Here is a 57,671-nt window from a genome sequence, read left to right on the forward strand (position 1 = left end):
CGTGACGGTGAGGACGACGGGCTACCGGACGTCGAGCGGTTCGGGGTGGCCGAGCTGGTCGGGGGTGGGGCCGTGCCGGCCTCGGTGCTGGCGCGCCTGGCGTGCGACAGCGTGGTCTCGCGCATCGTGTTCGGGCCGCGCTCGGAGGTCGTGGACGTGGGTCGCTCCCAGCGGACGTTCACCGGGCCGCGTCGCCGGGCGGTCGTGGCTCGTGACGGGCGGTGCCGGTTCCCCGGGTGCGACGCCCCACCCGCGCTGTGCGAGGTGCACCACGTGCGGCACTGGGCCCGCGACGGCGGCGACACCGACGCCGGCAAGGGGGTCCTGCTGTGCTGGCACCACCACGCCCGCGTGCACGCCCTCGGGATCGAGATCACCCGCCGCGGCAGCCGGTGGCACTTCACCGACCGACACGGCCGACCCCTGCCCGGCGCGGACGTCGCTGGCGTGCAGGACGTGATGGACGACGACGGCGACGACCTCTGCCCGACCGGGACGGACGGCTCGCCATGAGGAGCACGCCGCCGACTCGGACGGCAACCGATGAGGCGCAGGCCGCCGACTCGGAGGGCTTTCGAGGAGTCGCAGGTTGCCGACCTGGGGGCTTCTCGAGCAGGCGCACTCCGCGGACTCCGTCGGCTCTCCCGGAGGCACGCGTCGCCGACTCGGACGGCTGGCCGTGCTCGTGCTCAGTGCGCCTGGCGCGCCTCCCAGGCGCTGCGGACCATGTCGTCGAGCGAGTGGCGCATCGTCCAGCCGAGGTCCCGGGCCGCGGCCTCCCCGGAGGCGACGATCCGGGCGGGGTCGCCCGGCCGTCGGGGAGCCTCGTCGGGCGTGAAGTCGATGCCGGTGACCCGGGCCATCGCGTCCATGATCTGCCGCACCGAGACACCGTCGCCGGAGCCGAGGTTGTAGACGCGCTGCAGGGTGCCGCCGTCGGCGAGGGTGCGGGCCGCGGCGACGTGGGCGTCGGCCAGGTCGGCGACGTGGATGTAGTCGCGCACGCATGTGCCGTCCGGCGTGGCGTAGTCCGTGCCGTTGATGCGCGGGGTGCGTCCCGCGGCCAGCGCCTCGAGCACCAGCGGGAAGAGGTTGTGGGGGCTCGTGTCGTACAGGTCGGTGGTCGCCGACCCCACGACGTTGAAGTAGCGCAGCGAGGTGTGGCGCAGACCGGCCGCGCGGCCCTGGTCGCGGAGCAGCCACTCCCCGATGAGCTTGGACTCGCCGTAGGGGGACTCCGGGGCCGTCGGCGTCTCCTCCGTCACGAGGTCGACGTCCGGCGTCCCGTACGTCGCCGCCGAGGACGAGAACACGATGTTCTGCACCCCCTGCGCGGCCATGGCCTCGAGGAGGTGCGCCGTCCCGGTGACGTTCTGCTCGTAGGTGTGCAGCGGTCGGTCGACGGAGACGCCGGCGTACTTGAACCCCGCCAGGTGCACCACGCCGACCACGTCGTGCTCGGCCAGCGTCCGCGCGACGAGGTCGGTGTCGAGGATCGAGCCCTCCACGAGCGGCACCTCGTCGGGCACGAAGCCGCGGTGCCCGCTCGACAGGTCGTCGAGCACGACCGTCGGGAGGCCCACCAGCCCGAACGCCCCGACCACGTGCGACCCGATGTACCCCGCCCCGCCCGTCACCATCCACGTCACGGGCCGTGAGTCTAGGTGCGACGGGCCGCCCAGCGGGCGGCTTCGCGCGCGGAGGGGCGGACGTCGCCGCGCGGATACGGACGGCGCCCGAGCGGGTGGTCGCTGGGGATGCGTGCGCGGACGGGCGCCGGGGCGGGCGCGAGCGAGGCGGGTGGTGTCGAGGGCCGCGGTCGCGGTCGCGAAGAGCAGCACAGCGCTGAGAGCGCGCTGATGCCGTCGTCCACACCAGCAGGTCGGAATGCGCGCGCACGGACCTCGGGTACGCCAGGGTCGGGAGGGGCACCCGGTTCCGGCCAAGGGACGGGTCGCGCGATCAGTAGGGTGGTGGACCGACCCGGAGGTGGACATGGAGCCGCACCGCACCGACGAGGACGTCAGCGTGCGCTCCGAGGCGAGCCGTCCCGGGCGTGGGCGAGCGGGTGGACCTGCGCGTCACGACCTGCTCTTCCCCGACGAGGGAGCGGTCCGAGGGCCCGCGCACGCGCCCTCGCCGCAGGACCCGGACGTCGTGGCGCTCGCGCAGGACGTCGGTGCGGCGATGCGCGCGGTCGAGGAGGTGCTGCGGGACGTCACGCACCGCCGGACGACGGAGGCCGCAGGCACGGCCGCCGAGTACACCGCCCTGTGGCAGGACCTGAGCCGGCAGGTCGGCGGCAAGATGCTGCGCCCGCACCTGACGGTGGCGGCGTACCTCGGGCTCGGCGGCACGGACGTCGCCGCCGTCGCGCACGTGGCCGCGGCGCAGGAGGTCCTCCACACGGCGATGCTCGTGCACGACGACCTCCTCGACCACGACGAGGTCCGTCGCGGCGTGCCCAACGTCGCCGGGTCGGCCCGGGCGCGGCTCGTGGCCGATGGCGCCGCGGGGCGCCGCCTCGAGGACCAGGTGGTCGCCTCGGGGCTGCTGGGCGGGGACCTGGCCATCGCGCAGGCGTTCGCGCTCGTCGCGGCCGCGCCGGTCGACCCGGCCGTGCGGCTGGTGCTCGTGCAGCAGCTCGCGGACGGCATCGCCACGACCGTCGCCGGCGAGCTGCTCGACGTGCGCTCCGCGCTGCACGCGCCCGCCGACGTCGACACCCTCGCGGTCGCCCACCTGAAGACTGCCGTGTACACCTTCGGTGTCCCGCTCGGTGCCGGTGCGGTCCTGGCGGGTGCGGACGACGCCACCGTCGCGTCCCTGCGGCAGGTGGGCGAGGCGCTCGGGGTCGCCTTCCAGCTCGTGGACGACGACCTCGGCGTCTTCGGCGACCCCGCCACGACGGGCAAGTCGGTGCTGTCGGACCTCCGCGAGGGCAAGCGCACGCAGCTCCTCCGGGCGGCCTACGCGGCCGCGAGCCCCCAGCAGCGCGACGTGCTGGACGCGCTCGTCGGGCACGCCGACCTCGACGAGTCCGGGGCCGCCGCCGTGCGCGCCGTGCTCGAGCAGACGGGTGCCCGCGCCGCGACCCTCGACCTGGCGCGCACGCTCGCCACGCGGGCGCACGACCTGGCCGTCACCACCGTGCCGCCGCCCCTGGCCGGCTACCTCGGCGGGCTGGTGGAGGACCTCGTCGGGCGGGGGGCGGAGACGGACGGGCGCAGCGTCCCCGGACGGGCCGCGGAGGGGCGTGGTGCTGGTGCCTGACGGGCTCGCGCTCTACGACGCCACCGCCGCGCGCGCCAGCCGCGACGTGCTGGCGGCCTACTCGACGTCCTTCGGCCTCGGGACGCGGTTGCTGGGCGCCCGCGCCCGGCGGGACATCGAGGCGGTGTACGCCCTGGTCCGGCTCGCCGACGAGGTCGTCGACACGTACCGCGGTCCGGTGGCGGCGGCCGAGCTCGACGAGCTCGAGGAGCAGACGCGCCGCGCGCTGGGCACGGGCTTCTCGACGAACCTCGTCGTGCACGCGTTCGCCCGCACGGCCCGGCGCACCGGGATCGACCGGGGCGAGATCGACCCGTTCTTCGCGTCCATGCGGGCGGACCTCTCCGTGCACGAGCACGACCGGTCCAGCTACGAGCAGTACGTCTACGGCTCCGCCGAGGTCGTCGGTGTCATGTGCCTCAAGGTCTTCCTGGCCGCGGACCGTCCCGACGGGGCGGGCAGGCCGCCCGCGCCGGACGCGGCCACCGTCGACGGCGCCCGGGCGCTGGGTGCGGCGTTCCAGAAGATCAACTTCCTGCGCGACCTGGGTGCCGACTCGGGCGACCTCGGTCGTGCGTACTTCCCCGGCCTGGACCCCCGCGCGCTGACGCCTGCGCAGGTGCGCGACGTGCTGGCCGAGATCGGCGACGACGTGGCGCGGGCGCGCGCGGCGATGCCCCGCCTGCCCCTCCGGGCGCGCTGCGCGGTCGCGGCGACGCTGGCCCTGTACGACGGCCTGCTCGTCCGGCTCGCTCGCACCGACCCCGCGGAGCTGGCCCGGCGGCGGGTGCGCGTGCCCGACCCGCAGAAGCTGCTGCTCGTGGGGCGGGCGGTGGCCACGACCCTGGCGGAGGACCGCCGACGCGGTGGTCGCGGCCAGGCGGCGGCGGGATCGTCGCGGCGGCCGTCGTCGTCGCCGCCGTCCACGACGAGGGCGCGCAGCCCGCGCGGCGATGCCGCGGCCCCGACGCCCACCGCCGACATGACCAGCACGCGTGGCGCCGTGACGACCAGCGCGACCAGCACGAGCGGCACCGGCACCGCGACCAGCGCGAGCGGTACCGGCAGCGCGACCAGCACGACCAGCACGAGCACGACGGAGGCGGGACGAGGGTGAGCGGCGCAGGACGGGTGGTCGTCGTCGGCGGGGGGATCGGCGGCCTGACGACCGCCGCGCTGCTCGCGCGCGGCGGGGCGCGGGTGACGCTCCTCGAGCGGTCGGCACGCGTGGGCGGACGCGCCGGCACGCTGGAGCAGGACGGGTTCCGGTTCGACACGGGCCCCTCCTGGTACCTCATGCCCGAGGCGTTCGATCACGCGTTCGCGCTGCTCGGGGAGCGCGTCGAGGACCACCTCGACCTCGTCGAGCTCGACCCGGCGTACCGCGTGTTCCCGGAGCCGGAGCTGCCGGGGGAGGTGTCGCAGCCGCTCGACGTCTCCGCCGAGCCGGAGAAGAACTGGGCGACCTTCGAGGCGCTGGAGCCGGGCGCGGGGGAGGCGGTCCGCCGCTACGTCGAGGGCTCCACGCTCGCGTACCGGACGGCCCTCGACCACTTCCTCTACACGACCTTCGAGCGTCCCGATCGCGCGCTCGGGCGGGACGTGCTGGCCCGCCTCGGGACGCTGGGCGGCCTGCTCACCGAGACGATGGCCGACCGCATCGCCGGGACCGTCCAGCACCCCGTGCTCCGGCAGGTGCTGGGCTACCACGGCGTCTTCCTCGGCTCGTCGCCGTACCGGCTGCCCGCGCTGTACTCGCTCATGAGCCACCTCGACCTGGCGGACAAGGTCCGCTACGCCCAGGGCGGCATGTACACGCTCATCGAGGCCCTCGAGCGGCTCGCCCGCCGGGAGGGCGTCGACCTCCGCACGGGCGTTGAGGTGACGACGATCGAGGTCGACGACGCGCTGCCCTCGCTGCGCCGCCCCCGCCGGACGGGCCGGGTGCGGGGCGTACGCCTCGCCGACGGCTCCGTGCTGCCGGCCGACGTCGTCGTCTCCGCCGCCGACCGGCACCACACGGAGACCGAGCTCCTCGAGGAGCGCCACGCCGACCTGCCGCCCGCGGCCTGGGACCAGCATGGCCCCGGCATCTCCGCGCTGCTCGTCATGGTCGGCGTCCGTGGCGAGCTGCCGCAGCTGCCCCACCACTCCCTGTTCTTCACCGCCGACTGGCCCGCCAACTTCGCCGCGATCCTCGGTGACGACGCCGTCTCCGATCCGGCGACCCTGCACGTGCCCGAGACCGCCTCGCTCTACGTCTCCCGCACCACCGCCACCGACCCGTCCGCCGCTCCGCCCGGCCACGAGAACCTCTTCGTCCTCGTGCCGTTCCCGGCCGACCCGTCCCTGGGCGCCGATCCGGCGTCGCGGGAGCGGATGGAGGCGGCCGCGGACCGGGCGCTGGACCAGGTGGCGGCCTGGGCCGGGATCAGCGACCTGCGGCAGCGCGTGGTGACGCGGCGGGTCGTCACGCCCGCCGACTTCGCCCGCGACCTGCACGCGTGGCGCGGGACCGCCCTCGGCATGGAGCACACCCTGCGGCAGAGCGCGCTCTTCCGTCCCGGCAACGCCTCCCGGCACGTCGACGGCCTGCTGCACGTCGGTGGCGGGACCGTCCCGGGGGTCGGGCTGCCGATGTGCCTCATCAGCGCCGAGCTGGTCGTCAAGCGGCTGCTGGGCGAGACCTCGGCCGCGCCGCTGCCCGCGCCGCTGCGGCCGGGCTACCTCGCGGCCTCGCTGCCCCGGGGCCTGTGGCAGCGGCTGACGGTGGCGTCTTGAGGGCGGTGCGGTGCGTGGTGCCGGTCGTCCGCGTGCTGCGTGCGGGATGAGCGCCCGGTGACCGCGCGACGCGCTGCCATCAGTCCCGACGAGCCGGGTCGCCGCCGGAGGCTGTCCTCGTGGGGCCGCGGTGAGCTCAGCGACGGGGCAGCGGTGAGCGCCGGCGTGACGGCCCGCGCGACGGGGCAGCGGTGAGCGCCGGCGTGACGGCCCGGGCGACGGGGCAGCGGTGAGCGCCGGCGTGACGGCCCGGGCGACGGGGCAGCGGTGAGCGCCGGCGTGACGGCCCGGGCGACGAAGGACGGCACGAGGGCGCTCGTGCGGGAGGTGCTGGTCGCCTCGCGGCCGTTCTCGTGGGTGAACACGGCCTACCCGTTCGCGGCCGGGTACCTGCTGGCGACCGACGGACGCGTCGACGCGACCTTCGTCGTCGGGACGCTGTTCTTCCTCGTGCCCTACAACCTGCTCATGTACGGCATCAACGACGTCTTCGACTACGCCAGCGACCTTGCGAACCCGCGCAAGGGCGGGATCGAGGGCGGCCTCGTCGACCCGGCACGCGCCGCAGCGGTGCACCGGCGGATCCTGTGGTCCTGCGCCGCCGCGGTGCTGCCCTTCGTCGCCTACCTGCTCGCCGTCGGATCGGCGGCCGCCGGTGCGACGCTCGCGCTTGTCCTCTTCCTCGTCGTCGCCTACTCGGCGCCGGTCCTCCGCTTCAAGGAGCGGCCGGTCCTGGACTCGCTGACGTCGGCGATGCACTTCGTCGGGCCGCTGCTGTACGCGCTGGTGCTGGTAGGGGCCGACCTGACGGCGCGCACGACCTGGCCCGCGCTCGTCGCCTTCGTCCTGTGGGGCATGGCGTCGCACGCCTTCGGGGCCGTGCAGGACGTCCGGGCCGACCGGGAGGGCGGGATCGCCTCGGTGGCGACCGTGCTGGGCGCGCACCCGACGGTCGTCGGAGCGACGCTCGCGTACGTCGCCTCGGCCGCCGTCCTGCTGGTGCTGCCCTGGCCGGGGGTCCTGGCCGCCGGGCTGCCGCTCCTCTACGCGGCCAGCACCGCCCGGTTCTGGTCCGTCCGCGACGACGACTGCGAGCGTGCCAACCACGGCTGGCGGACGTTCCTGTGGCTGAACCTCGTCGCGGGTGCCCTGGTGACCATGCTGCTCCTCGCCGCAGCGGTCGAGAGGCCGGGCACGGACGTCGCGGGAGCCGGGACGGATGCGCCCACGACCGGCCCGGTCTCCACAGCCTGACGCGGACGCCCGGGCAGGCCGCACGGCACGCGCGCACGGCACGCGCGCACGGCCACGCGGCGGGCTGCCCTGCCGTGCGGTCGCGCTGCCGGGGCCTCCGGGCCCGGTCGTCAGCCCGCAGCGGGCTCCGGCACCGCTGCGAGGACGCCGCGCTCGTGGGCCAGCAGCACGAGCTTGCGCTCGGCACCGCCGGCGTACCCGCGCGGTGCGCCGTCGGCACCGACCACCCGGTGGCACGGCACGACGATGCTCAAGGGGTTGCGGCCGTTGGCGAGCCCGACGGCGCGCATCGCGGTCGGCCGCCCGATCTCCGCCGCCAGGCGCGTGTAGGACCACGTCTCGCCGTAGGGGATGCGCGTCAGCGCCGCCCACACCGCCTCCTGGAAGGGCGTGCCCGTGGCGGCGGTGGGCAGGTCGAACGTGCGGCGCGTCCCGGCGAAGAACGCGGCCAGCTGCTCCGCGGCGGCGACGAGCACCGCCGGCGCGTCCTCGTCGTCGGCCGTGACGAGAGGGCCGAACCAGGAGGCGTCCGGGGCGTGCCGGTGGTCGCCCATGTACACGCCGGTGAGGTGATCGGCGGCCGGACCCTCGTCGCCGGAGACGAGCGTGATCGGTCCGAGCGGGGAGTCGACGACGAGGTGGCTCATGCCGCGGGGTCCTCCTTCGTGAGCGGTGCTGCGGTCGGTGGCAAGGGTGGGGCCGCGATCGGTGCCACGTGCGGTGCCGCGATCGGTGCCGTGGTCGGTGCGTAGTCGGTGCCGCGATCGGCGGCGCGTTCGGTGGCGTGGTCGGTTCGGTGGTCGGCGCTGCGGTGGGTGCCGTGCTCGGTGCCGTGCTCGGTGCCGTGCTCGGTGCCGTGCTCGGTGCCGTGCTCGGTGCCGTGCTCGGTGCCGTGCTCGGTGTCGTGGTGGGCCGCGGGGACGGGCGGGACGTCGGCCGCCTGCACGGGGGCTCGGCCGTGAGCGCGTGCCGGCCGGGCGTCCCAGGGCGCGGTGCGGCGTCCCCCGGCAGGGCGTTGACGGCGTGGGGCGCCAGCGCCCACAGGTGCTGCACGGCGTAGGACCGCCACGGCGACCAGGCCCGCGACCAGATCTCGAGCGCGCGCGGCGTGTCCGGGACGCCCATCGACCGCCCGGCCGCGCGGACGCCGAGGTCGCCGACGAGGAACGCGTCGGGGTCGCCGAGGGCCCGCATGGCGATCGTGCCGATCGTCCACGGGCCGATGCCGGGCAGCGCCGCGAGCGACGCCTCGGCCGCGTGCGCGTCGGCGCCGGCGTCCAGCACGACCGCGCCCTCGGCGAGCGCGCCCGCGAGGGCCAGCACGGTCCGTCGTCGGCTCGCGGGGACGCGGAGGGCGTCGTCGAGCACCTCGGCGGGCGCCGCGAGGACCTGCTCGGCGGTGGGGAAGAGGTGGGTCAGCCCGCCGTCGGGGTCCGGCACGGGGGTGCCGAGCGCGGCGACGAGCCGGGCCGCGTGGGTGCGCGCGGCGGCGGTCGAGACCTGCTGCCCCAGGACCGCCCGCAGCGCCATCTGCTCGGGGTCGAGGTGGTGCGGCACCCGGCGGCCCGGCACGGCGGCGACGAGCGGTGCGAGCGCCGGGTCGCGGGAGAGCGCCGCGTCGACGGCCTCCGGGTCCGCGTCGAGGTCCAGCAGGCGACGCGTCCGGGCGACGACGGCCGCCAGGTCCCGCAGGTCCGCGAGCCGGACGGTCACCGGGAAGGCACCGTCGACCGGCCGGCGCACGGCCACGACGCCCCACGCGTGCGGCAGACGGACGGTCGAGCGGTAGGCGCCGTCACGCCACTCCTCCACCCCGGGCACACCGGTGGCGACGAGGTGGCCGAGCAGGTTCGACGGCTCGAGCGGGGCGCGGAACGGCAGCCGCAGCGACAGGGTCGTCGTGCCGCCGTCCGCGAGCCCTCCGACCCCGCTGCCGACCCCGCTGCCGACCCCGCTGCCGCTCGCAGGCCCCACGGCCGACCCGCCGACGCGGGCCGCCGCGCGCAGGGCGGACGGGGTCGCCCCGTAGGTGCGCGCGACGACGTCGTTGAAGCTGCGCACCGACGCGAACCCGGCGGCGAAGGCGACCTCCGTCAGCGGCAGGTCCGTCCCCTCGACGAGGGCCCGCGCGGTCCGCGCCCGCCGTGCCCGGGCGAGCGCGTGCGGCCCGGCGCCCAGCTCGGCCAGCAGCAGCCGCTCGAGCTGCCGAACGCTGTAGCCCACGGCCGCGGCCAGCGCCGGCACGCCGGCCCGGTCGACCAGTCCGTCCTCGACGAGCCGCACCGCCCGAGCCGCCGTGTCCGTGCGCACGTCCCACTCCGGCGACCCGGGCGCCGCGTCCGGCCGGCAGCGCCTGCACGCCCGGAAGCCCGCCGCCTGGGCGGCGGCCGCGGTCGGCAGGAACCGCGAGTGCTCCGGACGCGGGGTGCGCGCCGGGCACGACGGCCGGCAGTAGATGCCCGTCGACGTCACGGCGTGCACGAACCGCCCGTCGAACCGCGGGTCGCGGCTCCGGACGGCCTCCCGCCGCGCTGCGTCGTCCATCTGCACCCCGCGATCCTCCCCCGCCCGCCCGCGCGGGGGCCAGCAGGATCACGACACGGCGGTGGGGAGCTGCCTCAGCCCCCGACGACCGTCCCCGCGGCGACGGTCCCCGGCGCACCCTCGGCCGGGACCGACGCCGCCCCGCGCGCGACGACGCCGTCCTCGAAGGTCCAGTCGCCCCGCACCGTGAACGACGACGCCTCCCGCAGCGACGGCGCCCCCGCCGGGAAACGCGCCTCGAACGCCCCGACCGTCTTGTAGACCTTGCTGTCCAGGTCGACGAGCGGCGCCTTCTCCACGGCGAGCCGCAGGGTCCGGTCCTCGCCGAGGTCGTACGCGTCGGAGCGGACGAGGAGCAGGTCGTTCGTCGTCTTCACCGGCAGGAAGCGCTCGCGGCCGACCGCGATCGCCGTCGCACCCTCGAACACCTCGATGGCGGCCCCCATCGCCGTCTCGATCTGGAACACCGCCGGCGACGAGGCGTCCGTCGGGTCGACCGTCTTCGTGTTCCGGATGAGCGGCAGGCCGAGCACGGCGCCCCGCTCCCCGAGGGCCGCCGCGATCTGCTCGAGGTCGAACCAGAGGTTGTTCGTGTGGAAGTACGGGTGGCGGTGCTCGTCGGTGAAGAAGTCCATCTCCTCGTCGGCGGTCTGCGCCGTGTCCCGCAGGATGAGGCGGCCGTCGGTCTTGCGCACGGCGAGGTGGCCGCCCTTGCGGTCCGCCGCCGTCCGACGGCACACCTCCGCGGCGTAGGGCGCGCCCGAGGCGGCGAACCACCCGGCGATGCGCGGGTCCGGTGCGGCGCCGAGGTTGTCGGAGTTGGACACCGACGCGTAGCGGAAGCCCGCGTCGAGGAGCTGCGGCAGCACGCCGGACGCGAGGAGCGCCGTGTACAGGTCGCCGTGGCCGGGAGGGCACCACTCGAGCGTGGGGTCGGCCGGCCAGGAGACGGGCGTGAGGTCGTCGACGCGGAGCTTGGGCTCCTGGTTCTGCAGGAAGTCCAGCGGCAGCCCGTCCACCTCGAGGCCCTCGTGCCGGGCCAGCGCGGCGAGGGTGTCCTCGCGCGTCCGGAACGAGTTCATGAGCACCAGCGGCAGGCGGACGCCGTGCGCGGCGCGGGCCTGCTGCACCTGCTCGACGATGAGGTCGAGGAAGGACCGGCCGTCGCGGACGCCCAGCAGCGACTTGGCGCGGTCCATGCCCATCGAGGTGCCCAGGCCGCCGTTGAGCTTGATGACGGCCGTGCGGGACAGGGCCTCGCGGGCGGCGTCCGCCGGGACGTCGAGGTCGGCGAGCTGCGGGGGGTCGAGCAGCGGCTCGATGGTGTCCTCGCGGATGAGGCCCGTCGCCCCGGCCTCGAGCTCGCGGTAGTAGTGGGTGAAGACGTCGATCGCGGTGGGCGCGACCCCCGCCGCCGTCATCTTCTCCTGCGCCTGCCTCAGTCCCTCGTCGCTCATGGCGCCGATCGTAGGGGGGAGCACCGACGCGGGTGAGGCGTCAGGACACGCGGCGTGCGGGACCGGATGCGACGGCGACGAGGAACTCCGGCGCGGCGAACCGCTGCTCGGCGAACGCCGCGGCGACGGCCTCCGCCACGGCCGGCGACGAGCCGGCCTCCACCAGTGCGATCGCCGACCCGCCGAACCCGCCGCCCGTCATGCGCGCACCGAGGGCGCCGGCCGCCCGGGCGGCCGCGACGGCGACGTCGAGCTCGGGGCACGTGACCTCGTAGTCCACGCGCAGCGACTCGTGGGAGGCGTCCATGAGGTGGCCCACCTGGCGCACCTGGCCCGCGCGGACCTCCGCGGCGAAGTCCTCGACGCGCGCGATCTCCGTCACGACGTGCCGCACGCGCCTGCGCTGCTCCTCGTCGCCCAGGGCGGCGAGCGCCGCAGGCAGGTCCGTCACCTCCCGGAGCGTGCCGACGCCGAGGACGCGGGCCGCCGCCTCGCAGGTCGCCCGGCGGGCGGCGTACTGCCCGTCGTTGAGGCTGTGCGGGGCCTTCGTGTCGATGACGAGCAGCTCCAGCCCGGCACCGGCCAGGTCGAACGGCACCTGCGTCACGGAGTCGTCGCGCGTGTCGAGCAGGAGCGCGTGGCCCTGCTGGCTGCGCAGGCTGGCGGCCTGGTCCATGCCGCCGGTGGCGGCTCCGGCCACCTCGTTCTCGGTGCGGATGCACGCGGTGACGAGGCGGCTGCGGCCGGCGTCGTCGCCGCCCTGCCCGAGCCCGTACGCCTCGTCCAGCGCCACCGCGACGGAGCACTCGAGGGCCGCGGACGACGACAGCCCGGCGCCCAGCGGCACGCAGGAGGCGACGGCCGCGTCGAACCCGCCGACGGCGAGGCCGTCCTCCGCCAGCGCCCACGCCACCCCGGCGGCGTACGTCACCCAGCCCTCCACCGTCCCGGGCGCCACGTCCGCCACGCGCCCGCGCCAGGGGCGCTCGGGCGCGAGGTCCGACACGAGCCCGGCACCGCCGTCGTCCCGCCGCGCGAGCGCGACGAACGTCCGGTGCGGCAGGGCGATCGGCAGGCAGAGCCCGCCGTTGTAGTCCGTGTGCTCACCGATGAGGTTGACCCGCCCCGGCGCGGCCCACACGCCCTCGGGCTCGCGGCCGTAGGTGCGGCGGAAGAGCTCGGCCGCGCGCGCGGCGCCCTCCTCGTCCGACCATGCCTCGGCCCAGCGGACGGGGCGGTCGGGATGCGCGACGGTGCTCACGGTCCCGCAGCCTATCGGCGCGCGGATGGGCCCACGCCCGCGCTACCGCCCCTTGCGTAGCCGGCGACCTGGCCCGTGCGGAGGCTGCCGGATGCGGAGTGTGGGCGATCGGCGGCATCCTCGTCGGCCGGTCCGCCCAGCGGATGTGCCCGGTCCCGCTGCGTGGGAGGACCCGCCCGGGAGGTTGCGGCGCCGCGCGACCGCCCCGCACGGTGGAGGGGCCCGAGGGGATCCGGCGGCACGTCAGCGCGCGTCGGACCCGCACCTCGACACCGAGAGGAGCACGCCCGTGCTCACCCTGACCGACAACGCCCGCACCGCCGTCCGCGACCTCACGCAGAGCGCGGGGCTGCCGTCCTCCGGCGGCCTGCGGATCGCGGAGTCCGACGCCGGCACCGGCGCCTTCGAGCTCGCGCTCGTCCCGGAGGCCGTTCCCGGCGACGACGTCGTCGGCGACGCGGAGGCCACCGTCTTCCTGTCGCCCGTCTCGTCGGAGACGCTGGCCGACCTGCAGCTCGACACCGACCCGGCCGCCGGTGGCGCCGGGTTCGTGCTGGCGCCGCAGGCCTGACGCCGCGCGCCCGAGGAACGCCACCGCCCCCCCCGGGGCACGACGAGGGCCGGTACCCGCTCGGGGTGCCGGCCCTCGTCGCGTCCGCCGTCGCGTCCGCAGTCGCCTCCGGCAGTCGCGTCGGGGCAGTTGCCTCGGGGCAGGTGCCTCGGGCCGGGCGCGGAGGGGTGGGCGTGGAGGGGTGGGAATGCGCCGGTCCTCCACAGCCTTGGCGCGGACGGGTCCCGTAGCGGGCGGTGCTCCGGCATCCTGGGGCCGCGGCGTCGTCCGGCGCCGTTCCCAGCATCGCCCGCCCGCGGGCCCGACGAGGGAGGCGACCCTGACCGCCCAGCCCACCACCGCCCTCCCGGCGCGGCCGGGCCCGCAGGCGCGGGTGACCGTCCCCGTGCCGTACGTCGCCCAGCCGCTGCGACGGTTCCTCGCCACGGAGTCGGGGAGCGCCTCGCTCCTGCTCGCCGCCACCGTGCTCGCGCTGGTCTGGGCCAACCTGCCCGGCGGCAGCTACGACGCCTTCTGGCACACCGAGGCGGGCGTCGTCGTGGGCGACGGCGGCCTGACGATGTCCCTGCAGCACTGGGTCAACGACGGGCTCATGGCGCTGTTCTTCCTCGCCGTCGGGCTGGAGATCAGCCGCGAGGTCACCGTGGGGGAGCTGCGGGACCCGCGGGCGGTCGTCGTGCCGGCGCTCGGGGCGCTCGGCGGGCTGGCGCTGCCCGCGCTGCTGTACCTGCTGGTCAACCCCACGGGGCCGGCGGCGGCCGGCTGGGGCATCCCGATGTCGACGGACACGGCGTTCCTCGTCGGCGTCCTCGCGCTGTTCGGGCCGCGGTGCCCGGACCAGCTGCGGCTGTTCCTGCTGACGCTCGCGATCGTCGACGACATCGGCGCCGTCGCGGTCATGGCGATCTTCTACACCGACGAGGTGTCGGTCCCGGCGCTCGTCGCGTGCGGCGTGCTCGTCGCCGTGCTGGCGGGGATGCGCTGGGCGCGGGTGTGGCAGCTGCCGCCCTACGTGCTCGTCGGGCTCGCGCTGTGGGGCGCGGTGCTCGCCTCGGGGGTGCACCCGACGCTGGCGGGGGTGCTCGTCGGGGTCCTGGTGCCCGCCGCGCGCGTCGACCCGTCGCAGCGCGAGCGGCTGCGCCTGTACGGGCGCGCGCTCGCGGAGCACGCCTCACCGCAGCGCGCCCGCCTGGCGACGACCGCCGTGCGCGCGACGATCCCCGCCAACGACCGGCTGCAGGCGGCCCTGCACCCGGTCAGCGCGTTCGTCGTCGTGCCCCTGTTCGGGCTGGCGAACGCCGGGGTCGAGCTGACGGGGCCGGTGCTGCGCGCGGCGGCGACGAGCCCCGTGACCCTCGGCATCGTGCTCGCGCTCGTCGTCGGGAACGCCATAGGCATCTCCGTGGCGGCGGGGGTCGCGCTGCGCACCGGGATGGGGCACCTGTCGGGGACGCTGCGCTACGGGCACCTCGTCGGCGGCGCGATGCTGGCGGGCATCGGGTTCACCATCTCCCTGTTCATCACCGACCTCGCCTTCGACGACCCCGTGCTGCGCGACGAGGCGAAGATCGGCGTCCTGGCGGGGTCGCTGCTCGCGGCGGTGCTCGGCTCCCTCGTCCTGCGCTACCTCGGGGAGCGGCTGCCGCTGTGCACGGTGGACGACGGCGGGAACGGGCTGCCGGACCTGCCGTCCGGGCCGTGGGAGGACCCGACGACGACCCGGTAGCCGAAGGCCACCGAGGACGGAGTCCCGACGCTGTCAGCGGTGCAGGCCCAGCGCCGCGCGCAGCTCGGCCAGCTCGACGCGGCCCCGGTAGATCCGGCCGTCGACCAGCAGCGTCGGGGTGCCGCGCACGCCGTGGCCGCCTCCGGAGCGGTAGTCGGCCTCGACCGCCCCCCGGTGCACCTGCACGGCGGCGCCCGTGACGGGTCCCGTGATGCCGAGGTCGGCGGCGTACGCCTCCAGGTCCGGGTCGGTGAGCCGGTCCTGGTGCCGGAAGAGCACGTCGTGCAGGTCCCAGAAGCGGTCGCCCGCCGCCTCGGTGGCCAGCGCCGCCGTCAGCGCGAAGGGGTGCTTGGTGAAGAGCGGGAAGTGGCGGAAGACGAGGCGCACGGCTCCGTCGGACTCGTCGACGAGCCGCGTCAGCACCGGTGCCGCCGCCGCGCAGTAGGGGCACTCGAGGTCGCCGTACTCGACGACGGTGATGGGGGCGGCGACATCGCCGCGCACGTGCCGGTCGAGGTCCGGTGCGCCGGCGGTGCCGCCCGGCGGCGTCTGCGTCTGGGTCACGGCCAGAGGGTCGCACGCGGCAGGGCCGCCCGGACAGAGCCCGGACAGAGCACCGGCCGGCCACCCTGGGGGTGGCCGGCCGGCGGCGTCCGTGCGAGGTGCACGTCCTGCGAGGTGCTGGTCGTGCGAGGTGCTGGTCGTGCGAGGTGCTGGTCGTGCGAGGTGCGCGGTCAGCGGGGGCGCTTGGCCGTCACCTTCGACAGCAGCTCCTTGGCCTTGCGCTGGTTCTGCGGCTTGGCCATCTCGCGCTGCACGATGCGGGCGGCCTGCAGCGCGGCCCCGCTCTTGAGCGCCTTGCCCAGGAATCCCATGGTCGGTCCCTCCGTCGCGTGGGCGGTGGTGGCGGCCCGTCGCTCGACGAGCACGGGCGCACCGCCGCGCGGGCCGGCGGCCCGCGGCCCGACGCTACGACGCCGACGGCTGCCGCGCGACCCCACCTGCGCCCCCCCGGTGACGCCGTCGACCCGGGACAGGGCCGGGAATGCCGTGCGATGCCGAGCCGTTCGACGCGGCATGAGCCTCCCGACGACGCAGACCCCCACCGACGTCACGCTGCGGGTCGACGTCTGGTCCGACGTCGTGTGCCCGTGGTGCTGGATCGGGCGGCGCCGCTTCGAGGAGGCCGTGACACGCTGGCAGCAGGACGCCGGGCCCGGCGCGTCCATCGACGTCACCTACCACTCCTTCCAGCTCGCCCCCGACACGCCCGTCGACTTCGCGGGCACGTCCACCGACTTCCTGGCGGCGCACAAGGGCCTGCCGCTCGAGCAGGTGCGGGCGATGCAGGACCAGGTCACGCAGATCGCGGCATCGGTGGGGCTCGAGTACCACCTCGACCGGGCGCAGCACACGACGACCCTGCCGGCGCACGAGGTCCTGCACCTCGCCGCGGACCGCGGTCGCCAGGGCGAGGTGCTCGAGCGGCTCTTCCGCGCGCACTTCACCGAGGGACGGCACGTGGGGCGCACGGGCGACCTCGTGGCGCTGGCCGCGGAGGCGGGGCTCGACGCCGACGAGGTCCGCGCGGCGCTGGCCGACCACCGGTACGCGGCCGCCGTGCAGGACGACCTGGCGCTCGCGCGGGAGCTCGGCATCTCCGGCGTGCCGTTCACCGTCGTCGACGGGCGGTACGGCGTCTCCGGCGCCCAGGACCCGGCGGTGTTCATCGGGGCGCTCCAGCGGGCCGCCGCGGACCGCGCTGCCGCCGACGTCGCGGACGGCGACCGGTGAGCGCGCCGCGGCCGGCGCTCGTGGGGCTCGTCCTCCTCGGCGACGACGACGCCGCGGTGTGCGGGGCCGACGGATGCGTCCCCGCAGGTGCCGACCGGACGGACGGTGACGGGGTCGGACGCGGAGCCGGGGACGAGGCCGAGGACCGTGCCGGCGACCGGCACCGGGTCGACGGGCAGGGCCCGGCCCCCGAGCAGGGCCGGGCCCCCGAGCAGGGCAGCCCTCTCCGCGCCGGGGTGGGCGCGGGAGGTTAGGTTCGTGCCGTGACCTCCCTGACGACCGAGGCCGTCGAGCTGCCGGGTGTCCGGCCCGCGGACCCGCCCACCGAGATGCTGCCGGGGAGGCTGTGGCACGGCGGCATCCCGGTCGACTACGACTGGGCGCGCGCGACGGGCATCACGGCCGTGATCGACGTGGCCGACCCCGACGCGCACCCACCCGCCGGCGCCACCGACGGCCTGCTCTACGTGAAGTCCCCGCTCGTCGACGGCGAGGACCTCCCGGACGCCGGGCTCGTGCTGCGGCTGGCCTCGCTCGTCGCCGGGCTCATGGCCGACGGGCACCAGGTGCTCGTCCACTGCACCTTCGGCCGGAACCGGTCGGGCCTGCTCGTGTCCCTCGTCGTGCGGGAGGCGCTGGGCCTGCCGGGCGACGAGGCGCTCGCGTACGTGCAGCAGCGCCGCGAGGGCACCGTCAACAACACGGCGTTCGCGGCGTGGCTGCGCGGGCTGCCCGCGCCCGAGGACCGGCCGGAGCCGGTGGACGTGGCGCGCCCGGGCGACTGACGGTTGCACCGGCGCCGCACCGGCGTCGCACCGGCGTCGCACCGGCGTCGCCCCGAGGAGCCCCGGGGGACGAGCCCGCGACGGACCCGGGCACCGGGTGCCGGCGGTGACCCGACGTCAGAGCGGGGTGCGCCACTCCGCGACGGCGTCGTCGAGCCAGGCGAGCGACCCGTCGCCCTGGCGGCGGCAGTCCCAGAGCCGGAAACCGACGCCGCCGAGCGCCGCGATCCGGTCCAGGACGATGCGGCCGTCCCAGCCGCGCACGTCGTGCCCGTACTCGCGGCAGAACGCGAGGTAGGTCTCCGGGTCGAGCTCGCCCGTGTCCGCCCGCCGCGCCGCGCTGCCCAGGTCGTACTCCCGCAGGGCGCGGGCCGCGAAGTCGAGGTCGATGAGCACCGGCCGACGGCCGTGCCGCAGCAGGTTCATGGGCGAGACGTCGCCGTGGACGGCCCCGACCCCCAGCGGCGAGTCGAGCCGTGCGAGCTCGGCCAGCAGCGTGTCGCGCGCCGCGAGCAGGACGGCCGCCGCCTCGTCGGGCAGGTCCGCGACCTGCGGGGCGAGGCGCCGCAGCGGCTGCCACGCGGGCAGGTCGGCGTCGGCGTGCGCGGCGTGGAAGCGCTGGAGCAGCCGACCCGTCCGGGCCCAGTCCACGGGGCCGGTGCTGGTCAGCCACGGCTGCACGGTCACGACGCCCCACGACGTGATGACGGGACCGGCGGTCGGCAGGAGGGCCGTGCGCGACCCGGCCAGGGCGGCGGCCGTCCGGCTCAGGTGGGTCGGGTCCGTGCCCGGCGGGTAGACCTTGACGGCCTCGTCGCCGCAGCGCAGGACGACCGTCGTCAGGGCGCTGACCACCTGCACGTCGGGGCTGATGCCCGGCAGGGCCAGGCGCGCCTCGTCGAGCGCGAGCAGCGCCTCGGTCACGCCCCACGGACCGGTGGGCAGCGGCAGCGGGTCGGGCGTCGCCAGCCAGGCGGCGGGGGCGGCCGACGCCCCGGGGCGGTGCGGCGCGCGGTCGGCCGCGTAGCCCGGAGCCGTGTCCCGAGCCGTGTCCGACGGGGTGTCCGAGGAGGCGCCCAGGACCGGGCCCAGCGCGGGCTCGAGCGTCGGGTCGGGCAGGGGTGCGAAGAGCGACACAGGGTCTCCCAGGACGTCCGTGGTGAGCGGGGGTTGCCACCACGCGACGTCGACGGCGGGGACCGCGACCGGGTTGGGCCTGGAGCGTACATCGGCACCGGCTCGGCCCGTATTGACCCGTTCGGGTGACCTTTCTCGCAGCCGCTCGGCTCTCAGCGGGCCGAGGGGTGGGCCCCCTCCGCGCGCACCGCACCCCGCCGCTTCGTCGACGTGACGGGGTCGGTGATGTCCTCGAGCGACTGCCGCTCGGCGTTGATCCCGATGAACCAGGCGACGAGCCCGCCGATGAGCATGAGCCCGGCGCCGAGGAAGTACCCCGCGGTGAGCGGCCCGCGCTCCGACCCGTCCCCGACGAGGCTCGCGTACACCCCGGCGGCCACCGCGCCGGAGAGCTGGGCGATGCAGAAGAAGAAGGCGATGGCCTGCCCGCGCAGCTCCAGCGGGAAGATCTCGCTGACCGTGAGGTAGGCGGACGAGGCCCCGGCGGAGGCGAAGAAGAAGCAGACGCACCACAGCACGGTCTGGGTCACCGCGGTGAGAGCGCCGGCGCTGAACAGCACCGCGGCCAGCGCCAGCACGACCGCCGAGATGCCGTACGTCAGCAGGATCATCTTGCGCCGGCCCCACACGTCGAACAGGTGCCCCAGCAGCAGCGGCCCCAGCAGGTTCCCGAACGCGAACGGGATGAAGTAGAGCGGGACGCTCTCGGACGGCACGTCGAAGTGGAACTTCAGCACCAGTGCGTAGGAGAAGAAGATCGCGTTGTAGAGGAACGACTGCGTGATCATCATCGTCGCGCCGAGGACCGCCCGGCGCGGGTACTCGCGGAACATGATCCGCGCGACGCGGGCGATCGGGATCGACTTCTCGCCGACGACCTCGATGGCCTTGCTCTCGTCGACCGGGGGCAGCTTCCCGCCCTGGTGCTCCACCGTCTCCTCGATGCCCGTGATCGTCCGCTCGGCCTCGTCGGCGTACCCGTGCGTGAGCTGCCAGCGGGGGGACTCGGGGATGTGCCGGCGGACGTAGATGATGACGAGGCCGAGCACCGGGCCGAGGAAGAAGCACAGGCGCCAGCCCCAGAAGATGGGGACGAGGTCCGGGTTGAGCAGCACGAGCGCTCCGAGGGAGCCGATGAGCGCGCCGCCCCAGTACGTGCCGTTGACGGCGATGTCGACGCGGCCGCGGTAGTGCGCCGGGATGAGCTCGTCGATCGCGGAGTTGATGGCCGTGTACTCGCCGCCGATGCCCATGCCGGCGATGAAGCGGAACGCCATGAAGGACCAGAGGTCCCAGGAGAGACCGGCCAGCCCGCTGCCGACGAGGTAGATCGTCAGCGTGAGGATGAACAGCCGCCGCCGCCCGAGCCGATCGGTCATGCGCCCGAAGACGAGCGCCCCGACGACCTGCCCGACGAGGTACACGGACGGGAGCAGGCCGACCTGCGCCGCCGGGATGCCCAGCCCGCTCTCGGGCTCGGTGATGATGGAGCCGACGTCGGCGACGAGCTGGACCTCCAGCCCGTCGAGGATCCACGACACCCCGAGCCCGACGACGACCATCCAGTGGAACCGCGTCCACGGGAGCCGGTCGAGCCGTGCCGGGATGAGGCTGCGGACCGCCTCGGGCTGCGCCCCCTGGTCCTGCGTCGTCGCACTCATGACCGCTCCCTCGCGCCCCGGCCGGGACCCCTGTGCCCACGGCCTGACGGGGGGCGCTAGGACCGGTCTGTGAGCCCTGCAACAGGTGGGGCGGCGGCGACGGCGGGGGACCGCCCCTCGCGGCGGCCGTCACGGCTCCCGTCGTGGCTCCCGTGGTGGCGCCCGTGGTCGCCGCGCGGCGGGCGGCCCGGCCACCAGAACCGGTCGCCGAGCCAGACGGCCAGCGCCGGCACCAGCACGGTCCGCACCAGCAGGGTGTCGAGCAGGACGCCGATGCCGATGACCGTGCCGATCTGCGCCAGGACCACGAGCGGCAGGACGCCGAGGACCGCGAAGACCGCAGCCAGCAGGACGCCCGCGCTCGTGATGACCCCGCCGGTCGCGGTGAGCGCCCGCAGCACGCCCGTCCGCGTCCCGTGGTGGGCGGCCTCCTCCCGGGCGCGGGTGACGAGGAAGATGTTGTAGTCCACGCCCAGCGCGACGAGGAACAGGAAGCTCAGCAGCGGCACCTGCACGTCGAGCGCGTCCTGGCCCAGAAGCCCGGAGAAGACCCACCAGGACAGCCCGAGGCTGGCGACGAAGGTGCCGACGACCGTGGCGACGAGGAGCACGGGCGCCAGCAGCGATCGCAGCAGCCCCACGAGCACGAGCAGGACGAGCGCCAGCACCACCGGCACGATGACGGTCAGGTCCCGCACGGCGCCGGCGCGCTCGTCGACGGACTGCGCGTCCGAGCCGCCGACGTCGGTGGCGGGCACGTCGGCCAGCGCCTCGCGCAGCGCCACGACGGTGTCGCGGGCCTCGGCCGAGCCCGGGGCGGCGGCGAGCACCGCGTCGAGCCGGACGAGGTCGTCCGTGCGGCCGGCCTCGCCGACCGCGTCGACCCCGGCCACGCCGGCGGCCAGCGTCTCGACGGTCGCCGCCTGGGCGGGCGTCGTGATGATGATCGCCGGGTCCGACGCGCCGGCCGGGAAGGACTCCCCGAGCCGCTCGGCGGCGGAGATCGCCTCGGGCGTCCGCGTGAACTGGTCCGCGTCCGACAGGCCGGTGCGGATGCCGAGCGCGCCGGACGACAGGGCGGCCAGCAGCGCGACGGTGGCCACGGCGAGGGTGGCGGGACGGCGGCCGACGAGCCCGCCCACGCGCGACCAGACCGTGCGGCGCTCGGTCGTCGCCGCGTCCCCGACCCGCGGCACCAGCGGCCAGAAGATGAACCGCCCGAACAGCACCAGCAGCGCCGGCAGCACGACGAGGCCGGCGAACGCCGCCAGCACGATGCCCACCGCGCTGGCCAGGCCGAGCGCGCGCGTGCCGGGCGTGAGCGAGAGGAGGAGGGCGAGGGCGGCCAGGACGACGGTCGACGAGGAGGCCAGCACGGCCTCCGCGGTCCGTCGCAGCGCGTGCCGCATGGCCCTGAACCGGTCGGCCTCGCGCCGCAGCTCGTCGCGGTAGCGGGAGATGAGCAGGAGCGCGTAGTCGGTGCCCGCGCCGAAGACGAGGACCGACAGGATCCCCGTGGTGGACTCGTCGAGCGGCAGGCCGGCCGCGTCGAGGACACCGGCCGCGGTGATCGACGCGAGGCGGTCCGTGATCCCCACCGTGAGCAGCGGGACCACCCACAGCCCGGGGCTGCGGTAGGTGACGACGAGCAGGACGGCGACGACGAGCGCGGTGGCCCCCAGCAGCCGGAAGTCGGCGCCCTCGAAGACCTCGGCCAGGTCGGCCTGGATGCCGGCCGGGCCCGTGAGCTGCGCGGTGACACCGTCCGGGAGGCCGTCGCGGGCCGTCGCGCGCAGCTCGGCCACCTCCTCGGACAGCGTCGAGGCCGACGTCGCGGGCAGGGCCAGCGTGACGATCGCGGCCGACCCGTCCTCGCTGGGGATCAGCGGGGAGGCCTGCGCCCCTTCGACGACGCCGGTCAGCGCGCCGACCCGCTCGCCGACGGCGGCCAGGTCGTCGGGCGTGAGCGTCCCGGAGTCGGCGGTGAACAGCACGACGGCGGCGGAGGTGTCGGCGGTCGGCAGGCTCTCCTGGCGCAGGGTCGCGGACGTGCTCTCGGCCCCGCGGGGGAGCTGGGCGTCCGGGTACTGCGCGGACGTGCTGCCTGTGTCGGCGCCGGTGGCGAAGCCGAACGCCGCGAGGAGGGTGGCGACGACCACCACGAGCAGCGACGCCCGACGCCCCACGATGGTGCGCACGATCCGGTCCATGTGACGATCTCCTCGGTACGCTCAGCGGGTATGTCATCAGGTGAGCAATCTCCTGAACGAGATGGAGGGTAGGGCGAGTGGCGGACGGGACGCAATCGCTCGAGGACCGCATGCGGGGGTCGGAGGTGCTGCAGGAGCTGCGGCGCATGATCGGCGTCGCCGGTGCCGTCGGTCCGGCGGTCGCCGCGCGCGCCGGGCTGTCGTCCTCGGAGCTCGAGGCCCTCGAGCACCTCATGGCCGAGCCCCTGGGCCCGGTCGAGATCGCGAAGCGGCTGCACGTGACGTCGGCGGCCTCGTCCGGCATCGTCGACCGGCTGGAGCGCCGGGGCCACGTGGTCCGCGAGCCCCACCCCGACGACCGCCGGCGGACCCGCGTCGTCGTCACCCCCAGCGGACGCGCGGAGGTCGTGGCGCACCTCGTGCCCATGTTCACCGGCCTCGCCGAGGCCGAGGAGGCCCTGTCCGCGCACGACCGGGAGGTCGTCGCGGCGTTCCTGCGACGCGCGACGGACGCGATCACCGCGCTCCTGTAGGCCTCGCGTGCCACGGTGTGCCCGTGAGCGATCCGCTGCAGCTGTTCCCGGGCCGCGTCTTCGTCTCGACGGTGCTCGAGGCCCTGGTCACGAAGACGACGCTGTCCGGCGCCATGGCGCGCCGCTACCTCCAGCGTGCCGCCATGGCGGGGTTCCTCATCGGGATCTTCTACGTCACGCACTACGCCGTGGTCGCGGCGTTCGACGCCGTCGCGGTCGGCGGGGGAGCGGCGGGGGACCCGACGACGCTGCGCCCGATCGGCCGGCTCGTCGGGGCGGTCGTCTTCGGATTCGCCCTCGTCTTCATCTACTGGTCGCGCTCGGAGCTGCTGACCTCGAACATGATGATCGTCTCCGTCGGCGCCTACCACCGGCGCACCGGCTGGGGGCACGCGCTGCGGCTGCTCGGCCTGTGCTACCTGGGCAACGCGCTGGGCGGGCTCGTCGTCGCCGCGCTGCTGCGGGTGTCCACGCTCACGGACGGCCCGGTCCTGGCCGAGATGGTCGCGGCCGTGGAGCACAAGCTGGCGTACGCCACCGACGGGCCGGGCGGCTGGGCCGACCTGCTCGTGCGCGCGGCGCTGTGCAACTTCTGCATCAACATCGCGATGCTCCTGGTCTACAACGGTCTCATCAAGGACGACCTGACGAAGGCGGTCGTCATGATCGCCTCGGTGTTCGTCTTCGCCTTCCTCGGGCTGGAGCACTCGGTGGCCAACACGGTCCTGTTCGCCATCGTCGGGCTCGAGCAGGGGATCGCGGTCGGGCCGGCCCTGGGCAACGTCGGCCTGGCGCTGCTCGGCAACTACGTCGGCGGCGGGCTCCTCGTCGGGTTCTTCTACGCCTACGTCAACGACGACCGCCGGTGGCTCGCGGGCCGCCCCGACCGGCAGCAGCAGGGGCCGGGCGGGGCCTGACCGCCAGCGGCAGCCGACGAGGTCCGAGCGCCGGGGCGCGGTCCCCGCAGGCCGGCGGACCTCGTCGTCCGTCGGCCCGGCGGGCGCCGCCCTCCGCGCCGGCGGCGGGGCGACGCGCCGGCGGGAGGTCCGGGCGGGCGCCGTTGCCCGTCCGGTCGTCCCCCACTGTGCCACCGGCCGACGGGCGTGGTGCCCGTCACGGGCGGATCGTTGCCGGACCGAGACCTGGCAGCGGGGTGGGAGCGTTCCCGCCGACGTCCCGGCCGCGGCCTCGCCCCGCGAGGGGCCGTCGAGGGGAGGACGCGCAGGTGGGAGGCGCTGTGACACGTCCGGGTGATCTTCGTGACCGAGGGCCCTGACAGGGGTCACCACCCTGGCCGCGCGAACCGCCGGACGCCACCCTGGGCCCCGCTCCCGGACCCGGGAGGCACTGTCCCCCGTCCGGGTGAAGGACCTCCTGTGAACGCTCGTCTCCCTGGTGGCCGCCCCGCGCGCCGCTGGACCCCTCGCGCCCGTGCGGCCGTCGTGCTCCTCCTGGCCGCGCTCGCGGCGCTCCTGCCGGTCGCGGTCCCCGGACCGACGGGCGGGGCGCCGGTCGGGACGGCCGCCGCGGCCACCGTCCCGGCGGGGTACGTGGAGCAGGTCGCGTTCCGCGGCCTCGTGCAGCCGACGGTCGTGCGGTTCGCGCCCGACGGCCGGGTCTTCGTCGCCGAGAAGCGCGGGACCGTCGTCATGTTCGACGGGCCGGGCGACACCACGCCGACGCGCGTCGCCGACCTGCGCACGGAGGTGCACAACTTCTGGGACCGCGGACTGCTGGGGCTGGCCGTCGACCCGGCCTTCCCGACGCGGCCGTACCTGTACGTCACCTACACCTTCGACGGCCCGGTCGGCGGTACGGCGCCGCGCTGGGGGACGCCCGGCGCCGACAGCGACCCGTGCCCCTCCCCGCCCGGTGCGACGGCGGACGGCTGCGTCGTCAGCGGCAAGCTCGCGCGGCTGACCCTCTCCGGCACCACGACGACGAGGACCGACCTCGTCCACGACTGGTGCCAGCAGTACCCGAGCCACTCGATGGGCGACGTGACGATCGGTCGCGACGGGGCCCTGTACGTCTCCGGGGGCGACGGTGCCAGCTTCACCTTCACCGACTACGGCCAGGACGGGTCGCCGACCAACCCGTGCGGGGACCCGGGCGGCGCGACCGGTGCGGTGCTGGCCCCGCCGACGGCCGAGGGCGGGTCGTTGCGGGCGCAGGACGTGCGCACGACCGCCGACCCCACCGGGCTGTCCGGGTCCGTCGTCCGTGTCTCCCCGGACACGGGCCTGGCGATGCCCGACAACCCGGGCCGCGCCGCCACCGACGCCAACGCCCGGCGCATCGTCGCCCACGGCCTGCGCAACCCGCTGCGGAGCGTGGTCCGGCCGGGCACGGACGAGCTCTGGATCGCCGACGTGGGCGCCAACACGTGGGAGGAGGTGAACCGCGTCGTGGCGCCGAAGGCCGCCGTGACGAACCTCGGCTGGCCCTGCTACGAGGGCGACGCGCGCCAGCCCCGGTTCGACGCCGCCGACCTGCGGCTCTGCGAGGGCCTCTACACCCAGCCCGACGCCGACACGACGCCGTACCTGCGCTACCAGCACGGGGTGCGGCTGTCCGCCGCCGACACCTGCGACGCCGCGGGCGGCTCGTCGATCTCGGGGCTGGCCTTCGCCTCGTCGACCGGGCCCTACCCGGACGCGCTGGACGGCGCGCTGTTCGTCTCCGACTACTCGCGGGCGTGCATCTGGGTGGTGCCGCGTGGTGCCGACGGCCTGCCCGACCGCACACAGGTGCGGCCCTTCGTCACCGCCGCCGCCGGGCCCGTGCAGCTCGAGGTGTCGCCGGCCGGGGTGCTGCACTACGTCGACCTCGTCGGGGGCACGATCCGCCGGGTGGTGCCCGACCCCAGCACGACGGGCTGCCCCGCCAGCTCCTTCCGCGCGGAGTACTTCGCGAACCGCACCCTCACCGGCGTGCCCGCGGTGACGGCCTGCGAGGCGGCGCCGCTGCGGCACGACTGGGCGTACGGCGCCCCGGCGGGGCTGCCGACGGACGGCTTCTCGGGGCGCTGGACGGGCACGGTCGACGTGCCCACCGCCGGCTCCTACCGCTTCACGGCGACGGCCGACGACGGCGTGCGGGTGCGGGTGGACGGCGTGGTCGTCGTCGACCGGTGGGTGACGCAGTCCGCGACGACCGTCACGGGCACGCGGGCGCTCACGGCGGGCCCGCACCAGGTCCAGGTCGAGTGGTTCGACGCCACCGGGAAGGCGAGCCTCGCCGTCGGGTGGGCGCCGGTGGACGCGCCGCCCGTGCCGACGGTGACGACGCCGTCGGCGACCTCGACGTGGCAGGTGGGCCAGACCGTGACGTTCAGCGGCGGCGCCCGCGACCCGGAGCAGGGCGCGCTGCCCGCGTCCGCCCTGCGCTGGGAGCTCGTGCTGCAGCACTGCCCCGACGCCTGCCACGCGCACCCCGTGCAGAGCTGGACGGGGACCGCGTCCGGGAGCTTCGTCGCACCGGACCACGAGTACCCCGCGCACCTCGAGCTGCGGCTGACGGCCACGGACGCGGCGGGGAACGCCGCCACGACGGTCCGGCGCCTGGAGCCGCGGACGACCGCGCTGACGGTGACGACGCAGCCGCCCGGGCTGCAGGTCACGGTCGGCGAGCGGACCGGCCCCTCGCCGCTGACGACGACGGTCCTGCTCGGCGGCACGACGAGCGTCACCACCCCGAGCCCGCAGACGCTGGCCGGGCTGGGCCGGACGTTCACCTCCTGGTCGGACGGGGGCGCGCGCACGCACGGCGTCGTCGCGACCGCCGCGACGCAGACCCTCACCGCGACCTTCGCGCCGGCGGCGGCGTGCCCCGCCGGTCAGTACCGGGCGGAGTACTTCGCGAACCGGTCCCTCAGCGGGGCGCCCGTCTCCGTGTCCTGCGAGGCGGCACCCCTGGCGCACGACTGGGGCGCGGGCTCACCGCCCGGCGTCGGGCCCGACGAGTTCTCCGCGCGCTGGGCGGGGACCTTCGGCGTCGCGACGGCGGGCACGTACCGGTTCACCGTGACCGCCGACGACGGCGTGCGCCTGTGGGTCGACGACGTGCTGCTCCTCGACCGCTGGTACACGCACGCCGTGCAGACCTTCACGGCGTCGCGGACGCTGACCGCCGGCTCGCACCGGGTCCGGGTCGAGTGGTTCGACGGGACCCGCAACGCCGTGGCTCAGGTGTCCTGGGCGCTGCGGTAGCGCTCGTCGGGCCTGGCGCACCACCGGGTCCGGGCTCCGGCGTGCGGGCTCCGAGGTCCGGGCTCCGAGGTCCGGGCGCCGAGGTCGGGGTGCCGGGCCGGGCCGGCGTCAGGCGTGCACGAGGACGAACTCGGGGTCGACCTTCGGCACGCGGACGCGGGCGGGCAGCGGGGGGAGGCGGCGCTCGACGACGAGGAGCGCGGCGCCGAGCATCGCCACGAGCACCCCGACCCCGGCGACGAGGGCCGCGACGCCGAAGGCGACGACCGAGGTGAACAGGGAGGCCCGCAGGAAGGAGGCGTCCATGGCGACGGCGCGCAGCGGGTCCTCGCGGTCCAGCTCCGCGTAGGTGCGTCCGCCGGTGGCGTCGAGCGCGTGCCCGGCGATGACGTCGGCCTCGACCCAGGCGGTCCAGGGGGTGGTGACCGGCCTTCCGGCGAGGGTGGCGGCGTCGGCGGAGACGGTGACGTCCTCCGCGGCGAGCGTCGAGGCGACCCCGGCCCACGTGAGGACGCCGGCGAGGACGAGCAGGGCGCCGGCGACGACGGCGATCACCGCGACGACGCGGGCGGTCCCGCGGCGGCGCGGGACCGCGGCGAGCCCGGCGGTGGAGGTGGTGCTGGAGGTCGTGCTGGTGCGGGGCGCGGCGGTGGGGGCCGCGGCGGTGGGGGTCATGCCTCCAGCGTCAGGGCCCCGGGGACGGCACGCCTGGGACCTTCGTCGCCGGCGGGAACGGGCCCTGGTCGGAGCCGGGGGCCGGCGGCGGCTCGTCGTCGAGGACGGGCCCGGCCGCGACGACCTGATCCCGGCCCTGCCGCTTGGCGCGGTAGAGCGCCTCGTCGGCGGCGCGGTAGAGGGAGCCGAAGGAGGCCCGGTGCGGGGCGGCGCACGCGTAGCCGACGCTGACGGACAGGGGCCAGCGCCCCACGTGGGGCAGCTCGGTGGCCGTGACGGCCGCGTGCACGGCGACGGCGCGGGCGTCGACGGTCCCCGGCGTGCCGCGCACGAGGACGGCGAGCTCGTCGCCGCCGAGGCGCGCGACGACGTCGGACGGCCCGACGACGCCGCGGACCACGTCCGCGAGGTGCACGAGCGCGGCGTCGCCGACGGGGTGCCCGAAGGTGTCGTTGAGCGTCTTGAAGTGGTCGAGGTCGAGGACGAGGAGCCCGACGACGAGCCTGCCCGCGGGGTCGTCGGCGCGGAGCGTGGCCAGCGTCCGCGCGGCGGCGTCCTCCAGGCCGCGCCGGCTGGCCAGTCCCGTCAGCGGGTCGAGCGAGGCCAGCGCGTCGAGCCGGGCGACGAGCCCGTCCTGCCGCGCGTTGGACAGCACGAGGACGCCCGCCACGGTGACGAGGCCGCACGTGACCACCAGCAGGTCCTGCAGAGCCGGCCCGACCGGCTGCAGCGTGAGCACGACGGCCGCGTCCGCCACCACGCACTCCGCCGTGACGAGAGCGGCCACCCGGCGCCGGAACTGCGACGCCGCGAACACCGCCGGGTAGGCGAAGCCCAGCTGCCCGGAGACCGACACGTCGCGGGCCGTGATCGACATGACGGCGACGGCGAGCGGCTGCAGGGCGGCCAGCGCGAGCCAGACCGGCGCCGGCACGCGGTCGGCCCGGCGCGCGGCCACCCACGCGCACACCCCCAGCGGCGCTGTGCTGAGCAGGGCCGTGGCTGCGGACACCGCCGTGCTGTCCGGCCGCCCGGTCAGCCACGCCACGACCTCCCAGCCGACCGTCGCCGTCAGCCCGAGCACCGCCGCGAGCAGCAGCACGCGGCCCGCCCCGGCGGGGTCGCGGGGCGCCCAGGGGCTCTGCGGGTCACGGGTCACATCCTCGGGGAGGGGTACGACAGGTCGCCGTCGCCACCGTCACCCGACGGGTGCGGACAGGGGGTTGCGGGCCGGGCAGGTGGCTCGGGAAGGGACCTCGGTCCCAGGGGGACCGGCGGACCGGGCGTCGGCATGCACCCTCATCGCGCGGCGGTGGCGGCCGATGAGGGGGACGAGGCCGGACCACACCTGCGGGTGGGTGAGCGGTGCCGTCGGGGCGTCCGCACCCGGGGCGACCTGTCGCCGCGGTACCGGGACGCCTCAGCGCAGGACGACCTCGTCGGGCAGGACGTGCGCGACGATGTACGGCTCGGCCCCGTCGGGCGTCACGAGGGCCGCGCGGACCCGGGCCGGGACGGCGTGCCCGTCCGCGTGGCGGTAGCGCTTGCGCAGGTCGTGGACGTCGGTGCAGCCGGCCCGCAGCTCGTCGAGGTTGCGTCGGTCCGTCTCCCGGTCCTCCTCGACCGTGAGCGCGTCGACGGTGGTGCGCAGGACGTCGTCCGGCGTCAGGCCGACGAGGTCGGCGTACGCGGCGTTGACGCGCAGGAACCGGCCCTCGAGGGTGGTCATCGCCATGCCGGTCGGGGCCTGGTCGAAGGCCGTGCGGAACAGCTCCTCGCTGTCCGCGAGCCGGCGCTGCGCCCGGGCGGTGTCGGTCACGTCCCGCGCGACGCTCAGCGTCTCCAGCGGCTCGCCCGTCGGGGCGCGCCGGGTCTGCGTCGAGAGCTGCAGCCACCGCGGTTCCCCGGCGGCCGTGGCGACGCGGTACCGGGCGGTGCCCTCCGGCAGGCCGCCGGCGGGCGCCTGTGATGCAGCCTGCGATCCCGCCTGCGTGCCCGTCTGCGTGCCTGCCTGCATCCCCGTCTCCGGGTCCGGCGTGAGGTGCTCCTGGACCGGGGTCCCGACGAGGTCGCCCGGCGAGCGGTCGAGCAGGCGCCGCGCGGCCGCCGAGGCGAAGCGCACCTCGCCGTCGGGGCCCGTGACGAGGACGAGCTCGTCGAGCCCCGCGAGCGGGAAGGCGGGCCGGCGCGCGGACAGCGGTCGGTCCCGCAGCGGCCGGGCGGCCCACGCGGCGCCCAGCGCGGGGTCGTCGGCGTCCCGGGCGCGGGCGAAGAACCAGCCCTGCGCGCGGTCGCACCCCAGGGCGACGAGCTGCCGCGCCTGGTCGGCGGTCTCGACACCCTCGGCGCACACCGACAGGCCCATCGCGTGCGCGCCGTCGACCACGAGCCGGGCGAGCACCGCGTCCCGCAGGTCCGTCGTGAGGTTCCGGACGAAGGCACGGTCGACCTTGACGACGTCGGCGGGGAGCTGGCGCAGCAGCGTGAGCGAGGAGTAGCCCGTGCCGAAGTCGTCGAGCGCCACGGTCACGCCGAGCGCCCGCAGCTCCTGCAGGCGGGCGACCGTCGCCGGCAGGTCCCCGATGACCGCCGTCTCGGTGATCTCCAGGCACAGGCTCCCCGGGGCCAGCCCCGTGGCGCGCAACGTGGCGGCGACGTGGGCGACGAAGCCGGCGTCGTCGAGCTCGGCGGGGGAGACGTTGACGCTGACGGAGAACGGGCGGGCCGGGTCGGCCAGTCGCGCGGCGGCCTCGCACGCGCGGCGCAGCACCAGCCGGCCGAGCGCGACGATCTGCCCGCTGCGCTCGGCCGCTGCGACGAACCGGGTGGGCGGGACGCTGCCCAGCTCGGCGTCGTGCCAGCGCGCGAGCGCCTCCACCCCCACGGCGGCCGTCGTCGCGAGCTCGACGAAGGGCTGGAAGTGGACGTCGAGGCCGCCGTCGCGCAGCGCACGGTGGAGCCGGTCCTGCAGGCGCTGCTCGACGCGCTGGTCCTGCCTCTGGTCCGGGCGCGGATCGGGCAGGCGGTCCGCGGACGACCCGCTGCGCGCCCCCGTCGGGGCGCCAGGGTCCTCGCCCGGGTGCACGGCCTCGCCTCCAGCGCGCAGCCCCGGACGGTCGGTGCGCGGCGCTGGCCACCAGGCGGTGGGGCGCGTGTCGTGGGCTACGGAGCGCCAATAAAGCACATCACTCGTCCGGGTGAGTGCTCGGCGTCCGCACCCGGCCGTGCAGGCCGCGGATTTTTCACCCGCGCGCGCGGACGCGGCCGGCGCCGCGCGGTGTGCCGGCCGCGCCGCGCGGCGTCGTCCGCTACCCCTCCAGCGCCTGCGCCAGGAAGGCGGCCGCCTGTGCGACGGCGGCCTGCGCCGCCTGCGTGTCGTGCATCGCGTCCAGCATGACGAAGTCGTGGATCGTCGCCGCGTACGTCACGTGCGTCACCGGCACCCCGGCGGTGCGGAGCAGGTCCGCGTACCCGAGGCCGTCGTCGAGCAGCACGTCGTGCGCGGCGTAGACGACGAGCGCCGGCGGGAGGCCCGTGAGCTGCTCCGCCGTGGCGCGCAGGGGGGAGACGTCGATCCGTGCGCGGTCCTCCTCGCTCGTCGTGTACTGGTCCCAGAACCAGAACATGCCCGTGCGGGACAGCCAGTAGCCGTCGGCGTAGCGCAGGTAGGACGGCGTGTCGAAGCCCGCGTCCGTGACGGGGTAGTAGAGCACCTGCGCGACGAACGACACGTCCCCGCGCTCCTTGGCCATGAGCGTCAGGGCGATCGCCATGTTGCCGCCCACCGAGTCCCCGGCGACGGCCATGCGCGATGCGTCGAGGCCCACCTCGACGCCCGCGGTCATGACCCATCGGGCCGTCGCGTAGGACTGCTCGTTCGCCACGGGGTAGCGCGCCTCGGGAGAGCGGTCGTACTCGGGGAACACGACGGCGGCGCCCGTGCGGACGACGAGGTCGCGGACCAGCCGGTCGTGCGTGTGCGCGTCGCCGAAGACCCAGCCGGCGCCGTGCGTGTAGAGGATGACCGGCAGGGTGCCGGTCGCGCCCGGGGGGCGGACGACGCGGACGCGGACGGTGCCGGTGGGGCCGCCCTCGACGGTGAGCCAGGTCTCGTCGACGGGCGGCCTGCCCTCCTGCGAGTCCTGCACCGCGTCGACGGTCGTACGGCCCTCCTCCGGGGTCATCTCGTACAGGTAGGGCGGGTTCGCGGTGGCCTCGGCGAAGGCGAGCGCGGCGGGCTCGAGCGACAGGCCGTGCGGGTTGGCAGCCACGGCGGTTCCTCTCGGGATGGGTGGGCGCGGCGGTGGTGAGGTGCTGGGCGGTGGCGAGGTGCGGTGGCGAGGTGCGGTGGCGAGGTGCGGTGGCGAGGTACGGATGGTCGGCGTCGAGCGGTGGAGCTCAGCCGCCGACGGCGGCGAGGGCCGTGCGGATCAGGTCGACGACGGCCTGCGGGTTCTGGTGCATGACGAGGTGCGGGGCCCCGGCGACCTCGACGACCTCGAGGCCCGCGCGCTGGTACCCGAAGCGCTCGACGTCGGGGTTGATGGTCCGGTCGGCCGCGGAGACGAGGCCCCAGCCGGGCTTCGTCCGCCACGCGGCCACCGTCGCTGCCTCGCCGAACGCCAGCGCCGAGAGCGGCCGCTGCCCGACCGCGAGCACCTGGGCGGTCGCGGGGTCGACCCCGGCGGCGAACACCTCGGGGAAGGCGTCCACGCGCACGGACACGTCCGTCCCCTCCGTGCCGTCGGGCAGGGGGTACTGCTGGTACACGAGGTTCGCCGCGAGGTCCGAGTCGGGGAAGCCGCCCTGGAGCTGGCCGAGGCTCTCCCCCTCGACGAGGGCGTAGCCGGCGAGGTACACGAGCCCGACGACGGCGTCCGCGTCCCCGGCCTGCGTGATGACCGCACCGCCGTACGAGTGCCCGACGAGCAGCACTTGGCCGCCGACCTGCTCGACGAAGCGGCGGAGAGCGGCGGCGTCGCCGAGGAGGCTGCGGTTGGCCACGGGCGGCACCCGCACGTCGAGGCCCTCGTCGAGCAGCAGGCGTGTGACGGGGGCGAAGCTCGCGGAGTCGGCGAAGGCGCCGTGGACGAGGACGACGGTCGTGGGCATGGCGGTCTCCCTGCTGGTCGGTGCGGGCGGGTGCTGGTGGCCTGCTGGGCGTGCTGCTGGTGCCGGTCTGCCGCGGCCCGTCCGACCGGGCCCCGGGGGTCCTGCAGTCGGGCGACGAGGGGGCGGGGCACCAGGAAGACGTCAGGAAGAACCGCAGGAGGAAGGGGTCCGTCGTGCCGGCTCCCACCGCGATCGGCGAGCTGGTCCGGCGCGAGCGGCTCGCCCGGGACCTGACGCTCGAGGCGCTGGCGGAGCGCTCGGGGGTCAGCGACCGCGCGATCGGGGACATCGAGCGCGGCGTGAGCGCCGTCCCCCAGCGCCGGACCGTGCTGGCGCTCGCGGACGGGCTCGAGCTGCGGCCGGCGGAGCGGGAGAGATTCGTCGAGGCGGTGCGGCGCGCGCGGTCCGACGAGGAGGGCCCGACGGTCGAGTCGGCCCGGCCGCACCGTCCCGACGACTTCACGGGGCGCGCGGAGGAGCTCGCGGTCCTCGTCGACCTGCTGCGGGGCACGGGCACGGGTGCGGCTACGGGTGCAGCCACGGGTGCGGGGACGGGCGCCGGGAGGACGGTGGTGCTCAGCGGCCCTCCGGGGGCGGGCAAGACCTCGCTCGCCCTCGAGGCGGTGCGCCGGGCCTTCCCGGACCTGCCGGCGCCCCTCTTCGTCAACCTCGCCGGCGCGACGACGCGTCCGCTCACGCCGCTGGGGGTGCTGCAGGTCCTCCTGCGGCAGGTGCCGGGGGCGCCCGAGGTCCCTGCGGGGTTCGACGCGGCGCTGGCCGGCTGGGCCGACGTCGCGCGGTCCGCCCCCCGCGTCCTGGTCCTCGACGACGCCGCGACGGAGTCGCAGGTCCGCGTCGTGCTGGCCGCCGGGGGCGACGCCCGGGTGGTCGCCACGTCGCGGCGGAGCCTGGCGGGCCTCGAGGGGGTGCGGCACCTGCGGGTCGGGCCGCTGCCGCGTGCCGGGAGCACCGCGTTCCTCCGCACCGCGATCCCCGAGCGCCAGGGCGCGGCGTCGGACCTCGACGCGCTCGCCGAGCTCTGCGGCGACCTCCCGCTCGCGCTGCGGATCGTCGCCGGGCGCGTCGCGGCGCAGCCCGCGCGGGACGCCGCCCACATGATCAGCCGCCTGCGGTCCGACGACCGGCGGCTCCGGCTCCTGACGGCCGGGGACCTGGAGGTCGAGCGGGCCTTCGCGACGTCCTACGCCCTCCTGGACGAGGAGCAGCAGCGGGACTTCCGCGACCTGGCGCTGCTGCCGGCCGCGTCGTTCTCGGCGGCGGCTGCCGCCGCGGTGCGGGGCCGGGACGAGGAGGACGCCGCCGACGGGCTCGAGGAGCTGGTCCACCTCGGCCTGCTCGAGCCCCTCGACCGCGCCCGGTACCGGCTGCACGACCTGCTGCGGCTCTTCGCCCGGGCGCGCCTGCACGAGCACCCGGAGGAGGAGCGCGCCGGCGCGGAGACGCTCGCGCGCTGGTACGTCACGACCGCTGCCCGCGCGGGGAGCCACGTCGCCGGACCCGGCCTCCCCGCCCCGAGGAGCGGTCCGCCGCCGCAGCTGGAGCTCTCGCCGTCGTCGGCGGACGCGTGGCTCCAGGAGGAGGCGGACGGGTGGCTCGCCGCGCTCCGGACCGTCGCGACCGTCGAGGACCCCCGCGTCCTGCTGGACGACCTCGCGCGGATCCTGCCGTTCTCGAACCGGTACACGGCCTGGAGCGGCTGGCCCGAGGTGCACGCGATCGCGGTCGCCGCGGCCCTGGCGGCCGGGGACCACCACGCCGAGGCCGAGATACGCACCGGCATCGCCTGGACGATGGTCAACGTCACCTTCGACTACCGCGAGGCACGCCGGACGGCACGTGCGGCGATCGCCGCGGCGGAGAAGGTGCGAGCGGTCGCGGTGCAGGCCCGTGCCCTCCTCCAGCTGGGCGTCGCCGAGATGCGGCTCGGGTCGGCGGAAGCCTGCGAGGCGAGCCTGCGGCGGGCCGTCGCGCTCTACGCCACCGTCGACGATCCCGCCGGGTTCCTCGACGCACGCGTCCTGCTCGCGCGCTTCGTCCTGCTCGCGGACCCCGCCCGTGCCGTGGGGGAGCTCCGCTCGGTCCTCGACGAGCTGCCCCGCCTCGACGAGGTGCCCGCCGTCTCCGCGGACGACCGCTACTTCCTCCGCCAGTCGGTGATGCTCACCCTGGCCCGGTCGCTGACGGCGGCGGGTCGCTGGCGGGAGGCCGTACCCCTGGTCTCCGACGCGCTCGCGCTGGTGCGCGAGCAGGCCGGCGCCGGCGAGGAGCTCGCCCGGGGGCTCGCCGAGCGGGCCCGTGCCCTCCACGCGGGCGGCGAGCACGCCGCCGCCCTCGTCGACTACCGCGCCGCGCTGGACGCGGCCGGCCGGCACCGCCCCCAGTTCTGGGCCGACGAGATCGAGGCCGCCATCCGCGCGATCGAGGAGACGTAGGTCGTCGGGCGGCGGTCGTCGTGCTGGGTCCCGTGATCGGAACCACGGGGGTGGCGATCGCCGCCCTGGCGACGGTCGAGCACGGTCCGCGCGTCGTGAAGGACCGATGCGACGACGCGCACGTGGTGACGACCGTCGCGGGCAGGAGCGGGTGACCCGTCGCAGCGGTAGGTGACGTCGAGCGACGTGCTGGTGGGCCCCGTGGGGATCGAACCCACAACCCGCGGATTAAAAGTCGCTTGTGGCGGGGGGCGGGGTGGCTGGTTAGAGGGGCGAAAGCGGGGCTGACCTGCGGTGACGTCTTTCGACGGTTCTCATCGGTTGGGGCCGATTCTCGGGACGTTGCGGACTAGATGCGGACCGGACGGCGGCCAGCTTGCCTGCAAGACGGTCAGGGGACTGATCTGTCGAGCGATGCAACACCTCGATCTAGGAGTATGCCGTCGTCTGGTTGATGAACCCGTCGTCGATTAGGTGGTCCCCGTCCCACCACCAGCGATGGACCCGGGATGCGTCTGGGTGGCGTTCGACGTTCGGTGGCTGCCACCCCGCGACATCGACTACCACCGCATCGAGTTGGGGCCACACGGCGATGCCGTCTCGACCGTGCCGGGGGAGAAGCCGCCACTCGCGCTCATGGGTCCAGTCGGAGCGGGAGGTGGTGATGTCGATCCGCTGAGCGAGGGCCCCGCGACCCGGCGCACGCTTCTCCAGCGCCTGTTGTACCTGAGGCAGATCAGCGTAGTCAGCGTAGAAGACAGGCCTGGCTCCAGCGCCCCACATCCCATCCCGGTGCAGTACGACTGCCCAGGGCTCGAGCGGACCTCGTGTGTTGAGGCCCGTGCGAAAAGCTGACTCCAAGTCTGCCGGCGAGATGTCCGACATGCAGGTGACAGGCGTGCTGCCTGTCCCGGGGACCGGGAACGCGCGCAGGAGGCCATCTCCAAGGATCTGCGCGAGCCGCTGCTCAGCACTTAGGCCCCGTACGGCATCGGGGAGGCGCACGTCACCGCGAGCACGACCTACGAAGTGGACGAGCTGGGGAACCGGCCGATCGTCGGGGTGGAAGACGCGCGGAATCACGCTCCGATCATGCTGTACGAGCGAAGCGACTCGCCGCCCACAGAGGAACGGAGCTCATGCCTCCTTGCGGGCCTTGTCGGGAGTTCAGTCGAAGTCCTCAAGCACTCAGCCTCCTGAGCGCGACGACGCCAAGCGACCGCGGATCTCGGCCTGAATTACCTCGGCGAGATGCTCGGGGATGATGGAGTCCGCGTTCTCCGTCTTCAGCCAGTAGGCGCCCGTCAAGTGCCCGTAGTCGTTGAAGTCGACTCTCGCCGTCCAGGTAGAGAGCCCGCTGTTCGACCTCACGCGAACGGCGCAGGTCATGCCGTCGATATGAACGCTCTCGAGTCGCGGGAGGCCACGTGCGGCGGTCTCGGCGATGTGAGCGAACTCCTGCTCTGTGATGCCGTCGTCGAAGGAGAGTGGCGAGCCGACGCGGCGCTGGTGCTCCCTGGCGGCCTTGCGGGACCCCCGAACCGCCGCGCCCACCACAGCGGCTCCGCCGACCCAAAGCACCTTCTCGAGGAAGCCCACGACCCCTCCAATTGGCGACTTGCTCACGAGCGGCCCAGGTGACCCCTGAGTCGGAACACGGCGGGCTGTAGAGCGTGCCCATGGTCAGAAGGATGGCGTAGCCCGCCGACGCCGAAGCGCTGGACGCGGCGCGCGCGGGTGAATCGCGGCGCGGCCGGCCACGGCCTCGCCTCACTCTGGCAGACTCCCCAACGGCGGAGAGGGGCAAACCGACGTGGACGTGTTCTCGATCAGGGAAGACCTGATCAGGGACTATCGCGCCTTCACGTCTGGCACGGTCCCCGTTCGCGATCGTCGCATCGCGGCACACGTCAACGAGCTGCTCGATACCGGCGCCCAGTGGCCAGACCCGTGGCTCAGCCTCAACCCGGCGTTCGCCTCCGGCGGCACGGTCGCCGATCTCGTCGCCGAGGGGCTTCTCCATCCCGAGACCGAGCGCATCTTCCGAGCCAAGCAGGGTCCGGATGACGCTGGCCGCACCTCTCTCGACCTGTACCGCCACCAGCGGGACGCGATCGAAGCGGCGCGGAGCGGCCAGTCGTACGTCCTGACGACAGGCACCGGCTCGGGTAAGTCACTCGCCTACATCGTCCCGATCGTCGACAGCGTCCTGCGCGAGCGTGACGCCACGCCGAACCCGACGCCGGGCGTGAAGGCGATCGTCGTCTACCCGATGAACGCCTTGGCCAACTCCCAGACCCTCGAGCTGCAGAAGTACCTGACGTTCGGGTACGCGGAGGGCCGAGGCCCGGTGACGTTCGCGCGCTACACGGGCCAGGAGTCCGACGAGCGGCGCCGGGAGATCCTGGCGAACCCGCCGGACATCCTGCTCACCAACTACGTGATGCTCGAGCTGGTGCTGACCCGTCCCGAGGAGCGCAGCCACCTCATCCGCGCGGCCAAGGGGTTGCGGTTCCTGGTGCTCGACGAGCTGCACACCTATCGAGGCCGGCAGGGCGCCGACGTGGCGATGCTGGTGAGGCGGCTGCGGGACGCCTGCGCGAGCGATTCGCTGCAGGTGGTGGGAACGTCGGCGACGATGGCGTCGGGCCCCAGCGTCCCGGACCAGAAGGCCGCCGTCGCGGACGTCGCGAGCCGGCTCTTCGGCGCCGACGTCGCCGCAGACCGGGTGATCGGCGAGACCCTCACCCGTGCCACGACCGGCCCGACGCCCGACGCCGCCGCCCTGGCCCGCGCCGTCGAGCAGCGCGTCCAGAGGGCATCGTTGTCCTACGCCGGGCTCGCGGCCGACCCGCTCGCCGTGTGGGTCGAGACCACCTTCGGCCTGGCTGATGATCCGTCGACCGGCCGGATCGTCCGCCGCGAGCCGACCACGGTCACGGCCGCGGCCGCCCTGCTGGCGGAGACGACCGGCCACTCCCCGGAGGTCACGGCCGAAGCGATCCGGGCCACGCTGCTCGCCGGTTCCGCCGTCCGCCATTTGACCACCGACCGGCCACTCTTCGCGTTCCGTCTGCACCAGTTCCTGTCCAAGGGCGACACCGTGTACGTCTCCCTCGAGGACGAGGACCGTCGCTACATCACCAGCACCTACCAGCTCCGGGTTCCGGGCCATCCCGAGAAGGCCCTGCTGCCGCTCGGGTTCTGCCGCGAGTGCGGCCAGGAGTACCTCGTCGTCGCCCGGACGTCTGGGCCGGATCCGACCTACCTGCCGCGCCAGGATGCTGATGCTTCGGGCGGCGATGCGGTCACTGGCTACCTCTACGTCTCGAGCGACCTGCCCTGGCCGTCGGACCCGGCGCTGATTCCCGACCGCGTCCCGGACCACTGGCTCCAGGTCGCTCCCGACGGGCACTCCGAGGTGGTGCCGACTCGCCAGAAGTACCTGCCTTCCGAGGTGTGGGTGGCTCCCGACGGCACCCAGGCGCAGCGCGGCGAGGGGCTGCGGGCCTGGTTCATCTCGACGCCCTTCACGTTCTGCCAGCGATGCGGCGTCTCGTACGAGCAGGTCAGGGGCAACGACTACGCCAAGCTGGCGACGCTCGACCGGGAAGGTCGCTCCTCAGCGATGACCGTGGTCGCAGCGAGCGTCGTCAGGACCCTGAAGCAGCTCCCGCCCGGTGACCTGTCTCCCGCGGCACGCAAGCTGCTGACGTTCGTGGACAACCGCCAGGATGCGTCTCTGCAGGCGGGCCACTTCAACGACTTCGTGCAGGTCACCTCGCTCCGCGGTGCCCTGCACACGGCGGCCCTCGCCCATCCGGAAGGCCTCACCCACGACGCTGTCGCCCAGCACGTGGCCGATGCGCTCGGCCTCGTTCCAGCCGACTACGCCCAGAACCCGGACGCCAAGTTCTCCGCGCGCGACGAGGCGGCCCGGGCGCTGCGCGCGGTGATCGAGTACCGCATCTACGCCGACCTCCAGCGCGGATGGCGGATCACCATGCCCAACCTGGAGCAGACCGGCCTGCTCCGGGTGGACTACCAGGACCTGACCGAGGTCGCCGCTGACCAGGCGCTCTGGGACGGCGTCCGGGTCCCTCAGCTCCGCGACGCCCCAGCCGGGATCCGCGCCGAGCTCGCCCGCATCCTGCTCGACGAGATGCGGCGCGTGCTCGCGATCGACGTGGAGTGCCTGACCCCCACGGGCTTCGAGCGGGTCCAGCGGGTCTCCGGCCAGCATCTCACCGGGCCGTGGGCGCTCGCCGAGAGCGAGCAGATGGTCGCCACCGGCACCGTCTACCCGCGCACGGCGACGCCCCGCAAGGGCTGGGGCGACCTGTTCCTGTCCGGGAGATCCGCCTTCGGCCGGTACCTCAAGCGCGCGACCACGCTGGGTCCCACCCTGACCACCGACGACGCACAGGCCGTGATCGAGGACCTGCTGCGAGTCCTCTGCGACGACGGCGGACTCCTGGCCCGCGCGGCGGTCGAGGACGGCGTGCCGGGCTACCGGGTCAAGGCATCGGCAATCCGCTGGCACGCCGGGGACGGCAGCAAGGGCGCGGAGGACCCCCTGCGGCGGGCGACCACGAGCGACCAGGCCGTACGGGTCAACCCGTTCTTCCGCGACCTGTACACCCAGGTCGCCGCAGGGCTGCGCGGCCTGAACGCCAAGGAGCACACCGCCCAGGTCCCCGGTGAGCTCCGCGAGGAGCGCGAGGCGGCCTTCCGCGAGGGCACCCTTCCGCTGCTCTTCTGCTCCCCGACGATGGAGCTTGGCGTCGACATCAGCTCGCTCAACGCGGTCGGCCTGCGCAACGTGCCTCCCACCCCGGCCAACTACGCCCAGCGCTCCGGCCGGGCCGGTCGCTCCGGCCAGCCGGCACTCGTCGTGACCTACTGCGCGACCGGCAACGCCCACGACACGTACTACTTCCGCCACTCGCGCGAGATGGTCGCCGGGTCCGTCGCCCCACCCCGCCTGGACCTCACCAACGAGGACCTGATCCGCTCGCACGTCAACGCGATCTGGCTGGCGGAAACCGACCAGTCGATGCGCTCGCGGATCACCGATCTGGTCGACGCCGCGGGCGACCGCCCGAGCCTGACGATCCTGCCGGAGATCTGGCTGGCCCTGACCGAGCCCGACGCCGCCCGCAAAGCCACCCGCCGCGCCGAGGGGGTGCTCGCCGAGCTGCGCGCCACCTGGGCAGCGGCACGCGACGAGGTGCCCTGGTGGTACGACGGCTGGGTCGCCGACCAGGTGCAGCGCGCCGCGGTCGGCCTCGACCAGGCGCTGGACCGGTGGCGGTCGCTGTACCTGACGGCACTCGCCGAGTTCACCGAGCAGAACAAGCTGGCGATTGCCCCTCACGCACAGCGCCGCGACCGCGAAGCAGCCGGCCGCCGCGCGTGGGAGGCGAGGAACCAGCTCGCCCTGCTGCGTAACGAGGACTCCGAGAAGGGCCAGACCGACTTCTACACGTACCGGTACCTCGCCTCCGAAGGATTCCTCCCCGGCTACTCCTTCCCTCGCCTCCCGCTCGCCGCGTACATCCCCGGAGGGCGCGGCCTGCGCGACGGGGACTACCTGCAGCGCCCCCGATTCCTGGCGATCAGCGAGTTCGGCCCCGGAGCGCTGATCTACCACGAGGGCGCTCGCTACGAGGTGGAGCGGGTGCAGGTCCCGCAGGCCACCACTCCCGGCGGCGCCACTCCCACCGAAGAGGCGCGCCGCTGCACCGCCTGCGGCTACCACCACGCACCGACCGTCGGCACCGACGTGTGCGACTCCTGCGGCGCTGAGCTGGGCGGACGAACCTATGGCCTGCTCCGGCTGCAGACGGTCTTCACGCGGCGCCGCGAGCGGATCAGCAGCGACGAGGAGGAACGTCGGCGCGCCGGCTACGAGCTCGAGGCGTCCTACCGGTTCACCGACCACGGCGATCGGCCTGGCCGGGTTGACGCTGTTGCGGCAGCGGCCGACGGGAGCGCCGTCCTTGCGCTGGCCTACGGCGACAGCGCGACGATCCGGGTCACGAACGTCGGCCGTCGCCGGCGTAAGGACCCGGACGTCCGCGGCTACTTCCTGGACACCCTGACCGGCCGGTGGGCCACTCAGAAGGACGCCGTCGACGCCACCCCGGACGCGGACGGACTCGTCGACGTCGAGGATGTGAAGTCCCACGTCCAGCGGGTCATCCCGTACGTCGAGGACCGCCGCAACATCCTGGTGCTGCGACTGGACGCCCCGGTCGACCGCTCCACAGCCGTCACCCTGCGCTACGCACTCGAACGCGCCGCAGAGCAGACCTTCCAGCTCGAGGACTCCGAGCTGGAGAGCCAGGATCTACCGGACCCCGACGGCCGCGGCCGCATGCTGCTGATGGAGGCGGCCGAGGGTGGGGCCGGCGTCTTGCGGCGGCTGGTCGCCGAGCCCGGCGCGCTCGCCCGCGTCGCCACCCGCGCGCTTGAGATCGTGCACATCGACCCGACCATGGGAGCCGACCTCGGCGGCAGCCGGGGCCCGGGTGGGGAGCGCTGCGAGCTGGCCTGCTACGAGTGCCTGCTGTCGTACAACAACCAGCACGAGCATTCCTCGATCGACCGGCACTCCGTCGTCGACCTGCTGCGACGCTTGGCCACCGCGACCGTCACGGCGGGCGCCGGTGGCCGGTCGCGCGCGGAACAGCGCGCGGCCCTCAATGCGCTCTCCGACTCCGGTCTGGAGCGCCACTTCGTCGACTGGCTCGACGCCCGCGCATACCGCCTTCCCGACCGTGCCCAGGTGCTGGTCGCCGACGCGACGGCCCGCCCAGACCTGGTGTTCGACCTGCCCACCGGCCCTGTGGCCGTGTTCGTCGACGGCCCGGACCACGACGCCGCGGCACAGCGAGAGCGGGACGCAGCCGCCCACGAACGCCTGGAGGACCTCGGCTGGATGGTGGTGCGCGTCCGGCACGACGACGACTGGGCGGCCGTCGTCGCGCGGTACCCCTCCGTCTTCGGCACCCCGATGGCGTGAGTCATGAGCGACCCGAGCACGACGCAACGCGAGCAGAGAGCAGGCAGAGCCCGATGACCACGACGACCTACGCGGCCGGTGCGCTCGTCCGTGCCCGCGGCCGGGAGTGGGTGGTCCTGCCTGACTCGACCGAGGACTTCCTGGTCCTGCGCCCGCTGGGCGGCGGAAACGACGACGTCGCGGGCGTGCACACCGCGCTCGAGACCGTCGAGCCGGCCACCTACCCGCTGCCGTCCGCCGACGACCTCGGGGACGCGGCGAGCGCGGGCCTGCTGCGCACCGCGCTGCGGCTCGGCTTCCGTTCCTCGGCCGGCCCGTTCCGCTCGCTGGCACAGATCGCCGTCGAGCCGCGCGCCTACCAGCTGGTTCCGCTGCTGATGGCGCTGCGCCAGGAGACCGTGCGGCTGCTGATCGCCGACGACGTCGGCATCGGCAAGACCGTGGAGGCCGGCCTGGTGGCCGCCGAGCTCCTCGCCCAGGGCGACGCACGCCGGCTCGCAGTGCTGTGCAGCCCCGCCTTGGCCGAGCAGTGGCAGCGCGAGCTCGCCGAGAAGTTCGCGATCGACGCCGAGCTGGTGCTCACCTCGACGGTCCGCCGCCTGGAGCGCGACCTGATGATGAACGAGTCCCTGTTCGACAGATACCCGTACGTCGTGGTCTCCACCGACTTCATCAAGTCCGACGCGCACCGGAGCGAGTTCCTCAACCACTGCCCGGACCTGGTGATCGTCGACGAGGCGCACACCGCTGTCTCCGACGACGCAGTAGGGACCCGTCAGCGCCACCGCCGTCACGAGCTGCTGCGCGACCTCGCTCGGGACCCGCGGCGGCACCTTCTCCTGGTCACCGCGACCCCGCACTCGGGCAAGGAGGAGGGCTTCCGCAACCTGCTCGAGCTGCTCGATCCCGAGCTGGCGACCCTCGACCTGGAGCAGACGCGGGGGCGGGAGCGCCTGGCGCGGCACTTCGTGCAGCGCCGCCGTGGCGACATCCGCCGCTACCTGGACGAGGACACCCAGTTCCCCTCCGACCGCGAGAGCCGAGAGGTCGCCTACAGCCTCACCCCCGAGTACCGGCGCCTGTTCGCCCAGGTCCTCGACTACGCCCGCGAGCAGGTCCGTGACGCGTCCGACGGCGGCCTCCACCAGCGCGTGCGCTGGTGGAGCGTCCTCGCCCTGCTCAGGGCGCTCGCGTCCTCCCCGGCTGCGGCGGCCGCAACGCTGCGCCAGCGCGCGGCTACCGCCGAGGCGGCCGACGAGGCCGAGGCCGACGCTCTCGGCCGGTCGGCTGTGCTGGACTCGGCGGACGACGAGGCGATCGAGGGCATCGATGTGACCCCCGGCGCCGATGACGTCGACCCCGACAACACGGACGACGCGGTGCCCAGCTCCCGCCGCGCCCGCCTGCGCGCCATGGCCAAGGCAGCCGACGCCCTGCACGGCCCCGCGGCGGACGCCAAGCTCGCCCGAGCGGTCGCCGAGGTCAAGGCGCTGCTCGCGGACGGCTACGACCCCATCGTGTTCTGCCGGTTCATCGACACCGCCGAGTACGTCGCCGCGCACCTGACCAAGGCCCTGGCGGGCACCGCCGAGGTGGCCGCCGTGACCGGAACGCTGCCGCCGGCCGAGCGGCAGCAGCGGATCGCTGACCTCGCGTCCACCGCGGCGCGGCACGTCCTCGTCGCCACCGACTGCCTCTCCGAGGGCGTGAACCTTCAGGACGCGTTCCAGGCGGTCATGCACTACGACCTGGCCTGGAACCCCACCCGGCACGAGCAGCGGGAGGGTCGCGTCGACCGTTTCGGCCAGACCGCCCCCACCGTCCGCGCGGTCACCCTCTACGGCGTGGACAACTCCATCGACGGCATCGTGCTCGACGTGCTGATCCGCCGACACCGCGCGATCAGCAAGGCCACAGGCGTGATCGTGCCGGTCCCGGCCGAGTCGGACTCCGTGCTCGAGGCCCTGATGGAGGGCCTGGTGCTCCGCGGGGTGGACCACCAGCAGGGCGAGCTCGACCTCGGCCTGCGCCAGGCCGACGAGCGCCTAGACCTGGCGTGGCGCTCGGCAGCCGAAGCCGAGCGCACCTCACGCACCAAGTACGCCCAGGGCTCCATCCACCCGGACGAGGTCGCTGGCGAGGTCACCCAGGTCCGCGCCGCCCTGGGCAGCCACGGAGCGATCCGCCCGTTCGTCGAGGACACGCTCCGCGCTCTCGGCTCGACCCTGACGCCCACCGCCGACGGCTTCGCCGCGACGACGGCCTCCCTAGTCGCTGGGGTGCGGGATGCGCTTCCCCCCGGTCACGCCGAACCGCTGCCGTTCCACCACCAGCTTCCCGCTCCGCGCCGACATGCCGTGCTCACGCGCACCGACCCAGCCGTGGCTGCGCTCGCCGGCTACGTCCTGGACACCGCGCTGGACGGCAAGACCGACGCCGGCCTGCGTCCTGCCCGCCGAGCCGGGATCCTGCGCACCGGTGCCGTGGCGGCCCGCACGACGATGCTGCTGGTCCGCTATCGCTTCCACCTCGACGTCCCCACCCGCGAGGGCACCCGCGCCCTGGTCGCCGAGGACGCCGAACTGGTCGCTTTCCGCGGCACCCCGGAGGACCCGACGTGGCTCGACGCCGGCGAGGTCGCCGGTCTCGTGGCCGCCCGCCCCGAGGGCAACATCCCCGCCGACCAGGCCACCGACATGGTCGCCCGCGCACTGGAGAAGGTCGGCCTGCTCACCGACCACCTGGGCGCCCGCGCCGACGCCCGCGCCGGCGAGCTGCTCGAGAGCCACCGCCGGGTCCGCGCCGGTGCCGGCGCCGCCCGCGCCGGCCTGCGTGTGCGAGCGCAGAAGCCCGTCGACGTGCTCGGCGTCTACGTCTACCTCCCCACCGTCTCTGGCGGTGCCCGGTGAGCCCCGCAGGCCAGTTGACCTCCGTGCGCACGGTCGGTGCGCTCCTCCCGGCTGACGTCCTCGGCCGCGTCGCCGCGGGCGACCAGGACCTCGGCGGGCTCCGCTCGGCCGACTACCACCTCGGGGCGGGGGAGACCCCACGCGAGGCGGCGAACCGGGCCTGGGCCTACCTGCTCAGCGTGTGGCCCTCGTTCCGGGAGGCCTTGGCCGCGCTGCACGCGGGCGACCCCGCGGTGCGGCTGACCCGGGAGCGGTGGCTGCTGCTGCTGTTCCGTGAGCTCGGGTACGGCCGGCTACAGACCACCCCCGCGGGCGGGTTGAACGCAGGCGAGAAGTCCTATCCGGTGTCCCACGAATGGGGTCCCCTGCCGATCCACCTCCTCGGCTGGGGCGTGGACCTGGATCGACGCACGAAGGGTGTGCCCGGGGCGGCGGAGCGCGCGCCGCACGCCATGGTCCAGGAGCTCTGCAACCGGTCTGAGGACCACCTGTGGGCGGTCGTGTCCAACGGTCAGGTCCTTCGCCTGCTCCGCGACTCGACGTCGTTGTCCACCGTCTCGTTCGTCGAGTTCGACCTGGAGGCGATCTTCGACGGCGAGCTCTTCGCCGACTTCGTCGTCCTGTTCCTGCTGCTGCACCAGTCGCGGGTCGAGGTTCCCGAGGGCGGCGCCCCGGCTGACTGCTGGCTGGAGCGCTGGCGCTCCTCGGCGATCGCGCAGGGCACCCGGGCCATGGCTCTCCTGCGCGACGGGGTGCAGCGAGCGATCGAGCACCTGGGCACCGGGTTCCTGCGTGCCCCGGCGAACACCGCGCTGCGAGACGGCCTGGCCGATGGCTCCCTTGCCCTGGCGGACATGCACCAGGGCTTGCTGCGCCTGGTGTACCGGCTGCTGTTCCTGTTCGTCGCGGAGGACCGCGACGCACTCCTCGACCCGGACGCCGCTCCGGTGGCCAAGGCGCGCTACCGGGACTACTACTCCACCGCACGGCTGCGGCGCCTCGCGCTCAAGCGCCGCGGCACCGCGCACACGGACCTCTGGCGTGCCCAGCGCCTGGTGATCGCCAAGCTCGGCGACGAGGCGGGGTGCCCCGAGCTCGGCCTGCCCGGCATCGGCGGGCTCTTCGATGACCAGGGTGCCGAGGTGTTCGCGGACGCCGACCTGCCGAACGACGCGCTGCTCGCCGCAGTGCGTGACCTGGCGGTGGTCAGGCCAGCCGGACAGCCGCAGCGCCTGGTGGACTACAAGAACCTGGGCGCGGAGGAGCTCGGCTCGATCTACGAGTCGCTGCTGGAGCTGGTCCCTCGGCATGACCCGGTGCACCAGACGTTCGCCCTGGTCACCCTGGCCGGGAACGACCGCAAGACCACCGGCTCCTACTACACCCCGTCAGCGCTGATCGACCTGCTCCTGGACGAGACCCTGGACCCATTGCTGGATGACACCGAGCGGGCCGCAGACCCCGAGGCGACGCTGCTCGCGATGACGGTCTGCGACCCTGCATGTGGGTCCGGGCACTTCCTGGTCGCTGCCGCCCGGCGGATCGCCGAGCGCCTCGCCGTCGTCCGCTCCGGGGAGAGCGACCCGACGCCCACACACCTACGCGCCGCCCTCCACGACGTGGTCGACCGGTGCATCTACGGGGTGGACCTCAACCCGCTGGCCGCCGAGCTGGCCAAGGTCTCGCTGTGGTTGGAGGCGATGCAGCCCGGGCGACCCTTGTCCTTCCTGGACGCGCACGTCAAGGTCGGCAACGCCCTGCTCGGAACGACACCCGAACTCATCGCCGCAGGCATTCCGGACGACGCGTTCGTCGCGCTGGGCGACGACGACAAACCCACCACCACCGCGTGGAAGCGCCGAAACAAGGTCGAGCGCGACGCCCGCGCGGCGGCCCAGGACGAGCTCGACCTGTTCGGCGACGCTCCGACACCGACCGTGCCGCCTGCGCCAAGCACCACAGCCGTTCCCGGGGCGCGCCTGGCCGACGTGCATGCCCTCGCCCGCCGCTACGCCGCGTGGCAGCAGTCACCCGAGCTGGCACGCGAACGCCTGCTCGCGGACGCTTGGTGCGCCGCCTTCGTCCAGCACAAGCGCCCCGGCGCCCCGGCCATCACGACCGGCACCCTCGATGCCGTCCGCGACGGCACCATCCCCGCGGCGACCGCCGCGGCCGTGCACAGCCATGCCGTCGCCCACCGGTTCTTCCACTGGCACCTGGAGTTCCCCGAGGTCGCGGGCGCCGGTGGGTTCACCGCCATGGTCGGCAACCCGCCGTGGGAGACGGTGCAGATGTCCGAGAAGGAGTTCTTCGCCGCTCGCGCACCGGAGATCACAACAGCCGCCAACGCAGCGGCGCGCAAGAAGGCGATCGCGCGCCTCGCCGAGACCGACCCGACCCTGCTCGCGGCATTCGATCACGCCGCGCGAGACGCCGCCGGCCAGACTCAGTTCATCCGTGCGAGCGGTCGCTACCCGTTGTGCGCAAGGGGGAAGATCAACACCTACTCGATCTTCGCCGAGCTGTTCAGGTCGTCCATCGCCCGTGACGGACGGATGGGCATCATCACACCCACCGGCCTGGCCACCGACGCGACCACATCGGCGTTCTTCGCGGACACGGTGGCGACCAAGCGGCTCGCCGCGTTCTACGACTTCGAGAACGAAGCGAGGATCTTCCCCGGCGTGCACCACGCGTTCCGGTTCGCCGTGACGTGCCTCACCGGTGGGCGGCCAGTCGAGCATTCGCGCCTCTCGTTCCTCACCCGGCACGTGCGTGACGCCGTGACCACGCGGTTCGCGCTCGCGCCCGAAGAGATCCTGCTGCTCAACCCCAACACCGGCACCCTGCCGATGTTCCGCACCCGCCGCGATGCCGAGATCACCCTCGGCATCTACCGACGTCACCCTGTGCTCGTGAACGACGCGACCCCGGCGAACCCCTGGGGCGTCTCCTTCCGGCAGGGGCTGTTCAACATGGCAGCCGACTCCGGGCTGTTCCGCACCGCCGACCAGCTCGAGGCCGATGGCGCTGAGTTCGACGGCTGGGCGTACGTCCGCGGCGGGCACCGCTGGCTGCCGCTGTACGAGGGCAAGATGCTGAGCCACTATGACCACCGCTACTCCACCTACGAGGGCGCGACGCAGGCCCAACTGAACGTCGGCACCCTGCCCCGCATCTCGGACATCGTCCACGACCAGCCCGACCGCGAGGCACTCGGCCGGTACTGGGTCAGCGAGGCGGAGGTGCTCGACGCGATCGACGAGCGATGGGATCGCGACTGGTTCCTCGGCTGGCGCGACATCACCGGCCAGGAGAAGTGGCGCACGTTTGTGCCGAGCGTCCTGCCCCGCGCCGCCGTCGGCAACAAGTTCCCGTTGACGCTCGGCGCGGACCCGAGGCTCGCGCCGCTCCTGCACGTACTCCAGTCGACGTTCGCCTTCGACTACGTCGCTCGGCAGAAGCTGAGCGGGACCGGCATGACCTTCTTCATCGTCAAGCAGCTCGCGTGCCCCACGCCCGCCTCGTTCGCCGTCCCGCTTCTCGGGGTCGTCGGTACCGCGCTTGCCGACTGGATTCGACCGCGCCTCCTCGAGCTCACCTACACGTCATACCGCATCGGCTCCTATGCCACTGATGTCCTAGGCCTGCCGCCCGGCGCGGACCCCGGCCCGCCGTTCCGCTGGCTGCCAGAGCGCCGTGAGCAGCTCCGCGTGGAGCTCGACGCCGCGATGTTCCGCCTGTACGGCCTGGCCCGTGACGAGGTCGAGCACGTCATGGACTCGTTCTTCGTCGTCCGCAAGTACGAGGAGCGCGACCACGGCGAGTTCCGCACCAAGCGCCTCATCCTCGCCGCCTACGACGCCATGGCCGCCGCCGCGTCGGCCGGCACCACCTACGTCACCCCGCTCGACCCCCCGCCCGGCCAGGGCCCCCGCCATCCTGCAGAGAGGCACCGAGATGAGCAGCAGCACTGAGCCGACCGATGACCTCGCCCGCGCCGTTGAGTCGGAGGGGGAGTCCGCCGTCGGCCGAGTCAACATCGCCGTCTTCGGCGCGACCGGTGCAGGCAAGTCGTCGCTGCTCAACGCGGTCTTCGGCGCCGACGTCGCGCCGACGGGTGTCGGCAGCCCGGTCACTCCGGGCACCGCTCGCTACGTCAACCGGACCGGCACCCTCGCGATCTACGACGGCGCGGGTTTCGAGCTCGGTCAGGGCAACCTCGCCAAGGACCTGCTCGACCGCATCAAGAAGAACCGTCGCCTCGGCAAGGACCTCATCCACATCGCCTGGTACTGCGTGAACTCCGCGACCGCGCGGCTCGAACCGTCGCAAGCCGACGCGATCCGCAAGGTCGCGGAGCTCGAGATTCCGGTGGTGCTCGTCCTCACCAAAGTGGACGCGAAGGAGGGCGCGGCCGACCCGGCCGCCGTCGAACTGGCTGACGCGATCGCGGCAATGGGCCTCCCGATCGTCGGTGGCCGGCCGATCCTGACGGCGTCAATCGCGAACGAGTTCGTCGGCACGGAGCGCCATGGCCTGGAGGACCTCCTCGCCGCGACCTATCGCGTCGTGCCCGAGGCTCAGCGAGTCGCCGTGGCCGCCGCGCAGAAGGTCGACCTCGACATCAAGGCTAGGTACGCCCGGTCCTGGATAGCCGGTGCCGTCGCCTTCGCGGGAGGTGTCGGGGCTACGCCGATTCCCCTCGCCGATGCTGCGGTCCTGGTCCCAGCACAGGCCGCGTTGATGGCGAAGATCTCAGCCATCTACGACATCCCCAAGGAGCAGGCCGCCGCGCTCGTGGGCGCGGCGACCAGTGCGGCCGGCGCCGGCGGCCGGATGGCCGTGGGCAGCTTGATGAAACTGATCCCCGGCGTCGGGAACCTCATCTCTGGCGGGGTCGCCGCGACGATCACCGGCGCCATCGGGGAGAGCTGGCGGGCGGTGTCCGAGCGAGTCTTCACTGGCAAGCTGGAGCTCGCAGACGCGGACCAGATGGCCGCGCTGGTGAAGCAGTTCCTGTCCCACCTGAGCACCGCGGACTCGAAGGCTGGCAGCCCGGACGGAGTGGCTCCAACGGCCCCGTGAGCGTGCAAGCGGGCGGGCTCAAGGTGGCGTCTCGAATCGCCTCAGCCCGTTAGGCAACACCGCAGGCCGGGACGTCGGCGGTCGCTGACAGACTTCGATCACCTTGCAGAGGAGGAACGACATGACGGAGCCTCCAGTCGCCGAGCGTGCCGCGTCGGTGCGCCACGCGCTGCTCTTCCAGACCACGCTCGCGCTCCTGGCGGAGTCGGCTGAGCCGCGGAAGGCCGCCGATGTCGTTGCCGCGGTGCGGGCACGTGTGCCGTTCACCGATCACGAGGCAACCCTCACCGCCAGCGGGAAGTTGCGCGGGGACACGGCCATCCGGTTCGACTCAAGCTGGGCGCGCATCGGGGGCTGGCTGCTCAAGGGCCACGACGGGTGGGAGATCACCGATCGCGGGCGCGCCGGCCTTGCCGAGTACCCCAACGCCGAGCCGCTCTACCGGGCGATGCTCGAGGACTACGAACGCGAGTTCGCCGAACGCAAGGCTGCGCAGGCTCAAGACGCCGCGAGTGCGAAGCAGGCTCGACTGGAGGCGGCTCTTGAACTCGTGGAGGCCGGCTCGTGGACGACCTACGGCGACCTGGCCGAGGTCGCGGGACTGTCGGCCCAGACCGTGGGATCGTTCGTGGCACAGAGCGAGTCGCCCAACGGGTTCAGGGTCCTCTCAGCGAATGGCAAGGTCTCCGAGGGCTTCCGGTGGGCGGACCCTGACCGGAGAGACGACCCGCGGGCGCTCCTGGCGGAGGAGGGCGTCGAGTTCGACCAGGAAGACCGCGCCTCCCAGGCTCAGCGACTGACCGCCTACGAACTGGTCCAGCTTCTCGACGGCGAGAGTGGCGAAGCACCCCGGCGCGCGTGGCTCATCCGGGGTGGCAACGTGAACGGCAAGAACCTCATCCCACAGTGGCTGAGCCTCGGCTGGTGCTCCATTGCAGCGAGCCAGATCCGACCGCTGGACCTGCCCCTGACCCGCCGCCAGATCGCCGAGATAGTCGAGATCGACTACGCGCAGAAGTCGTACAACACCCGCAACGAGAAGGTCACCGAGGTCGATCTCTTCCTGAACCGGGTGCAGCCGGGTGACCTCGTGCTCACCAACGACGGGGCGCGGTTCTACCTCGGGGAGATCACAGGCGCTGCCACCTCGGTGGCGAGCACGGACGACCGGTCCAATCTCCGACGGCCCGTGACGTGGCTCAACCCGGAGTCCCCTGTTGACCTGGTCGACCTGCCGTCCGGTGTCAAGCCGCTGCTCTCCTCGCAGCAGCCGATCGTCGACCTCACGAGCGACGTCGCAGCCCTCAGGGCGCTCGTCGTGACCGACGAACCGGCGCAGGAGGCGGCCAAGGAGAAGGCGACGCCCGAGCTACGACTGGCGCCCGCGACGGACGGGCTGGCCGCGCGCCTGTTGGTCTCACGAGTGTGGCTCCAGGACTGCATCGATCTCCTCGCCGACCGGCGACAGATGATCTTCTACGGCCCTCCTGGGACCGGGAAGACGTACCTCGCGCAGGAGATCGCCGCACACCTGACGGACGAGCCGAACGTCAAGCTGGTCCAGTTCCACCCGTCATACAGCTACGAGGACTTCTTCGAGGGGTACCGGCCCGCGCCGTCGCCCGACGGTAGCGGTACTGTGGGATTCGCTCTCGTCCCGGGTCCGTTCCGCCGTCTCGTCGACGCGGCCCGGGAGAACCCGGCCACCGCCTACGTCCTGATCATCGATGAGATCAACCGGGCCAACCTGGCGAAGGTGTTCGGCGAGCTGTACTTCCTGCTGGAGTACCGCGACCGGTCCATCGACCTGCTCTACTCCACAGGCACGGAGGCCGGCTTCACGATGCCGTCCAACGTGTTCGTCATCGGCACGATGAACACGGCGGATCGCTCGATCGCTCTGGTCGATGCGGCCATGCGGCGGCGGTTCGCGTTCAAGGCTCTCCACCCGAGCACCGAGCCCACCCGGAGCATGCTCGACAAGTGGCTCGCGGCACAGGGGCTGCCGGACAGGAACGCTCGCGTGCTGGACCGCCTCAACGAGCTCATCAAGGACGAGGACTTCAAGATCGGCCCGTCGTACTTCATGCGGGACAGCGTGTACTCCGACGGTGGGCTGAGGCTCATGTGGGAGACCTCGATCCTGCCCCTTCTCGAGGAGCACCACTTCGGCGAGGGCATCGACGTGGCGAAGGAGTACGGCCTGGACCGGATCCTCAAGCGCGCCACGAGCGGCATGGACGACGAGCCGGCGAAGCCGACCGGGGAGAACGACGAAGGGCCCGATGCGCCGAGCGAGATCACGAACGCCGAGTAGCACGTGCGCATCGAGCTCAGGGAGACGGGAACCGCGGTCGAGGTTCGGCTGAGCACCGCTCAGGGCCTGGCCCTTCGCGGGTCGGAGCTCGTCTCCGCTGTGCCGTCGACGACTCCGGGATGGTGGCTCGTCGGGCCCGCCAGCAAGGTCGGCGTCGCGCGAGTGGGGGACGTCGAGCTCTGGGTTGAGCCCAAGGTCTCGATCCGGCGGCTGTTCTTCCTGCTCGGCTACGCGCGCGATGGGCGTGGATGGCGCGAGGAAGACCTGCATCTCCAGGAGGACGCGGACCTCCTCGTGGCCGTGGCGACCGCGTTCGCTCGCCAGGCCGAACGAGCGACCCAACAGGGCTTGATCCAGGGCTACCGGGTCGAGGAGACCGCGTCGGCGGTCCTGCGGGGACGCGTCCGGACGGCTGAGCAGCTGAAGAAGCGCTTCGGCCTCGCCGTGCCGCTCGAGGTCCGCTACGACGAGTACGGCGTCGACATCGCGGAGAACCAGCTGCTGCGCGGAGCGGCCGAAGTGCTGCTTCGGCTCCGCGGTGTGGACGCCTTGACCCGCAGGTCACTGCTCCGGCTTGTGCGGGCCGCGGTAGACGTCACGCCGATCCGCCGCGGGTTGCCGCTTCCTTCCTGGCAACCGTCGAGACTCAACGCCCGCTACCACCTCGCGCTTCAACTGGCCGAGCTCGTGCTCCAAGGAGCCTCGGTCGAGCAAGCCCCGGGGCCCTATGGCGTCAGCGGCTTCATGGTCGACATGGCGAAGCTCTTCGAGGACTTCCTCACCGTCGCACTGGGCGAAGCGCTTGTTCGCCGCGGTGGCGTGTGCAGACCTCAGGAGAAGTGGCGCCTGGACGAAGCCGACGCGATCGAGATGAAGCCCGATCTCGTCTGGTACGCCGCGGGTCAGAGCGGCCCCACGGCCGTCATCGACGCCAAGTACAAGGCCGAGAAGCCCAGCGGCTTCCCCAACGCCGACCTCTACCAGATGCTCGCCTACTGCTCCGTGACGGGCCTCGACCGCGGGCACCTCGTGTATGCGAAGGGCAACGAGGTCGCGCAGAGTCACGACGTTCGACGCGCGGGTATCCGCCTCGTGCAGCACACGCTCGACCTGGACCAGGAACCGGCGGCCCTGCTGGACCAGGTCGACCAGCTGGCCGACAGAATCGCCGCCCCGATCCTCCGGAGCCTCGGGGCGGCGCGGTAGCGGCTCAGCAACCGATGTCGACGTCGAGAGCCGACGTGATGACTCGTCGGATGTCCCCACCCGCGGGCGGTCGAGTCTGCGGCACGATGTGGATGTGACCGACGGTGACGGGAGCGGCGTGGAGGTACCGGGCACCCAGGCGGCCCCATTCACGGTTGGACGACTCAGGGCCGAGCTCGTCGGCTGGCCCGACGAGACACCCGTCGCCGTCCTCGCCCAGCGTTCGTTCGACGGGTCCTCATGGGCGTCGCTGGACGTCATCGCCGCGGGTTCGGGTTCCATTGACAGCCTTGACGGGGCCGGTTCGGGCTCGGTGTTCCCGCTCGTCGCGGCACTCCCCGGCGTTGAGGCGGGTGACGGTCGAGCTCCCTGGCGTCACGTGGCAACCGTTCACGTGCTCGGGACTCCGGCGAGCTACTCGACGGCCGCAGAGAAGCCCTGGCGCGAGGCCGTGAGGAACGCGGTGGCAGGAGCGGTTTCGACACCTGGGTCAGGCGCCTTCGCAGTGCGACTGGACTTCAGAACCGCTCGGCCGCAGCGTAGGGGCGAGTCGTGGGACCTCGACAATCTGGCGAAATGCACGATCGACGCGCTCGAGGGCGCGCTCGGCGCGCGCACATGGAAGGGGCCGCGTCAGGTTGCTGACCACCTCGTCGTCCACCTCCAAGCGACGAAGCGTGAGGTCGTCGGTGACGAGTCCACGGGCGCCACGATCGAGGTCTGGTCGCGGGAGTCCGGCGACTCCTGAGCCGTAGGGGCAGCGCATCTGGGGATGGCGCCGTTCGCGGGCCCTACCGGAGCAGCGTCTCCGCCGTGCGGATCACGCGGGCCGCCGCGCGACGCTTGCGTCCGGACCGCTCGTGGTGACGCACGCCTTCCCGGCGCGTGTGGCGTCGGGCAGCAAGAACCAGACCCGGAGGGACGGCGTCGACGAGCACGGAGGAGCGATCAGTGAACTTGACGAGGGCGTAGCTGCCGGGCGGCAGGCTCGCGTCAGCGAGCCAGAGGTCGATGACAGCGCCGGTGCGAACGTCGACCGCGTCGGCGCGCTGCCCGGCGGCGGTGGACCACACAGTGCGAAGGATGCAGAGCAGCGCGTGATGCGGAAGACCGGAGAGGACGCGGAGTTCCTGGACGCGAACGAAGGCGCGACGATCGCCAGCCGGCTGGATCGCAGCGCGCGTCGCCGACGTCGCGAGCCACACGAGTGATGCGATGACCGCTGCCAGCCAGCCGAGCGATAGTGCGCGGTCGGTACCGAGCCGACGGACTTCGTTCTGGAGCACGACGGGGGCGACGACCACAACCAGCTGCACCGCGAGGGGCGTAGCCACCGCTCGCGCCCATCGCGCCCCCTCGCGAAGGATCAGCCTGGTCATCGCGTCACCGTCCCACCGCGCTCGGACGTTCGAGGCCTGGCGTCGGCGGAGCAGGGCGACGTTGTCAGTGGCGTCCGCGAGAGTGGTGTACCGGTAGCCCGGTGAGCGTGTCGTCATAGACGAGCGCGGTCACCGCGTGACCCTTCGAGTGAACCTCTCACAGCACCCTCGAAGTGGAGCAACACGATGACCGCACCGTCGAGTATCGACCCTGCCCGCGTTCTGCACGAGCACCTCGCCCAGGCCTCACCCGATCTCTTGCGCGAGCTGCTTGGCACCTTCATCGACGCCTTGCTGTCGGCCGAGGCGGACGCGGTGTGCGGGGCCGGGTGGGGCGAGGTGTCCGACCAGCGGGTCAACCGCCGCAACGGCTACCGCCACCGCGACCTGGACACCCGGGTCGGCACGATCGACGTCGCGGTGCCGAAGCTGCGCACCGGGTCCTACTTCCCCGAGTGGCTGCTGACCCGCCGCCGGCGCGCCGAGCAGGCCCTGACCAGCGTGGTGGCGACCTGCTACCTGCTCGGGGTCAGCACCCGCCGGATGGACAAGCTCGTGCAGTCCCTGGGCATCACCAGCCTGTCGCGGTCGCAGGTGTCCGAGATGGCCAAGGACCTCGACGGCCAGGTGGAGGCGTTCCGCACCCGCCCGTTGGACGCCGGCCCGTACACGTTCGTCGCCGCCGACGCGTTGACGATGAAGGTCCGCGAGGCCGGGCGGGTGGTCAACGCCGTGGTGCTGGTCGCGACCGGCGTCAACGGGGACGGGCACCGGGAGGTCCTCGGGGTGCAGGTCACCACGTCCGAAACGGCCGCAGCGTGGTTGACGTTCTTCAAGGACCTGGTCGCCCGCGGCCTGGGCGGGGTCCGGTTGGTGACCTCCGACGCGCACTCCGGGCTGGTCGCCGCGATCGGTGCGACCCTGCCCGGGGCGACCTGGCAACGGTGCCGCACCCACTACGCCGCGAACCTGATGTCCACCTGCCCGAAGTCCTCGTGGCCGGCGGTGAAGGCGATGCTGCACAGCGTGTACGACCAGCCCGACGCGGCCTCGGTGCACGCCCAGTACGACAAGCTCCTGGACTCCGTGGCGGCCCGGCTGCCCGACGTCCACGACCACCTGGACGCCGCCCGCGCCGACGTCCTGGCGTTCACCGGCTTCCCGCGGGACCTGTGGCGACAGGTCTGGTCGAACAACCCCAACGAGCGGCTCAACCGCGAGATCCGCCGCCGCACCGACGTCGTCGGGATCTTCCCGGACCGCGGCTCGGTCATCCGGCTCGTCGGGGCGGTGCTAGCCGAGCAGCACGACGAATGGGCCGAAGGACGCCGCTACCTCGGCCTGGACATCCTCGCCCGCGCACGCCTGACCGCCGTCCCCGGCACCGTTGTCGAGGAGGTGACCACCGACCAATTCCAGGCACTGACCGCCTGAACACGACCTCGAGGATCACGCCGAACCGCTACACCACTCCCCAGGACTTGACCGACGCCGGAGGCGTGCGGTGCGCGCCGCCGGGGCTCCCTGGGTCGATCCTGCCGACGCGAGGAGGCGCACCTTGAACGACGCGGCCACGACACCGGCCCCCACGCTGCGCGACCGCGCGCTGGCCTACGCGGCCGCCGGTATCGCCGTCTTCCCGTGTGTGCCCGGCGGCAAGACACCGCTGACGGCGAACGGCTTTTACGACGCGACGACCGACGCCGACCGCATCCACCGGTGGTGGTCGATGCGCCCGTCCGCGAACATCGCCACCCCGACGGGGGCTCCTGGCTTCGACGTGCTCGACGTCGACGTCCGTCCCGACGGCAACGGCTGGCACGCGTTCCACCGCGCCCAGGCCGCCGGGCTGGTCGACGGCTGGGTACGGGCCGTCCTGACGCCGTCGGGCGGCCTGCACCTGCACTACCCCGGCACCGACCAGCACAACGGCAGCCTCCGCGGGTTGCATGTCGACTTCCGGGCGACCGGCGGGTACGTCCTGCTGCCGCCGTCGTTCGGCCAGACCAAGGCCTACTCCCGCGACTACCAGTTGATCGCCACGCGGCCGGGGCCCGGCCGCCCGCTGGACTGGAGCGCCGTCGTCGATCTCCTCACCCCGGTCACCGTGCGTGGTGGCCTCCGTCAGGGCATCGCCCGTCAGCGCGAGGGTGGCGACCCGACGCCGGCACTCGCCGCGCACGTGGCGCGGCAGCCCGAGGGCAACCGCGACAACGCCCTGTTCTGGGCCGCGTGCCGAGCGGCCGAGGCCGGCGTGCAGGACTTCGAGCCGCTCGTCACGGCCGCCGTCAGCGCCGGTCTCAGCGA

At 74.0% G+C, this 57,671-nt stretch carries 40 protein-coding genes and 1 pseudogene (1 of these 41 running past the window's edge); 23 read left to right on the forward strand and 18 right to left on the reverse strand.

Annotated features, from left to right (window positions below; all coding sequences use genetic code 11):
• Window positions 1–513, forward strand: a 513-nt coding sequence (locus BM048_RS11485; protein ID WP_139224431.1) for an HNH endonuclease signature motif containing protein, incomplete at its 5' end; no start/stop codon positions are given.
• A 176-nt stretch (window positions 514–689) separates the two neighbouring features.
• On the opposite strand, the gene galE is transcribed toward BM048_RS11485, so the two are convergent.
• Window positions 690–1,649 carry a UDP-glucose 4-epimerase GalE gene (gene galE / locus BM048_RS11490; RefSeq protein ID WP_090033268.1) on the reverse strand — a complete coding sequence of 320 codons (960 nt, stop codon included), beginning with the start codon at window positions 1,647–1,649 and terminating at the stop codon, window positions 690–692.
• 346 nt (window positions 1,650–1,995) lie between these two features.
• On the opposite strand from galE, the gene BM048_RS11495 reads away from it, so the two are divergent.
• The 4 genes from BM048_RS11495 (at window position 1,996) to BM048_RS11510 (ending at window position 7,308) form a co-directional block, all read left to right on the forward strand.
• Window positions 1,996–3,273 (forward strand): polyprenyl synthetase family protein, encoded by a 1,278-nt coding sequence (locus BM048_RS11495; protein ID WP_139224432.1) that lies wholly within the window; start codon window positions 1,996–1,998, stop codon window positions 3,271–3,273.
• Window positions 3,260–4,390: a phytoene/squalene synthase family protein gene (locus tag BM048_RS11500; protein ID WP_239079075.1), complete on the forward strand. Its 1,131-nt coding sequence runs from the start codon at window positions 3,260–3,262 to the stop codon at window positions 4,388–4,390. The genes BM048_RS11495 and BM048_RS11500 overlap by 14 nt, the downstream gene beginning before the upstream one ends.
• Window positions 4,387–6,054, forward strand: a complete 1,668-nt coding sequence (gene crtI, locus BM048_RS11505; protein ID WP_090033272.1) for a phytoene desaturase family protein — start codon at window positions 4,387–4,389, stop codon at window positions 6,052–6,054. Before BM048_RS11500 ends, crtI begins: the two co-directional genes overlap by 4 nt.
• Window positions 6,055–6,372: 318 nt before the next feature.
• Entirely contained in the window at window positions 6,373–7,308 is a 936-nt protein-coding gene (locus BM048_RS11510) for a prenyltransferase (protein ID WP_090033416.1), read from the forward strand.
• Window positions 7,309–7,418: 110 nt separating this feature from the next.
• Here BM048_RS11510 and BM048_RS11515 read toward each other — a convergent pair whose 3' ends face one another.
• The 5 genes and pseudogenes from BM048_RS11515 to galK form a co-directional block, all read right to left on the reverse strand.
• Complete coding sequence (locus tag BM048_RS11515) at window positions 7,419–7,955, reverse strand: methylated-DNA--[protein]-cysteine S-methyltransferase (RefSeq protein ID WP_090033274.1); 537 nt, start codon at window positions 7,953–7,955, stop codon at window positions 7,419–7,421.
• Window positions 7,952–8,254 (reverse strand): hypothetical protein, encoded by a 303-nt coding sequence (locus BM048_RS17890; protein WP_139224433.1) that lies wholly within the window; start codon window positions 8,252–8,254, stop codon window positions 7,952–7,954. The genes BM048_RS11515 and BM048_RS17890 overlap by 4 nt, the downstream gene beginning before the upstream one ends.
• A gap of 131 nt (window positions 8,255–8,385) precedes the next feature.
• Window positions 8,386–9,852 (reverse strand): annotated as a pseudogene (locus BM048_RS11520) (AlkA N-terminal domain-containing protein); the annotation flags it as partial.
• Between the two features lie 74 nt (window positions 9,853–9,926).
• Window positions 9,927–11,309 carry a UTP--glucose-1-phosphate uridylyltransferase gene (locus BM048_RS11525; RefSeq protein WP_090033276.1) on the reverse strand — a complete coding sequence of 461 codons (1,383 nt, stop codon included), beginning with the start codon at window positions 11,307–11,309 and terminating at the stop codon, window positions 9,927–9,929.
• A 40-nt stretch (window positions 11,310–11,349) separates the two neighbouring features.
• Entirely contained in the window at window positions 11,350–12,570 is a 1,221-nt protein-coding gene (gene galK / locus BM048_RS11530) for a galactokinase (RefSeq protein ID WP_090033277.1), read from the reverse strand.
• A 289-nt stretch (window positions 12,571–12,859) separates the two neighbouring features.
• On the opposite strand from galK, the gene BM048_RS11535 reads away from it, so the two are divergent.
• Together BM048_RS11535 and nhaA are read left to right on the forward strand one after the other, a co-directional pair.
• Window positions 12,860–13,141, forward strand: coding sequence for an adhesin (locus tag BM048_RS11535; RefSeq protein WP_090033278.1), 282 nt, complete (start codon window positions 12,860–12,862; stop codon window positions 13,139–13,141).
• Window positions 13,142–13,514: 373 nt separating this feature from the next.
• Window positions 13,515–14,867, forward strand: a complete 1,353-nt coding sequence (nhaA, locus tag BM048_RS11540; protein ID WP_239078822.1) for a Na+/H+ antiporter NhaA — start codon at window positions 13,515–13,517, stop codon at window positions 14,865–14,867.
• 33 nt (window positions 14,868–14,900) lie between these two features.
• Here the strand turns inward: nhaA and BM048_RS11545 are convergent, their stop codons facing one another.
• Complete coding sequence (locus BM048_RS11545; RefSeq protein ID WP_090033281.1) at window positions 14,901–15,431, reverse strand: DsbA family protein; 531 nt, start codon at window positions 15,429–15,431, stop codon at window positions 14,901–14,903.
• Window positions 15,432–15,601: 170 nt separating this feature from the next.
• Window positions 15,602–15,742, reverse strand: a complete 141-nt coding sequence (locus tag BM048_RS18235; protein ID WP_175499517.1) for a hypothetical protein — start codon at window positions 15,740–15,742, stop codon at window positions 15,602–15,604.
• 202 nt (window positions 15,743–15,944) lie between these two features.
• Here BM048_RS18235 and BM048_RS11555 point away from each other — a divergent pair, with 202 nt between their 5' ends.
• Together BM048_RS11555 and BM048_RS11565 are read left to right on the forward strand one after the other, a co-directional pair.
• Window positions 15,945–16,661 carry a DsbA family oxidoreductase gene (locus tag BM048_RS11555; RefSeq protein ID WP_090033284.1) on the forward strand — a complete coding sequence of 239 codons (717 nt, stop codon included), beginning with the start codon at window positions 15,945–15,947 and terminating at the stop codon, window positions 16,659–16,661.
• 263 nt (window positions 16,662–16,924) lie between these two features.
• Window positions 16,925–17,446: a protein-tyrosine phosphatase family protein gene (locus tag BM048_RS11565; RefSeq protein WP_090033287.1), complete on the forward strand. Its 522-nt coding sequence runs from the start codon at window positions 16,925–16,927 to the stop codon at window positions 17,444–17,446.
• A gap of 117 nt (window positions 17,447–17,563) precedes the next feature.
• Here the strand turns inward: BM048_RS11565 and BM048_RS11570 are convergent, their stop codons facing one another.
• The 3 genes from BM048_RS11570 to BM048_RS11580 all read right to left on the reverse strand — a co-directional run bounded on the left by BM048_RS11570 (window position 17,564) and on the right by BM048_RS11580 (window position 22,454).
• The gene (locus BM048_RS11570; protein WP_090033289.1) at window positions 17,564–18,583 is read right to left on the reverse strand and encodes a protein kinase family protein; all 1,020 of its coding nucleotides are present in this window, start codon (window positions 18,581–18,583) and stop codon (window positions 17,564–17,566) included.
• A 152-nt stretch (window positions 18,584–18,735) separates the two neighbouring features.
• Window positions 18,736–20,244, reverse strand: coding sequence for an MFS transporter (locus BM048_RS11575; RefSeq protein ID WP_090033290.1), 1,509 nt, complete (start codon window positions 20,242–20,244; stop codon window positions 18,736–18,738).
• A 56-nt stretch (window positions 20,245–20,300) separates the two neighbouring features.
• Window positions 20,301–22,454: an MMPL family transporter gene (locus BM048_RS11580; RefSeq protein ID WP_090033291.1), complete on the reverse strand. Its 2,154-nt coding sequence runs from the start codon at window positions 22,452–22,454 to the stop codon at window positions 20,301–20,303.
• A gap of 110 nt (window positions 22,455–22,564) precedes the next feature.
• On the opposite strand from BM048_RS11580, the gene BM048_RS11585 reads away from it, so the two are divergent.
• The 3 genes from BM048_RS11585 to BM048_RS11595 all read left to right on the forward strand — a co-directional run bounded on the left by BM048_RS11585 (window position 22,565) and on the right by BM048_RS11595 (window position 27,198).
• Entirely contained in the window at window positions 22,565–22,987 is a 423-nt protein-coding gene (locus BM048_RS11585; RefSeq protein WP_090033418.1) for a MarR family winged helix-turn-helix transcriptional regulator, read from the forward strand.
• 23 nt (window positions 22,988–23,010) lie between these two features.
• Entirely contained in the window at window positions 23,011–23,904 is an 894-nt protein-coding gene (locus BM048_RS11590) for a formate/nitrite transporter family protein (protein WP_175499518.1), read from the forward strand.
• A 459-nt stretch (window positions 23,905–24,363) separates the two neighbouring features.
• A complete protein-coding gene (locus BM048_RS11595) occupies window positions 24,364–27,198 on the forward strand; it encodes a PA14 domain-containing protein (RefSeq protein ID WP_175499519.1) in 2,835 nt (944 codons plus the stop codon).
• Between the two features lie 108 nt (window positions 27,199–27,306).
• On the opposite strand, the gene BM048_RS18785 is transcribed toward BM048_RS11595, so the two are convergent.
• From BM048_RS18785 to BM048_RS11620, 5 genes are all read right to left on the reverse strand, one after another.
• Complete coding sequence (locus tag BM048_RS18785; protein ID WP_239078821.1) at window positions 27,307–27,873, reverse strand: aromatic ring-opening dioxygenase LigA; 567 nt, start codon at window positions 27,871–27,873, stop codon at window positions 27,307–27,309.
• Between the two features lie 10 nt (window positions 27,874–27,883).
• Window positions 27,884–29,032 (reverse strand): GGDEF domain-containing protein, encoded by a 1,149-nt coding sequence (locus BM048_RS11605; protein WP_090033294.1) that lies wholly within the window; start codon window positions 29,030–29,032, stop codon window positions 27,884–27,886.
• A 261-nt stretch (window positions 29,033–29,293) separates the two neighbouring features.
• Window positions 29,294–30,958, reverse strand: a complete 1,665-nt coding sequence (locus tag BM048_RS11610; protein ID WP_175499520.1) for a sensor domain-containing phosphodiesterase — start codon at window positions 30,956–30,958, stop codon at window positions 29,294–29,296.
• A 223-nt stretch (window positions 30,959–31,181) separates the two neighbouring features.
• Window positions 31,182–32,144 (reverse strand): alpha/beta hydrolase, encoded by a 963-nt coding sequence (locus tag BM048_RS11615; RefSeq protein WP_090033297.1) that lies wholly within the window; start codon window positions 32,142–32,144, stop codon window positions 31,182–31,184.
• A 127-nt stretch (window positions 32,145–32,271) separates the two neighbouring features.
• Entirely contained in the window at window positions 32,272–32,985 is a 714-nt protein-coding gene (locus BM048_RS11620; RefSeq protein ID WP_090033298.1) for an alpha/beta fold hydrolase, read from the reverse strand.
• A 173-nt stretch (window positions 32,986–33,158) separates the two neighbouring features.
• On the opposite strand from BM048_RS11620, the gene BM048_RS11625 reads away from it, so the two are divergent.
• Entirely contained in the window at window positions 33,159–35,438 is a 2,280-nt protein-coding gene (locus tag BM048_RS11625; protein ID WP_175499521.1) for a helix-turn-helix domain-containing protein, read from the forward strand.
• A gap of 32 nt (window positions 35,439–35,470) precedes the next feature.
• Window positions 35,471–35,593: a hypothetical protein gene (locus tag BM048_RS18960; protein WP_275407341.1), complete on the forward strand. Its 123-nt coding sequence runs from the start codon at window positions 35,471–35,473 to the stop codon at window positions 35,591–35,593.
• Between the two features lie 1,033 nt (window positions 35,594–36,626).
• On the opposite strand, the gene BM048_RS11635 is transcribed toward BM048_RS18960, so the two are convergent.
• On the reverse strand, window positions 36,627–37,037 hold the full coding sequence (locus tag BM048_RS11635; protein ID WP_090033303.1) for a hypothetical protein: 411 nt from the start codon (window positions 37,035–37,037) through the stop codon (window positions 36,627–36,629).
• 214 nt (window positions 37,038–37,251) lie between these two features.
• Between BM048_RS11635 and BM048_RS11640 the strand changes: the two genes are divergently transcribed.
• From BM048_RS11640 to BM048_RS11670, 7 genes are all read left to right on the forward strand, one after another.
• Window positions 37,252–42,465 carry a DEAD/DEAH box helicase gene (locus tag BM048_RS11640; RefSeq protein ID WP_090033305.1) on the forward strand — a complete coding sequence of 1,738 codons (5,214 nt, stop codon included), beginning with the start codon at window positions 37,252–37,254 and terminating at the stop codon, window positions 42,463–42,465.
• Window positions 42,466–42,518: 53 nt separating this feature from the next.
• The gene (locus BM048_RS11645) at window positions 42,519–45,374 is read left to right on the forward strand and encodes a helicase-related protein (RefSeq protein WP_090033307.1); all 2,856 of its coding nucleotides are present in this window, start codon (window positions 42,519–42,521) and stop codon (window positions 45,372–45,374) included.
• On the forward strand, window positions 45,371–49,351 hold the full coding sequence (locus BM048_RS11650; RefSeq protein WP_090033308.1) for an Eco57I restriction-modification methylase domain-containing protein: 3,981 nt from the start codon (window positions 45,371–45,373) through the stop codon (window positions 49,349–49,351). Before BM048_RS11645 ends, BM048_RS11650 begins: the two co-directional genes overlap by 4 nt.
• A complete protein-coding gene (locus tag BM048_RS11655; protein ID WP_090033310.1) occupies window positions 49,335–50,462 on the forward strand; it encodes a YcjF family protein in 1,128 nt (375 codons plus the stop codon). Before BM048_RS11650 ends, BM048_RS11655 begins: the two co-directional genes overlap by 17 nt.
• Window positions 50,463–50,583: 121 nt before the next feature.
• Window positions 50,584–52,779 (forward strand): AAA family ATPase, encoded by a 2,196-nt coding sequence (locus tag BM048_RS11660; RefSeq protein WP_090033311.1) that lies wholly within the window; start codon window positions 50,584–50,586, stop codon window positions 52,777–52,779.
• A gap of 3 nt (window positions 52,780–52,782) precedes the next feature.
• A complete protein-coding gene (locus BM048_RS11665) occupies window positions 52,783–53,985 on the forward strand; it encodes an McrC family protein (RefSeq protein ID WP_090033313.1) in 1,203 nt (400 codons plus the stop codon).
• Window positions 53,986–54,079: 94 nt separating this feature from the next.
• A complete protein-coding gene (locus BM048_RS11670) occupies window positions 54,080–54,733 on the forward strand; it encodes a RusA family crossover junction endodeoxyribonuclease (RefSeq protein ID WP_175499522.1) in 654 nt (217 codons plus the stop codon).
• Between the two features lie 43 nt (window positions 54,734–54,776).
• Here the strand turns inward: BM048_RS11670 and BM048_RS11675 are convergent, their stop codons facing one another.
• Complete coding sequence (locus BM048_RS11675; protein ID WP_139224434.1) at window positions 54,777–55,364, reverse strand: hypothetical protein; 588 nt, start codon at window positions 55,362–55,364, stop codon at window positions 54,777–54,779.
• A gap of 186 nt (window positions 55,365–55,550) precedes the next feature.
• On the opposite strand from BM048_RS11675, the gene BM048_RS11680 reads away from it, so the two are divergent.
• Together BM048_RS11680 and BM048_RS11685 are read left to right on the forward strand one after the other, a co-directional pair.
• Window positions 55,551–56,798: an IS256 family transposase gene (locus tag BM048_RS11680; protein WP_090033320.1), complete on the forward strand. Its 1,248-nt coding sequence runs from the start codon at window positions 55,551–55,553 to the stop codon at window positions 56,796–56,798.
• Between the two features lie 124 nt (window positions 56,799–56,922).
• Window positions 56,923–57,671, forward strand: the 5' portion of a protein-coding gene (locus BM048_RS11685) for a bifunctional DNA primase/polymerase (RefSeq protein WP_175499523.1). 106 nt of this gene lie beyond the right edge of the window; 749 of the gene's 855 nt are visible here — the first part of the coding sequence; its start codon is at window positions 56,923–56,925; its stop codon lies beyond the right edge, outside the window.

Source organism: Cellulomonas marina, from assembly GCF_900111925.1.
Lineage (GTDB): Bacteria > Actinomycetota > Actinomycetes > Actinomycetales > Cellulomonadaceae > Cellulomonas > Cellulomonas marina.

Excerpts from the sequence above, each read along its gene's own strand:
- BM048_RS11495 (WP_139224432.1), top strand. The coding sequence starts at position 1,996 with ATGGAGCCGCACCGCACCGACGAGGACGTCAGCGTGCGCTCCGAGGCG.
- BM048_RS11645 (WP_090033307.1), top strand. The coding sequence starts at position 42,519 with ATGACCACGACGACCTACGCGGCCGGTGCGCTCGTCCGTGCCCGCGGC.
- BM048_RS11620 (WP_090033298.1), bottom strand. The coding sequence starts at position 32,985 with ATGCCCACGACCGTCGTCCTCGTCCACGGCGCCTTCGCCGACTCCGCG.
- BM048_RS11515 (WP_090033274.1), bottom strand. The coding sequence starts at position 7,955 with ATGAGCCACCTCGTCGTCGACTCCCCGCTCGGACCGATCACGCTCGTC.
- BM048_RS11655 (WP_090033310.1), top strand. The coding sequence starts at position 49,335 with ATGAGCAGCAGCACTGAGCCGACCGATGACCTCGCCCGCGCCGTTGAG.
- BM048_RS11675 (WP_139224434.1), bottom strand. The coding sequence starts at position 55,364 with ATGACCAGGCTGATCCTTCGCGAGGGGGCGCGATGGGCGCGAGCGGTG.
- BM048_RS11580 (WP_090033291.1), bottom strand. The coding sequence starts at position 22,454 with ATGGACCGGATCGTGCGCACCATCGTGGGGCGTCGGGCGTCGCTGCTC.
- BM048_RS11680 (WP_090033320.1), top strand. The coding sequence starts at position 55,551 with ATGACCGCACCGTCGAGTATCGACCCTGCCCGCGTTCTGCACGAGCAC.
- BM048_RS11575 (WP_090033290.1), bottom strand. The coding sequence starts at position 20,244 with ATGAGTGCGACGACGCAGGACCAGGGGGCGCAGCCCGAGGCGGTCCGC.
- BM048_RS11525 (WP_090033276.1), bottom strand. The coding sequence starts at position 11,309 with ATGAGCGACGAGGGACTGAGGCAGGCGCAGGAGAAGATGACGGCGGCG.
- BM048_RS18785 (WP_239078821.1), bottom strand. The coding sequence starts at position 27,873 with ATGACCCCCACCGCCGCGGCCCCCACCGCCGCGCCCCGCACCAGCACG.
- BM048_RS11660 (WP_090033311.1), top strand. The coding sequence starts at position 50,584 with ATGACGGAGCCTCCAGTCGCCGAGCGTGCCGCGTCGGTGCGCCACGCG.
- BM048_RS18235 (WP_175499517.1), bottom strand. The coding sequence starts at position 15,742 with ATGGGATTCCTGGGCAAGGCGCTCAAGAGCGGGGCCGCGCTGCAGGCC.
- BM048_RS11555 (WP_090033284.1), top strand. The coding sequence starts at position 15,945 with ATGAGCCTCCCGACGACGCAGACCCCCACCGACGTCACGCTGCGGGTC.
- BM048_RS11585 (WP_090033418.1), top strand. The coding sequence starts at position 22,565 with ATGCGGGGGTCGGAGGTGCTGCAGGAGCTGCGGCGCATGATCGGCGTC.